The sequence below is a fragment of the Streptomyces sp. NPDC021212 genome, from assembly GCF_044332925.1.
Taxonomy (GTDB): Bacteria; Actinomycetota; Actinomycetes; order Streptomycetales; family Streptomycetaceae; genus Streptomyces.
The window spans coordinates 335254-392272 of the sequence record NZ_JBIRPZ010000003.1 but is presented as its reverse complement, the minus strand read 5'-3'; the positions used below and the strand labels follow the sequence as shown (position 1 = coordinate 392272).

Annotated in this window: 47 protein-coding genes, 2 tRNA genes and 1 riboswitch (2 of these 50 running past the window's edge); of the genes, 18 read left to right on the top strand and 31 right to left on the bottom strand. The window is 72.8% G+C overall.

What is annotated here, in order from left to right:
• A protein-coding gene (locus ACH4SI_RS10005) for a histidine phosphatase family protein (RefSeq protein WP_398294653.1) crosses the window boundary here: on the bottom strand, positions 1–254 show its 5' portion. It extends 379 nt beyond the left edge of the window; 254 of the gene's 633 nt are visible here — the first part of the coding sequence; the start codon lies at positions 252–254; the stop codon falls past the left edge of the window.
• A 126-nt stretch (positions 255–380) separates the two neighbouring features.
• Between ACH4SI_RS10005 and ACH4SI_RS10000 the strand changes: the two genes are divergently transcribed.
• The 3 genes from ACH4SI_RS10000 (at position 381) to ACH4SI_RS09990 (ending at position 5671) form a co-directional block, all read left to right on the top strand.
• Entirely contained in the window at positions 381–1850 is a 1470-nt protein-coding gene (locus ACH4SI_RS10000) for an FGGY family carbohydrate kinase (protein WP_398294651.1), read from the top strand.
• Between the two features lie 108 nt (positions 1851–1958).
• Positions 1959–2099, top strand: a riboswitch (cobalamin riboswitch).
• Between the two features lie 126 nt (positions 2100–2225).
• Complete coding sequence (locus tag ACH4SI_RS09995) at positions 2226–4622, top strand: ribonucleoside-diphosphate reductase subunit alpha (protein ID WP_398294649.1); 2397 nt, start codon at positions 2226–2228, stop codon at positions 4620–4622.
• A gap of 17 nt (positions 4623–4639) precedes the next feature.
• Positions 4640–5671, top strand: coding sequence for a ribonucleotide-diphosphate reductase subunit beta (locus ACH4SI_RS09990; RefSeq protein ID WP_398294647.1), 1032 nt, complete (start codon positions 4640–4642; stop codon positions 5669–5671).
• Positions 5672–5732: 61 nt separating this feature from the next.
• Here the strand turns inward: ACH4SI_RS09990 and def are convergent, their stop codons facing one another.
• From def to ACH4SI_RS09950, 8 genes are all read right to left on the bottom strand, one after another.
• Entirely contained in the window at positions 5733–6365 is a 633-nt protein-coding gene (gene def, locus ACH4SI_RS09985; RefSeq protein WP_398294645.1) for a peptide deformylase, read from the bottom strand.
• Between the two features lie 105 nt (positions 6366–6470).
• Positions 6471–7457 (bottom strand): hypothetical protein, encoded by a 987-nt coding sequence (locus ACH4SI_RS09980; RefSeq protein WP_355851457.1) that lies wholly within the window; start codon positions 7455–7457, stop codon positions 6471–6473.
• A gap of 287 nt (positions 7458–7744) precedes the next feature.
• On the bottom strand, positions 7745–9007 hold the full coding sequence (locus ACH4SI_RS09975) for an HD-GYP domain-containing protein (protein WP_398294642.1): 1263 nt from the start codon (positions 9005–9007) through the stop codon (positions 7745–7747).
• Between the two features lie 803 nt (positions 9008–9810).
• On the bottom strand, positions 9811–11253 hold the full coding sequence (locus tag ACH4SI_RS09970; protein ID WP_398294640.1) for an HD-GYP domain-containing protein: 1443 nt from the start codon (positions 11251–11253) through the stop codon (positions 9811–9813).
• A gap of 184 nt (positions 11254–11437) precedes the next feature.
• Entirely contained in the window at positions 11438–11773 is a 336-nt protein-coding gene (rsrA, locus tag ACH4SI_RS09965) for a mycothiol system anti-sigma-R factor (RefSeq protein WP_398294638.1), read from the bottom strand.
• Positions 11770–12462: a sigma-70 family RNA polymerase sigma factor gene (locus ACH4SI_RS09960; RefSeq protein ID WP_398294636.1), complete on the bottom strand. Its 693-nt coding sequence runs from the start codon at positions 12460–12462 to the stop codon at positions 11770–11772. The genes rsrA and ACH4SI_RS09960 overlap by 4 nt, the downstream gene beginning before the upstream one ends.
• Positions 12463–12769: 307 nt before the next feature.
• Positions 12770–13426: an alpha/beta family hydrolase gene (locus ACH4SI_RS09955; RefSeq protein WP_398294634.1), complete on the bottom strand. Its 657-nt coding sequence runs from the start codon at positions 13424–13426 to the stop codon at positions 12770–12772.
• Positions 13426–14271, bottom strand: coding sequence for an SOS response-associated peptidase (locus tag ACH4SI_RS09950; protein ID WP_398294632.1), 846 nt, complete (start codon positions 14269–14271; stop codon positions 13426–13428). The genes ACH4SI_RS09955 and ACH4SI_RS09950 overlap by 1 nt, the downstream gene beginning before the upstream one ends.
• Before the next feature lie 49 nt (positions 14272–14320).
• Here ACH4SI_RS09950 and ACH4SI_RS09945 point away from each other — a divergent pair, with 49 nt between their 5' ends.
• The 6 genes from ACH4SI_RS09945 (at position 14321) to ACH4SI_RS09920 (ending at position 19365) form a co-directional block, all read left to right on the top strand.
• Positions 14321–15034 (top strand): M50 family metallopeptidase, encoded by a 714-nt coding sequence (locus ACH4SI_RS09945; RefSeq protein WP_398294630.1) that lies wholly within the window; start codon positions 14321–14323, stop codon positions 15032–15034.
• Positions 15035–15125: 91 nt separating this feature from the next.
• Positions 15126–16502 carry a 3-phosphoshikimate 1-carboxyvinyltransferase gene (aroA, locus tag ACH4SI_RS09940; RefSeq protein ID WP_398294628.1) on the top strand — a complete coding sequence of 459 codons (1377 nt, stop codon included), beginning with the start codon at positions 15126–15128 and terminating at the stop codon, positions 16500–16502.
• 12 nt (positions 16503–16514) lie between these two features.
• Complete coding sequence (gene rsgA, locus ACH4SI_RS09935) at positions 16515–17522, top strand: ribosome small subunit-dependent GTPase A (RefSeq protein WP_398294626.1); 1008 nt, start codon at positions 16515–16517, stop codon at positions 17520–17522.
• A gap of 68 nt (positions 17523–17590) precedes the next feature.
• On the top strand, positions 17591–17914 hold the full coding sequence (locus ACH4SI_RS09930) for a DMT family transporter (protein ID WP_398294624.1): 324 nt from the start codon (positions 17591–17593) through the stop codon (positions 17912–17914).
• A gap of 73 nt (positions 17915–17987) precedes the next feature.
• Positions 17988–18782 (top strand): histidinol-phosphatase, encoded by a 795-nt coding sequence (gene hisN / locus ACH4SI_RS09925; RefSeq protein WP_398294622.1) that lies wholly within the window; start codon positions 17988–17990, stop codon positions 18780–18782.
• 190 nt (positions 18783–18972) lie between these two features.
• Entirely contained in the window at positions 18973–19365 is a 393-nt protein-coding gene (locus tag ACH4SI_RS09920; protein WP_398295223.1) for a cyclic nucleotide-binding/CBS domain-containing protein, read from the top strand.
• A 57-nt stretch (positions 19366–19422) separates the two neighbouring features.
• Here the strand turns inward: ACH4SI_RS09920 and ACH4SI_RS09915 are convergent, their stop codons facing one another.
• On the bottom strand, positions 19423–20889 hold the full coding sequence (locus tag ACH4SI_RS09915; protein WP_398294620.1) for a catalase: 1467 nt from the start codon (positions 20887–20889) through the stop codon (positions 19423–19425).
• A gap of 181 nt (positions 20890–21070) precedes the next feature.
• Between ACH4SI_RS09915 and ACH4SI_RS09910 the strand changes: the two genes are divergently transcribed.
• The gene (locus tag ACH4SI_RS09910) at positions 21071–21484 is read left to right on the top strand and encodes a Fur family transcriptional regulator (protein ID WP_398294619.1); all 414 of its coding nucleotides are present in this window, start codon (positions 21071–21073) and stop codon (positions 21482–21484) included.
• Positions 21485–21579: 95 nt separating this feature from the next.
• Here the strand turns inward: ACH4SI_RS09910 and ACH4SI_RS09905 are convergent.
• The 4 genes from ACH4SI_RS09905 to ACH4SI_RS09890 all read right to left on the bottom strand — a co-directional run bounded on the left by ACH4SI_RS09905 (position 21580) and on the right by ACH4SI_RS09890 (position 26790).
• Positions 21580–21653 (bottom strand) — tRNA-Met (locus tag ACH4SI_RS09905).
• An 85-nt stretch (positions 21654–21738) separates the two neighbouring features.
• The gene (locus ACH4SI_RS09900; protein WP_398294617.1) at positions 21739–23550 is read right to left on the bottom strand and encodes a tetratricopeptide repeat protein; all 1812 of its coding nucleotides are present in this window, start codon (positions 23548–23550) and stop codon (positions 21739–21741) included.
• 170 nt (positions 23551–23720) lie between these two features.
• Positions 23721–23794, bottom strand: a tRNA-Met gene (locus tag ACH4SI_RS09895).
• A 68-nt stretch (positions 23795–23862) separates the two neighbouring features.
• On the bottom strand, positions 23863–26790 hold the full coding sequence (locus ACH4SI_RS09890; RefSeq protein WP_398295221.1) for a UPF0182 family protein: 2928 nt from the start codon (positions 26788–26790) through the stop codon (positions 23863–23865).
• A 153-nt stretch (positions 26791–26943) separates the two neighbouring features.
• On the opposite strand from ACH4SI_RS09890, the gene ACH4SI_RS09885 reads away from it, so the two are divergent.
• The gene (locus tag ACH4SI_RS09885) at positions 26944–27510 is read left to right on the top strand and encodes a PPA1309 family protein (RefSeq protein WP_398294615.1); all 567 of its coding nucleotides are present in this window, start codon (positions 26944–26946) and stop codon (positions 27508–27510) included.
• Positions 27511–27596: 86 nt separating this feature from the next.
• Here the strand turns inward: ACH4SI_RS09885 and ACH4SI_RS09880 are convergent, their stop codons facing one another.
• From ACH4SI_RS09880 to ACH4SI_RS09865, 4 genes are all read right to left on the bottom strand, one after another.
• Positions 27597–28685 carry a PDZ domain-containing protein gene (locus tag ACH4SI_RS09880; RefSeq protein WP_398294613.1) on the bottom strand — a complete coding sequence of 363 codons (1089 nt, stop codon included), beginning with the start codon at positions 28683–28685 and terminating at the stop codon, positions 27597–27599.
• A gap of 65 nt (positions 28686–28750) precedes the next feature.
• Positions 28751–28930 carry a hypothetical protein gene (locus ACH4SI_RS09875; RefSeq protein WP_398294611.1) on the bottom strand — a complete coding sequence of 60 codons (180 nt, stop codon included), beginning with the start codon at positions 28928–28930 and terminating at the stop codon, positions 28751–28753.
• Positions 28931–29106: 176 nt separating this feature from the next.
• On the bottom strand, positions 29107–29565 hold the full coding sequence (locus tag ACH4SI_RS09870; RefSeq protein WP_398294609.1) for a molybdenum cofactor biosynthesis protein MoaE: 459 nt from the start codon (positions 29563–29565) through the stop codon (positions 29107–29109).
• Between the two features lie 70 nt (positions 29566–29635).
• A complete protein-coding gene (locus tag ACH4SI_RS09865) occupies positions 29636–30742 on the bottom strand; it encodes an SDR family oxidoreductase (protein WP_398294607.1) in 1107 nt (368 codons plus the stop codon).
• A 191-nt stretch (positions 30743–30933) separates the two neighbouring features.
• Here ACH4SI_RS09865 and ACH4SI_RS09860 point away from each other — a divergent pair, with 191 nt between their 5' ends.
• A complete protein-coding gene (locus ACH4SI_RS09860) occupies positions 30934–32418 on the top strand; it encodes a zinc-dependent metalloprotease (protein ID WP_398294605.1) in 1485 nt (494 codons plus the stop codon).
• Positions 32415–32942: an NUDIX hydrolase gene (locus ACH4SI_RS09855; RefSeq protein WP_398294603.1), complete on the top strand. Its 528-nt coding sequence runs from the start codon at positions 32415–32417 to the stop codon at positions 32940–32942. Before ACH4SI_RS09860 ends, ACH4SI_RS09855 begins: the two co-directional genes overlap by 4 nt.
• A 39-nt stretch (positions 32943–32981) precedes the next feature.
• On the opposite strand, the gene ACH4SI_RS09850 is transcribed toward ACH4SI_RS09855, so the two are convergent.
• The 4 genes from ACH4SI_RS09850 to ACH4SI_RS09835 form a co-directional block, all read right to left on the bottom strand.
• Positions 32982–33740 carry an AIM24 family protein gene (locus ACH4SI_RS09850; RefSeq protein WP_398294601.1) on the bottom strand — a complete coding sequence of 253 codons (759 nt, stop codon included), beginning with the start codon at positions 33738–33740 and terminating at the stop codon, positions 32982–32984.
• A 15-nt stretch (positions 33741–33755) separates the two neighbouring features.
• Positions 33756–34439: an AIM24 family protein gene (locus ACH4SI_RS09845; RefSeq protein ID WP_358626116.1), complete on the bottom strand. Its 684-nt coding sequence runs from the start codon at positions 34437–34439 to the stop codon at positions 33756–33758.
• Positions 34440–34450: 11 nt separating this feature from the next.
• Positions 34451–36148 carry a TerD family protein gene (locus ACH4SI_RS09840; RefSeq protein WP_398294598.1) on the bottom strand — a complete coding sequence of 566 codons (1698 nt, stop codon included), beginning with the start codon at positions 36146–36148 and terminating at the stop codon, positions 34451–34453.
• A 102-nt stretch (positions 36149–36250) separates the two neighbouring features.
• Positions 36251–36880, bottom strand: coding sequence for a M48 family metallopeptidase (locus tag ACH4SI_RS09835; protein ID WP_398294596.1), 630 nt, complete (start codon positions 36878–36880; stop codon positions 36251–36253).
• A gap of 209 nt (positions 36881–37089) precedes the next feature.
• Here ACH4SI_RS09835 and ACH4SI_RS09830 point away from each other — a divergent pair, with 209 nt between their 5' ends.
• Positions 37090–38229, top strand: coding sequence for a ThiF family adenylyltransferase (locus ACH4SI_RS09830; protein ID WP_398294594.1), 1140 nt, complete (start codon positions 37090–37092; stop codon positions 38227–38229).
• A gap of 74 nt (positions 38230–38303) precedes the next feature.
• Positions 38304–39740 carry an ABC1 kinase family protein gene (locus ACH4SI_RS09825; protein WP_398294592.1) on the top strand — a complete coding sequence of 479 codons (1437 nt, stop codon included), beginning with the start codon at positions 38304–38306 and terminating at the stop codon, positions 39738–39740.
• A 73-nt stretch (positions 39741–39813) separates the two neighbouring features.
• Here the strand turns inward: ACH4SI_RS09825 and ACH4SI_RS09820 are convergent, their stop codons facing one another.
• The 4 genes from ACH4SI_RS09820 to ACH4SI_RS09805 all read right to left on the bottom strand — a co-directional run bounded on the left by ACH4SI_RS09820 (position 39814) and on the right by ACH4SI_RS09805 (position 43245).
• Entirely contained in the window at positions 39814–40065 is a 252-nt protein-coding gene (locus tag ACH4SI_RS09820) for a hypothetical protein (protein ID WP_398294591.1), read from the bottom strand.
• A complete protein-coding gene (locus ACH4SI_RS09815) occupies positions 40062–40424 on the bottom strand; it encodes a WhiB family transcriptional regulator (RefSeq protein WP_009715209.1) in 363 nt (120 codons plus the stop codon). Before ACH4SI_RS09815 ends, ACH4SI_RS09820 begins: the two co-directional genes overlap by 4 nt.
• Before the next feature lie 116 nt (positions 40425–40540).
• A complete protein-coding gene (locus tag ACH4SI_RS09810; RefSeq protein WP_398294589.1) occupies positions 40541–40816 on the bottom strand; it encodes a hypothetical protein in 276 nt (91 codons plus the stop codon).
• 143 nt (positions 40817–40959) lie between these two features.
• Entirely contained in the window at positions 40960–43245 is a 2286-nt protein-coding gene (locus ACH4SI_RS09805) for an ATP-dependent DNA helicase UvrD2 (RefSeq protein WP_398294587.1), read from the bottom strand.
• A gap of 158 nt (positions 43246–43403) precedes the next feature.
• Between ACH4SI_RS09805 and ACH4SI_RS09800 the strand changes: the two genes are divergently transcribed.
• Positions 43404–43646, top strand: coding sequence for a mycoredoxin (locus ACH4SI_RS09800; protein ID WP_398294585.1), 243 nt, complete (start codon positions 43404–43406; stop codon positions 43644–43646).
• 19 nt (positions 43647–43665) lie between these two features.
• On the opposite strand, the gene nudC is transcribed toward ACH4SI_RS09800, so the two are convergent.
• The 5 genes from nudC to ACH4SI_RS09775 all read right to left on the bottom strand — a co-directional run bounded on the left by nudC (position 43666) and on the right by ACH4SI_RS09775 (position 53871).
• Complete coding sequence (gene nudC, locus ACH4SI_RS09795; RefSeq protein WP_398294583.1) at positions 43666–44601, bottom strand: NAD(+) diphosphatase; 936 nt, start codon at positions 44599–44601, stop codon at positions 43666–43668.
• Positions 44602–44652: 51 nt separating this feature from the next.
• Positions 44653–46056, bottom strand: coding sequence for a dipeptidase (locus tag ACH4SI_RS09790; RefSeq protein WP_398294581.1), 1404 nt, complete (start codon positions 46054–46056; stop codon positions 44653–44655).
• Between the two features lie 74 nt (positions 46057–46130).
• Positions 46131–49925: a UvrD-helicase domain-containing protein gene (locus ACH4SI_RS09785; RefSeq protein ID WP_398294579.1), complete on the bottom strand. Its 3795-nt coding sequence runs from the start codon at positions 49923–49925 to the stop codon at positions 46131–46133.
• A gap of 118 nt (positions 49926–50043) precedes the next feature.
• Positions 50044–53406, bottom strand: a complete 3363-nt coding sequence (locus ACH4SI_RS09780; RefSeq protein ID WP_398294577.1) for an ATP-dependent helicase — start codon at positions 53404–53406, stop codon at positions 50044–50046.
• Positions 53407–53493: 87 nt separating this feature from the next.
• Complete coding sequence (locus ACH4SI_RS09775) at positions 53494–53871, bottom strand: MGMT family protein (RefSeq protein ID WP_398294575.1); 378 nt, start codon at positions 53869–53871, stop codon at positions 53494–53496.
• Positions 53872–54278: 407 nt separating this feature from the next.
• Here ACH4SI_RS09775 and ACH4SI_RS09770 point away from each other — a divergent pair, with 407 nt between their 5' ends.
• Together ACH4SI_RS09770 and ACH4SI_RS09765 are read left to right on the top strand one after the other, a co-directional pair.
• Positions 54279–56822 carry a YbhN family protein gene (locus ACH4SI_RS09770; RefSeq protein WP_398295219.1) on the top strand — a complete coding sequence of 848 codons (2544 nt, stop codon included), beginning with the start codon at positions 54279–54281 and terminating at the stop codon, positions 56820–56822.
• A 114-nt stretch (positions 56823–56936) separates the two neighbouring features.
• On the top strand, positions 56937–57019 hold the start of the coding sequence (locus ACH4SI_RS09765) for an alpha/beta hydrolase (RefSeq protein ID WP_398294573.1). It continues 1459 nt past the right edge of the window; only the first 83 of its 1542 coding nucleotides appear in the window; it begins with the start codon at positions 56937–56939; its stop codon lies off the right edge, out of view.

Sequence of the window (57019 nt, the reverse complement as noted above, 5' to 3'; positions counted from 1 at the left end):
TCCATCTCGCGCAGGTCCTCGACGACTTCGGGGACCAGGGACAGCGCGATGGCGGCCGGTTCGGCGGTGTGCCGCGCGCGGCTCAGCGGGGAGCAGGCCATCGCGTCGATCCGGCGCCCCCGCACCCAGTGGGCGAGGGCCCGCGCCTGCCGGTGACCGCGCTCGGTCAGCGCGATGTCCGAGATCCCGGCGTACCGGTTCTCCGCGTGCCACACGGTCTCTCCGTGGCGTACGAGCAGCAGTCGGGCGGTCATCCGGGTTCTCCCCTGCGTCAACCATCGCCTGGACGCTGACGTCCGGGCCATTGCCTGATCACGTCGTGAATGTTAAATCTAGCATCCCTCGTGTGATGGGGCACCGGTTCCGAAGGGCGGCAGGGCATGCGCGTGATCATCGGAGTGGACGTCGGCACCTCCGTCACCAAGGCCGTGGCCTTCGGCCGCGACGGGGTCGCGCTCGCCTCCGCGGCCCGCCCCAGCACGTTGGACCGCCTCCCCGGCGGCCGGGTCGAACAGGACCTGGAGGAGGTACTGCGCACGGTCGCCGAGGTGGTGCGCGAGGTGGCCGCGGCGCTCCCCGGCCCGCCCGTCGCGCTCGCGCTCACCGGCCAGGGCGACGGGCTGTGGCTGCGGGACGAGGCGGGCCGGGCGGTGCGCCCGCCGATCTCCTGGCTGGACGGCCGGGCAGGCGACACCATCGCCCGCTGGCGCGCCGACGGCACGCTCGCCGCCCTCTACGCCCTCACCGGCTCCGGGCTGTTCCCGGGCTGCCATGCCCCGCTGCTGCGATGGCTGGCCGAGCACGAGCCGGAGACCCTGGAGCGGGCGGCGGTCGCGGGCTACTGCGTGGACGCGGTGGCCCAGCGGCTGACCGGTGTCATCGCCGTGGACGCCTCCGACGCCTCCCTGCCGTTCCTGGACGTCACCACCCGCACCTATGTGACCGGCGCCCTGGAGCCGTGCGGACTGGCCGGCCACGCCCGGCTGCTGCCCCCGCCCGCGCCGCCCGGCACCGTCCTCGCGCTGGACGACGAGGGGGCCCGGCTGACCGGGCTGCCGCCCGGACTGCCCGTCGTCTCCGGCCCGTACGACCTTCCGGCGTGCGCCATCGGCAGCGGGGTGCGGGACGTGGGCGACGGGCTGCTCATCGTCGGCACCACGCTGGCCTGCCAGGTGCTCACCGACCGCGCGACGGTGGACCCCTCGGCCGATCCGGCCGGGATGTGGCTGTGCACCCCCGACCCGGACCGCTGGCTGCGCGCGATGCCCGCGATGGTCGGCACCGCCGCCCTGGAGTGGGTGCTCGATCTCACAGGGGCGACCACCGCCGCCCTGGACACCCTGCTCGACGGGAGCCCGCCGGGCGCGAACGGCGTGACGGCGCTGCCCTTCCTGTCCGGCGCCGGGGAACGCGCGCCGTTCGTGGAGCCCGCCGCTCAGGGGCGGTTGGACGGTCTCACGCTCGCCACCACCCGCGCCGACACCGTACGGGCCGTGTGCGAGGCCATCGCCTACGCGGCCCGCCACTGCCTGGAGGCGGCCGGGCTCTCGGGGCGGCTCGCGCTGTGCGGCGGAGGCGTGCGTTCCGCCGCGTGGACGGAGATTTTCGCGAACGTCATGGGCCGCCCGGTGGCCGTTCCGGACGAGCCGGAGGTCGGCGCGCGGGGCGCGGTGGCGGTCGCCTGGCGGTCGCTCGGCGACCCCGTGGACGCGTCCCACTGGCGCGCCGCGTCCCGTACCGTCGAGCCGCGGAGCGAGCTTCGCGGCGCGTACGAGGACGGCTACGCCGGCTACCGCGACCGCCTCGCCCGTGCCCTGGACGAATGGCGGACGAGCGGTCCGGGAAGCTAGTTTTCCGGGGTCGGCCGCATGGATTCCGGCGCTGCCGAGACCCGGCGCAACTAGCACATACATACGAATCCCCCCAGCTGACGACACAACATCTGGGGGCGCGTACGCAGCGCGACACAAGATGTATGCTCGTGCTCGCTGTCGCCGCAGGGGAATCCGGTGCGAATCCGGAACTGTCCCGCAACGGTGTACGTGTGCGCTTTCGCGTATCCGTGAGTCCGATGACCTGCCGACGGCCGTCTGCATACGTCCGGGCCTCGCGGGGTGGGTCGATGGACGCTGCGTGGTGTGCCGTGAAGCGCAATCGGCATGCCCGTAAGCGGCCATCGCGCACCGCCCTCGCAGGCCCCCAGCCGAGCGAGGGAGAACACTTCAGTGACCATCGCGCCCGCCGACCCGGTCTCAGAGGCAGCCGACACTCCGGCAGCGGCCGACGCCCCCGGGACCGCCCTGCTGCGGACCCTGACCGCGCTCACCGCCGATCTGCCCGCCACCGACCCCGGCAAGGTCGCGGCCGCCGCCCTGCGCGGCCGCCATCCCGGTTCGGACGAAACGGAGTTGCGCTCCCTGGCGACCGAGGCGGCGGCCGGACTCATCGGCGAGGAGCCGGAGTACTCCAGGCTCGCCGCGCGGCTGCTGACCCGCGCGATCGCCGAAGAGGCGGCCGGGCAGGGCGCGGACTCCTTCACCGCCTCCGTCGCCGTGGGCCACGGCGAGGGCCTGATCGCCGACTCCACCGCCGAGTTCGTGACGACCCACGCCGCCCGGCTGGACGCGCTGGTCGACCAGGCGCTGGCCGACGGGGCCGACGACCGCTTCGGTTACTTCGGGCTGCGCACCCTGCACAGCCGCTATCTGCTGCGCCACCCGATCACCCGTCAGGTGATCGAGACCCCGCAGCACTTCCTGCTGCGCGTGGCCTGCGGGCTCGCCGAGGACCTGTCGGAGCGGGCGCTGGGCGACGTCGCCGAGCTGTACCGGATGACGAGCACGCTGTCGTACCTGCCCAGCTCCCCCACGCTGTTCAACTCCGGCACCCGCCACCCGCAGATGTCGTCCTGCTATCTGCTGGACTCGCCGCTGGACGAGCTGGACTCGATCTACAACCGCTACCACCAGGTGGCGCGGCTGTCGAAGCACGCGGGCGGCATCGGTCTGTCGTACTCCCGCATCCGCGCCCGCGGTTCGCTCATCCGCGGCACCAACGGGCACTCCAACGGCATCGTGCCGTTCCTGCGCACGCTCGACGCCTCGGTGGCGGCCGTCAACCAGGGCGGCCGGCGCAAGGGCGCGGCCTGCGTCTACCTGGAGACGTGGCACGCGGACATCGAGGAGTTCCTGGAGCTGCGGGACAACACGGGCGAAGAGGCCCGCCGCACCCACAACCTCAACATCGCGCACTGGATCCCGGACGAGTTCATGCGCCGCGTCGAGGCGGACGCCGACTGGTCGCTGTTCTCGCCGGTGGACGCGCCCGAGCTGGTGGACCTGTGGGGCGAGGAGTTCGACGCCGCGTACCGCCGCTTCGAGGCCGAGGGGCGGGCGCTCAAGCAGGTCCCGGCGCGCCAGCTGTACGCCCGGATGATGCGCACCCTCGCGCAGACCGGCAACGGCTGGATGACGTTCAAGGACGCCGCCAACCGCACCGCCAACCAGACCGCCGAGCCGGGCCGGGTCGTCCACTCCTCCAACCTGTGCACCGAGATCCTGGAGGTCACCGACGACGGCGAGACCGCCGTCTGCAACCTCGGCTCGGTCAACCTCGCCGCCCACCTCGGGGAGAACGGTGAGATGGACTGGGAGCGGCTGGACCGCACCGTCCGCACCGCCGTGACCTTCCTCGACCGCGTGGTGGACATCAACTTCTACCCCACCGACGAGGCCGGGGCCTCCAACTCCCGCTGGCGGCCGGTCGGTCTGGGCCTGATGGGCCTCCAGGACGTCTTCTTCCGGCTGCGGCTCCCGTTCGACTCGCCCGAGGCACAGGCGCTCTCCACCCGGATCTCCGAGCGCATCATGCTCGCCGCGTACGAGGCGTCCTGCGACCTCGCCGAGCGCCACGGCCCGCACCCGGCCTGGGCCGAGACCCGCACCGCGCGCGGTGTGCTCCACCCGGACCACTACGCCGACGCGCGGGCCACCTGGCCCGAGCGCTGGGAGGCGCTGCGCCGGCGGATGGCCACGACCGGCATGCGGAACTCGCTGCTGCTGGCGATCGCGCCGACCGCCACCATCGCCTCCATCGCGGGCGTGTACGAGTGCATCGAGCCGCAGGTCTCCAACCTCTTCAAGCGCGAAACGCTCAGCGGTGAGTTCCTCCAGGTCAACTCCTACCTGGTGAACGACCTGAAGAAGCTCGGCGTATGGGACGCCCAGACCCGTGACGCGCTGCGCGAGGCCAACGGCTCGGTCCAGGACCTCTCCTGGGTGCCGAGCGACGTACGGGACCTGTACCGCACCGCGTGGGAGGTCCCGCAGCGCGCCCTGATCGACATGGCGGCGGCCCGTACCCCGTACCTCGACCAGAGCCAGTCGCTGAACCTCTTCATGGCGGCGCCGACCATCGGCAAGCTCAGCTCGATGTACGCGTACGCCTGGAAGCGCGGCATCAAGACCACCTACTACCTGCGCTCCCGCCCGGCGACCCGGATCGCCCAGAGCGCCCGCGGGGGCGCCGCCACGGCCACCGTCCCCGCGCCGGCGACGCCCGCCGAGGACGACGCGGTCGCCTGCTCCCTGGAAAACCCCGAGTCCTGCGAGGCCTGCCAGTAATGCCCACCGCATCCGAGATGACCACCGTGAACACCGCGCCGGGCCACACCAAGAACCTGCTCGACCCCGGGTTCGAGCTGACCCTGCGGCCGATGCGGTACCCGCAGTTCTACGACCGCTACCGGGACGCGATCAAGAACACCTGGACCGTGGAGGAGGTCGACCTCCACTCGGACGTCGCCGACCTCGCCAAGCTCTCCCCCGGTGAGCAGCACCTCATCGGCCGCTTGGTCGCGTTCTTCGCCACCGGCGACTCGATCGTCTCCAACAACCTGGTGCTGACGCTCTACAAGCACATCAACTCCCCCGAGGCGCGGCTGTACCTCTCGCGGCAGCTCTTCGAGGAGGCCGTGCACGTCCAGTTCTATCTGACCCTGCTGGACACCTACCTCCCCGACCCGGACGACCGGGCGGCGGCCTTCGCGGCGGTCGAGAACATCCCCTCCATCCGGGAGAAGGCGGAGTTCTGCTTCCGCTGGATGGACTCGGTGGAGAAGATCGACCGCCTGGAGTCCAAGGCCGATCGCCGCCGCTTCCTGCTCAACCTGATCTGCTTCGCGGCGTGCATCGAGGGCCTCTTCTTCTACGGCGCCTTCGCCTACGTCTACTGGTTCCGCTCCCGCGGCCTGCTGCACGGCCTGGCGACCGGCACCAACTGGGTGTTCCGCGACGAGTCCATGCACATGGAGTTCGCCTTCTCGGTCGTGGACACCGTCCGCGAGGAGGAGCCCGACCTCTTCGACGACGAGCTGGAGCAGCAGGTCACCGACATGCTGAAGGAGGCCGTCGAGGCGGAGCTGCAGTTCGCCCACGACCTGTGCGGCGACGGCCTGCCGGGCATGAACACCGAGTCCATGCGCGCCTACCTGGAATGCGTGGCCGACCAGCGCCTGGCGCGCCTCGGCTTCCCCGCGGTCTTCGGCTCGGAGAACCCGTTCTCCTTCATGGAGCTTCAGGACGTCCAGGAGCTGACCAACTTCTTCGAACGCCGCGCCTCGGCCTACCAGGTCGCGGTCGAGGGCTCGGTCTCCTTCGACGACGACTTCTGAGCCTCACCTGTGCCAGAGGGCCGGACCCCTCGGGGTCCGGCCCTCTGGCATGACGGCACACTCAGTCGTTCGGCACCGTCTCGTAGCGCGCGGTGCCCTCGGCCATCTGCCGGAGGACGTCCTTGCGGTCGCGCTTGGAGAGGCGGTCGATGTAGAGGTAGCCGTAGAGGTGGTCCGTCTCGTGCTGGAGGCAGCGGGCGAAGTAGCCGGTGCCGCGCACGGCGATCGGGTTGCCCTCTGCGTCCTGACCGCGCACCACCGCGTAGTCCGGGCGGGCCAGCTCGCAGTAGGCGGTGGGGACCGACAGGCAGCCCTCGTTGGAGTCGTCCAGCACGCGGCGGTCGGCGGGCAGCTCCTCCAGCACCGGGTTGCAGACCACGCCGACGTGGCGTACGCCCTCGTCGTCCATGCAGTCGTAGACGAAGACCTTGCGGTCGACACCGATCTGGTTGGCGGCCAGGCCCACGCCCTCCGCCGCCCGCTGGCTGGCGAACATGTCGTCGATCAGCGCCGCCAGCTCGTCGTCGAACTCGGTGACGTCCCGGCACTCCTTGTGGAGCACCGGGTTGCCGACGACGGTGATCGGGCGGGCGGTGCCGCGCTCGCGGTACGCCCGCTCGCGCTCCTCGCAGTCCTCCGTGTCCACGACGAACTCGTCGTCCACCTGCTGCTTCGTGGTCCCTTGCTGCGACATCGTCCGCCGTACGCCTTCCTTCAAACCCTGATGCGTCGCCCTACAGGGTACGGCCCGCCCGGACGGCAGGGGGATCTGTGGCCCTTTCCGGGTATTCAGCAGACCTCAGCAGACCTCTTCAAGGTCTCGCCACTCCCGGGTGTCCGGGCTGTCGGCGACCCAGCCGTCCAGCAGCCCCCGCACCAGCCCGCTGGGGGCGGCGATCCCGCATTCGCGCTCGGCGACCCACAGCGAGCCCGAGCCCGCCGTGCGGTGCCCCAGCGGTCCGGGGTGGCCCGGCTCGCTGTGGTCGTGCGGGTCCAGGTGCTCGCCCTCGCCCTCGTCGCTCGGCATCCGGCTCTCCGAACAGGAGCGGCACAGCAGCCGCACCGACGACGACCAGTCCTCGGCGGCGAAGCCCGCGTCGGCCGCCAGCCGCTCCAGGGCGTCCCGGTCGGCCTCGGTGGCCGCCTCCAGCAGCACCACCCAGGTCGGCACCGGGGACGGCGCCCACAGCTCGATCTCGTCGAAGACGGGGTAGGACGGGCCCGCGGAGGTCACCCGCTCACCGTGGGGCACGCCGTCGTGCAGCACCACCTCGCCCCAGCGCCGCCCGGAGGACGGCAGCGGGATCGACAGCACCTCGATCCGGGCCGGGTCCAGCCGGCGGCCCCAGACCACCTCGGCCTCGCCCTCCGGCGACAGCCGCACCGCGGCGCTGCCCAGCTCCATGCCGAGCGGCTCACCGGAAGCGGACGCCTCCCCCGGCACCTTCAGCCCGTACGCCTGCCAGGCGCGGCGGGCCAGCGGCCAGTCCTGGAGGGCGGTCGCGGCGATGCCCACGTTCCACCAGTCGGGAGCGCCCGTCTCGCGGTCCAGCAGGGCGACGGCGCGCAGCCCGGCGGCCCGGGCCTGCTCCCAGTCGTGCCGGAACTTGTGCAGCAGCGCGAGGTTGAACCAGGACTCCGACAGCCACGGCTCCAGGTCGGCGGCGCGGGTCAGCAGCGCGCCCGCGTCCTCGTACCGGCCGTCGCCGATGAGCGTGAACGCACGGTCCGTGGCCTGCCGCCATGAGGCGGACGGCCGGTGCCGTACCTTGCCGAAGATCTTCACGATTCCCGCCTGCCGGTATCGAAGTAGTCCCGTACCAGAGCCTTACGCGGACGGCGTCGCCCTCCCTGGGAGACAACCTGCCACACATCCGCGGACATCTCAGCCCAGCCCCTCACCCTTCGGCCGGGAGACGATGCCCACCACACCTCCTTGCCACCGGCCATCGGCCCGACACCCCTCTCTCGCATCCAACCATGCCTCTTGGGAGACCCGCTCATTACCCGCGAGTTCCACCTTCGTCACCGCCTTCGTCACCGCCTTCGTCACCGGCTTCCTGACCGGGTTCCTCACCGGGGGCGGTCGTACGCCGGGCGGGACAGCACCGTCGCCAGCGCCTCGACCACCGCCGGATCGAAATCCCGCGCGGTGCCCAGCCGCAGCCGCTCCAGGGCGCGCAGCGGGGCCGCTCCCCCCTGGTCCGCGGCCGCCGGACCGCCCGCCGCCTCGGTGTACGCGTTCACCGCGCGCACGATACGCGCGGACAGGGGCTGTTCGCGGTACGGGTCCGCCTGCCGTTCGACGATCACCGCGACCTCCGCCGGCACCCCCGTCTGCCGTACCACGGCACCGCCCAGCCGCGCGATCCGGCGCTGCTCGGCGCGGGACAGCGGCTCGGTCGCCCCGGCCGGCACCGGGTCCACCAGGGACAGCTGACCGATGTCGTGCATCAGCGCCGCGTATTCCAGCACAGTCAGGGCGGGCTCGGAAAGCCCCAGCTCACGGCCGACCGCCCGGCTGAGCCCGGCGACCTTACGGGCGTGGCCGGCGGGGGTGTACCCGGCGATCTCGGTCGAGCGGGCCAGGGAGGCGATGGTCTGCCGGCAGGTGGCCCGGATCGCGGCGTAGCGGCGGAACGAGTACTGGATCAGCAGCGGCGGCAGCGCCAGCACCGGCAGCGCCCACAGCCCGGCGACGGCCACCGTGAGCGCCATCACCACCCCGGTCGCGCAGATCGCCGACCCTATTCCGGTCAGCGCCCGCAGCTCGTCGCGGAGCAGCGGCCCGTACGGCCAGCCGGTGCGGGCGCGGGCCAGGGCGGCCGCGAGCACCGCGTCGCACAGCGCGGTCAGGGCCAGCACGCCCAGCAAGTAGCCGACGAGCGCGGGGCCGTGCCCCGGCCAGGCGGCCAACCGGCCGGTGTGGTGCAACGGTTGGAAGCAGGTGGCCGCGAACCCCACGCTCAGCACGCGGCGGGCGGTGTGGCCCGGGTCGGCCGGGCGCCCGAGCGCCATGCGCGGCACCAGACCGGTCAGGGAGGCAGCCACGACGACGGTGACGACCTGGAGCACCCCATGGCCGGTGGGCTCCCCGCCCAGCTGCCCCAGCAGGGCGTATCCGAGGGCGCCCGCGGCGGCGAGGGGCGTCGGCTCGCCGCGCTGCTCGTGCGCCCCGCTCGCGCGCGGGAGCGCGGCCGACGCGTCGCAGCACCGGATGGCTTCCCCGAGGGCGATGAGCAGCCCGAAGGCGAGCGCCGCCCCCGGCTCGCGTATCCCGTGCCACTCCGTCCAGGCGAGCGCCACCACGGCGAGCGCCCCGGCGGCGCCGTACACCGCCCCGAGGGTGCCCCTTCCGCCCTGCCGCCGCGCCGGGCTCGCGCCCCCGCCCCGGCTCCGGCGCGCCCGCCGAACCGCCCGCGCGTGCGCCCCGGCGAGCCGCCGGAGCCCGCCGTGCGACCTGTCGGACGGTCCCCCGGACAGGCTGTCGACGCGGCCGGACGCACCCCCGTCCCCGCCCGGGTGGGCACGGCGGGGCCCATCCGGGCCCGCGCCCGCCCTCGCCGCGGCCCACGCCGCCGCGTTCCCGTCCCGGTCCGAGCCGGGTTCGGACGGGGTCGCGTACGGGCCCGGTCCCAACCGTGCAGCCGCCCGCGTCGCCGCGCTCGGGCCCCGGCCGGAGGGCGGGAGCCCGCCGGGCTCGTGCCCGGCAGAGCGGCCGACGCCGCCAGGCGGACACGGGCCGCTCCCGCGTTCCGGGCCGGGAGGCCCGGGAGGCCGGAGCGTGCCACCGGCTTCTCGCTCTGCCTGGCTCCCCGACCGGCCGGGGCCAGGCAGGGCGCCGGGCCGCGCATCCGCTCCACGGAGGGCCGCGGCCGCGCTCCGGTCCCGGTCCGGGCCGGGCGGGCGCGCCGAGGTGCCCTGGCCCGGCCCCTCAGCCGCCCGCGCCGCCGGGCCACCGGCCTCACGCCCCCGTGCGGCGTCGGGGCCGCCGGCCGCCGTCGGCTCTCCCCCGGCCCGCGTCCGCCCGGTCCCGGGCACGGCCGGGTCGTCACCGCCGTGAGCGCGCGCGGGCCGGAGGTCCCGGTCCCGGCCTTCCGGGCCATCCGGGCCGGGCGCTTCGGGACGGGTGGCGGGGGTCATGAGGCGCCGCCGGGGGGTGGGGAGTCCGGATGCGGCGCGGCGGTGTCGGGCGGGCCCGGGGCCGTCGCGGCGCGTACGAGCGGGGCGGACGGGAGCGACGGGACGTTTCCGCGGTCGCCGGCTGCTCCCCCGGCGCCCGTCACCGCCTCCGCGCGGGCCTCGGTACGGGCGTCCGCGGTGACCGCGGCGTGCCAGCCGTGCCGGTCCAGCGCGCGAGCCAGGGCCCGCACCATGCGCGGGTCGAACTGCGTGCCCGCGCACCGCTGCAGCTCCGCGACCGCCGTCTCCACCGGGCGGGCCCTGCTGTACGTACGCGTCGAGGTCATCGCGTCGAAGGCGTCCGCGACCGCGACCACCCGCGCGAACTCCGGGATCTGCGCCCCGGCCAGCCCGTACGGATAGCCGCTGCCGTCCAGCCGCTCGTGGTGATGCAGGATGGCCGTCCGCGCCTCGCCCAGGAAGCGGATGCCGCGCACCATCTCGTGGCCGTATTCGGGGTGCAGCTCGATGACGCGGCGCTCCTCGGGGGTCAGCGGGCCGTTCTTGCGCAGCAGCCGGGTGGGGACGCCGAGCTTGCCCACGTCGTGCAGGATGCCCGCGATGCGCAGGGCCTCCAGCCGGTCGCCGCCCATGCCCAGCTCGCGGGCGATCATCACGGAGGCGCGGCCGACCCGCTCGCTGTGGCCCCGGGTGTAGCGGTCCTTGATGTCGACCGCCTGGACGAGGGCGCGGATGGTGGCCTGGTGGGCGGCGCGCTCGCGGTGACAGAGCGCGAAGACGCAGGCGCAGACGTACATCGGCAGCAGCACCAGCAGAGCCGCCGCCGGTCCGTACGGGCTGCGCCACAGCACCGCCATGGCGAGCCCGGCGGGGCCGTGGACCAGCTGCGGAGCCAGCGCGCTCAGGGGCCGTCCGCGCCAGGCGGCACGCGCCGAGCGGCGCTCGGCGAGGACCAGCACCCCGCCCTCCAGGGCGGCGGTGACCAGCCCCAGCACGAGCGCGGCCATCGGCGCGGCGGCCAGGGCCGTCGGAAAACCGGGCACACCGGGGTTCTCGGCGGCGCGCAGGGCGTACGAGCCACCGAGGGCCCGGAAGGCGTACGCGGCGGCCCAGACGGCCAGTGAGAGCTGCGCGGCGCGCCAGGCGCGCCGTACCGGCGCGGGCTGCCGCTCGACCCGCCCCAGCAGCGCCCCGGGCACCGCGACGAGCGCCGCGGCGGCGGGCGGCAGCAGAAAAGCCCCGGCCAGAAGGACGGGGCTGCACCATTCGGGGGACGGGGCCCGCACGGTGCGGGACCCCACCGCGTACACCGCGGCGAGCAGGATCACCGTGGCCCACGGGACGGCCGCCTGGGGCCGCAGTACCGGGGCGGCGCACAGCACCGCGATGAGCACGGCGCTCAGCACATAGGCGCGCGCCCCGAGAGGAAGTGCCCGCAACGAACGCCCTCCTCCCCATCCGCATCCGGGTCGCCGCCCCGATCAGGGGCGGGTCAGATTGGGGAGAATAGGGCCGCATGCGGCGGACGGGACCAGCTGGACCGCCCGATTGCACCCCTTCGGGTGATGATCGGGTGATGTACCGACCGGTTGGGTCACGCCGCCCGCGGTCCGCGGGCCGGGGTCACTCCTGGGCGGTGGTGGGCCTGGACGCCTCGGCGGTGTCCGTCGCCTCCGCGGTGAGTTCACGCTCGGGCACCGCCTGCCCGGACCGGATCAGCTCGATGCGGCCCATGACCTTCGAGCGGAGGTCGGTGGGCACGTCGTCATGCCCGCAGCACCGCTTGACCAGCTTCTTCACGGCCTGCTCCAGGCCGTACTTCTCCAGGCAGGGGGAGCACTCGTCGAAGTGCACCTCGAACTTGGCACAGTCCCCGTCGGGCATCTCGCGATCGAGGAACTCGTAGAGGTGGTCGAGGACCTCGGAGCAATCCGTCTCGTGCGGCTCTCCGCAGCTCATGAGTCCGCGCCTTTCCGATCGTGCGACTCGTCCGCCGCAGCACGGGACGCGCCCGCCGGGACGAGCCCGCGCCCACGGGCGTAGTCCTCCAGCATGTCGCGCAGCTGACGGCGCCCACGGTGCAGACGGGACATCACCGTACCGATGGGTGTCCCCATGATGTCGGCGATCTCCTTGTACGCAAACCCCTCGACATCCGCGAGGTAGACCGCGATCCGGAATTCCTCGGGAATGGCCTGGAGGGCCTCCTTGACGTCCGAATCCGGGAGGTGATCCAGGGCCTGGGACTCGGCGGACCGCAGACCGGTCGACATGTGCGACTCGGCGCGCGCGAGCTGCCAGTCCTCGATCTCCTCGGCCGCGCTGCGCTGGGGTTCGCGCTGCTTCTTGCGGTACGAGTTGATGAACGTATTGGTGAGGATGCGGTACAGCCACGCCTTGAGGTTGGTGCCCTCGCGGAATTGGTGGAAGGACCCGTACGCCTTCGCGTACGTCTCCTGCACGAGGTCCTCTGCGTCGGCCGGATTACGGGTCATGCGCAGCGCGGCAGAGTACATCTGGTCGAGGAACGTCAGGGCGTCCCGCTCGAAGCGCGCGTTGCGCTCCGCGGACGTCTCCTGCCGCTGCTCGGCCGACTCTTCCTCGATGACGCCGTCGGTCTCTGCGTCGGTCCCAGTGACCTGACCCACCTCCTCCGTTTTCGTGGCGGTGCCCGATGCGGACCCACCCGAATCGGAGAATAGACGACGATCCGGTCCGCCCGCCGCCTCCATTTTCGCGGTCTGCTCCGCCTCCAGCTGACGCCAGTCCAGGTCAGCGGCGTGCGGGCGGGCCGGGCAAGCAAGCGAACCCATGCGGGGAACTCCCTCTCCTCGTGCTGGTGCCTCTTACGCGGTCGGTACCTACGACGCGTACAACACCGGCCCCCCGCCCCGCATTCCCGTGACGCCCCCCACACGCCCTACCCGCCCCACACGCCCCACACGCCCCACACGCTCAGCCCACGGCGCGGGGCAGCCAGCCGGCGACGGCCTCGGTGATCACGGCGAGGGCTTCCGGCTCGGTGATGTCCGCCGACTTCGGCACGGCGAAGCCGTGGTCACCGTGCGGTACCTCGACCAGTTCGGTGCCCGACGGCAGCGCCGGGAACTCCCCGGGGCGGCCGAAGGCGTCCCGGCCGCCCTGGACGACCAGCGTCGGCAGGCCCGTGGACAGCAGCTCCCCGGCGCGGGACTTCTCCGGCTTGCCCGGCGGGTGCAGCGGGAAGGACAGCGCCAGCACGGCGCGGGCGCCCAGCTCCGCCCCCGTACGGCAGGCCACCCGAGCCCCCGCGCTGCGGCCGCCCGCGACGACCGGCAGGCCGGGCCGCTCCAGCGCGGGCCACAGCGCGCGCCAGCCGGTGTCGAGGGTCTTGGGGGCGGGCGCGACCTTCTTGCCCGCCACCCGCCACGGCTGTTCGACGAGCGCGACGCTCACCCCCCGCGGCGGCAGCGCGGCGGCCAGCGCCCGCAGGTCGCGCGCCTCGATGCCGCCGCCCGCGCCGTGGGAGACGGCCAGCACGGCGTACGCGCCGGAGGCTTGGTGCCAGGTGATACGGGCGTCGCCGACCGGGGTCGGCACGGTCTCTGCGCTGGGCGCGGTGGTCCGGGTCATCAGAACAGGGTGCCCTCTTCCGGGGCCTCCAGCTCGTGAAGCAGCTCCGGGCCGTTGTTACGGACATCGCTCACCCCGGTCGCGACGGGGTACGCGCGCAGCAGCCCCGCGGGCGGCGGCGCCAGCAGCGGGCGCAGATCGTCGGGGTCGGTACGGGCCGGATCCAGCCAGGCGTCCCAGCGGTCCTCGGTGAGGACGAGCGGCATCCGCGGATGGATGTCGGCCAGCGAATGCGGCCCCTCGCCCTCGGCTCCGGCGCCGACGTCTGCCTCGGCGAATGGCTCCCGCTCCGCCTCGGTGGTGATCACGGTGCAGGTCACCCACCAGGCGCGTGGATGCTCGTCCGGCAGCGTGCGGTCCCGCCAGAACTCGTACAGCCCGGCCATCGCCATGACCGAGCCGTCCACCGGGGTCACGAAGTACGGCTGCTTGCGCGGCCGTTTGCGCTTCCCCTTCTCTTCCAGCTGCCGCTCCCCCGACCCGGTGACCCACTCGTAGTAGCCGTCGGCGGGCAGGATGCAGCGGCGCGCGGCGAAGGGGCGCCGGTACGAGGGCTTCTCGTGCACGGTCTCGGCCCGGGCGTTGATCATCTTCGCGCCGCCCTCGGGAGACTTCGCCCAGGACGGGACGAGGCCCCACTTCAGCGCCCGCAGCTGGCGCACCGGCCGTGGTCCGACGGCCTCGGCCTCCGGGCCCTTGAGCGGGCGTTCCAGCACCGCGTACACGTCCTTGGTGGGCGCGACGTTCCAGTCGGGCGCCAGGGCCTCCTCCGGCTCCCACTTCTCCACCCCGAAGGTCCCGACGAGATCCTCGGGTCTCCGGCTCGCTGCGTATCGACCGCACATAGGTGCCACACTGCCACGACGCAACCCGACGCGAGGAGCCGCCCGCACCATGGACGCAACGAACGCCACCGATCTGTGGGACCGCGTCGTCGGCGCCCAGCCCGACCCCACGCTGTGGCTGGTCGCCTCCACCGGGCTGATAGCCCTCGCCGTCGTCGTCTTCCGCACCTCCTGGCGGATATCCCGCAACGCGATCACGATCGCCCACGAGGGCGGCCACGGGCTGATCGCGCTGCTGAGCGGGCGGCGCCTGGACGGCATCCGGCTGCACTCGGACACCTCGGGGCTGACCGTCTCACGCGGCAAGCCCACCGGCATCGGCATGGTCCTCACGGCGGCCGCCGGCTACACCGCGCCCTCCCTGATCGGGCTGCTCGGCGCCTGGCTGCTGGCCGCGAACCACATCACCGCGCTGCTGTGGGGCACGACGGCGCTGCTCGCCGCGATGCTGGTGATGATCCGCAACGCGTACGGCGTGCTCACGGTCGTCACCGCCGGAGCCGCCTTCTTCCTCGTCTCCTGGCTGACCGAGCCGGACGTACAGGCCGCGTTCGCGTACGGCGTGGTGTGGTTCCTGCTGATCGGCGGCGTCCGTCCGCCGTTCGAGCTCCAGGGCAAGCGACGGCGCGGCGGCGCGTACGACTCCGACCCCGATCAGCTGGCCCGGCTCACCAACGTCCCGGCCGTGGTGTGGCTGCTGCTCTTCCACGTCGTCACGCTGTGCTCGCTGATCGGCGGCGGCCGATGGCTGCTGCGGCTGTGACCCGTACCCCTGTACCAGCACCGTGTTTCGACTGGGTTTCGCCACTTTTGATCGAGATTCGCACTCTCGGTGAGCCACTAAAGTGAGAGCCATGACCGGCATTGAGACTTCCCCGGGCGATGACACCGCCCTCTGGCCCGCCCCGACCGCCGACGGGGCGGTCGACGCGACCGTCACCGTGCCCGGATCGAAGTCCGTCACCAACCGCGGTCTGATCCTGGCCGCGCTCGCCGCCGAGCCCGGCTGGCTGCGCCGGCCGCTGCGCTCCCGCGACACCCTGCTGATGGCCGACGCGCTGCGCGCGATGGGCGTCGGCATCGAGGAGACGGTCTCCGACAGCGCCTTCGGCGCGGGCGGCTCCTCCGGCGGCGGCGAGGCCTGGCGGGTCATCCCCGCGGGACTGCACGGCCCGGCCACCATCGACGTCGGCAACGCGGGCACCGTGATGCGCTTCCTGCCGCCGGTCGCCTCCCTCGCCGACGGCCCGGTCCGCTTCGACGGCGACCCGCGCTCCCACGAGCGCCCGCTGCACGGCGTGATCGACGCGCTGCGCGCGCTCGGCGCCCGCATCGACGACGACGGCCGCGGCGCGCTGCCGATGACCGTGCACGGCGGCGGGGCGCTGGACGGCGGCCCGGTCCGGATCGACGCCTCGGCGTCCTCCCAGTTCGTCAGCGCGCTGCTGCTCTCCGCGCCGCGCTTCAACCAGGGGGTCGAGGTGCGCCACATCGGCGCCGCGCTGCCCTCCCTGCCGCACATCCGGATGACCGTCGACATGCTGCGCGCGGCGGGCGCGCGCGTCGACACCCCGGAGGCCGGCGGCGAGCAGGGTGTGTGGCGGGTCGCGCCGAGCGCGCTGCTCGGCCGGGACCTGATCGTCGAGCCCGATCTGTCCAACGCTGCGCCGTTCCTGGCCGCCGCCCTGGTCACCGGCGGCCGGGTGACCATCCCGGACTGGCCGGAGCACACCACCCAGCCCGGTGACGCGCTGCGCCGCATCTTCACCGACATGGGCGGTTCCTGCGAGCTGACCGACGCGGGGCTGACCTTCACCGGCACCGGCCGGATCACCGGCATCGACGCCGATCTGCACGAGGTCGGCGAGCTGACCCCGGTGATCGCGGCGGTCGCGGCGCTGGCCGACTCCGAGTCCGTCCTGCGCGGCATCGCCCATCTGCGCCTCCACGAGACCGACCGGCTGGCCGCTCTCGCCAAGGAGATCAACGAACTCGGCGGCGAGGTCGCGGAGACCGAGGACGGGCTGCGGATCCATCCGCGCCCGCTGCACGGCGGGATCTTCCACACCTACGAGGACCACCGGCTGGCCACAGCCGCCGCCGTCCTGGGCCTGACCGTCGAGGGCGTCCAGATCGAGAACGTGGCGACCACGGCCAAGACCCTGCCCGACTTCCCCGGTCTGTGGACCGGGATGCTCGACGCGACGACAAGCGCGGCGCGGGGAGTCTGAGGGCGTTCCGCCATGCGCCGCTACGGCAAGCACACCGACGAGGACGACGTACGGGTCCGCCCGAACCGCAAGGGCAATCGTCCGCGCACCCATATCCGCCCCAAACACGAGGACGCCTCCGAGGGCATGGTCCTGACGGTCGACCGCGGTCGGCTCCATGTCCTCATCGAGAGCCGCACCATCATCGCCATGAAGGCCCGCGAACTCGGCCGCAAGGGCGTCGTGGTCGGCGACCGGGTCGCGGTCGTCGGCGACCTGTCCGGCGCCAAGGACACCCTCGCGCGCGTGGTGCGCGTCGAGGAGCGGTCCTCCGTACTGCGCCGGACCGCCGATGACGACGACCCGTTCGAGCGGGTGGTCGTCGCCAACGCCGAGCAGCTGGCCATCGTCACCGCCCTCGCCGACCCCGAGCCGCGTCCGCGGCTGATCGACCGCTGTCTGGTGGCCGCCTTCGACGCCGGACTCGAACCGCTGCTCGTCCTCACCAAGTCCGACCTGGCGCCCGCCGACGACCTCCTGGAGATCTACCGGACGCTCGGCGTGCCCTATGTCGTCACCAACCGCGACGAACTGGCCGGCGGACAGGCCGCGGACCGGGTGCGGGAGCGGCTCGCGGACCGGATCACGGTCTTCGTCGGCCACTCAGGCGTCGGCAAGACCACCCTGGTCAACGCCCTGGTGCCGGAGCGCAAGCGGGCCACCGGACGGGTGAACGCGGTCACCGGCCGCGGCCGCCACACCACCACCTCGGCGCTCGCGCTGCCCCTTCCGGACGACAAGGGATGGGTGATCGACACCCCGGGCGTGCGGTCCTTCGGACTGCACCATGTGGACCCCACCCGGGTCATCCACGCCTTCCCCGACCTGGAGCCGGGCACCGACGAATGCCCGCGCGCCTGCAGCCACGACGAGCCGGACTGCGCCCTGGACCAGTGGGTGGCCGACGGCCACGCCGACCCGGCCCGGCTGTACTCCCTGCGGCGGCTGCTCGCCACCCGCGAGCGGCGGGAGGGCGACTGATCCGGGTTTGCCGCCCAGTTTGCGAGGTAAAGGGATAATCGCATCCGGCGACCCGTGAAGGAGATGCGATGGCGTGGCTGCTGGTCGTGGTCGCCGGGCTGCTGGAAACGGGCTTCGCCGTCTGCCTCAAGCTCTCGCACGGTTTCACCAGGCTCTGGCCGACGGTCGCGTTCTGCGCGTTCGCGCTCGGCAGCTTCGGGCTGCTGACGCTGTCCCTGAAGAAGCTCGACGTGGGGCCCGCGTACGCGGTGTGGACGGGCATCGGCGCGGCCGGGACGGCGATCTACGGCATGGTCTTCCTCGACGACCTGGTCTCCGTCCTGAAGATCGTCTCCATCACGCTGGTGATCATCGGCGTGGTGGGCCTCCAGCTCTCCGGCTCGGGGCACTGAGAATTGACGGCCCGCCAGATGCTGTCAAGAGCCTCCTGTGGATCGCCCGGTTCCGGATCGATACTGTTCGGCCATGGCCGACTACCACGATGACCTGCGTTTCGCCCACGTTCTGGCCGACGCCGCCGATGCCGCGACCATGGAGCGCTTCAAGGCGCTCGACCTCAAGGTCGAGACAAAACCCGACATGACGCCGGTGAGCGAAGCCGACAAGGCGGCGGAGGAGCTGATCCGCTCCCAGCTCCAGCGCGCCCGCCCGCGGGACGCGGTGCTCGGCGAGGAATTCGGCAACGAGGGCACCGGCCCGCGCCGCTGGGTGATCGATCCGATCGACGGCACCAAGAACTATGTGCGCGGGGTTCCGGTCTGGGCCACCCTGATCGCGCTCATGGAGCGCGGCGCGGGCGGCGACCGGCCGGTGGTCGGCGTGGTCTCCGCACCGGCGCTGGGCCGTCGCTGGTGGGCCGCCGAGGGGCTCGGGGCGTACACCGGCCGGAGCCTGTCGTCGGCGAGCCGGCTGCGCGTCTCGAAGGTGGCCGAGCTGGGCGACGCGTCGTTCGCGTACTCCTCGATCAGCGGCTGGGAGGAGCGCGGCAGACTGAACGGCTTCCTCGATCTGACCCGCGCCTGCTGGCGCACCCGTGGCTACGGCGACTTCTGGCCGTACATGATGGTCGCCGAGGGATCGGTGGACCTGTGCGCCGAACCGGAACTCTCCCTGTGGGACATGGCGGCGAACGCGGTGATCGTCCAGGAGGCGGGCGGCCGCTTCACCGGACTCGACGGCGTACCGGGCCCGAACAGCGGTGACGCGGCGGCGTCCAATGGGCTGCTGCACGAGGAACTGCTGGATTACCTGCGGCCGTAGGGCCGGCCGCAGGGCTGTCAAGCGGAGCGTACGGGCGCGCTGAGCGGTAGATCGGCTTCCGCGCGCCCTTGTTGTGTCCACCGGAGCATGTGAACATGAGAATCCAAAGCCTTGTGAACTTGTGAATCCGTTCTCGAATGCGCGCCGGCGCACGGCGGATTCCCTCAAGGAGGTGGCTCCATCCATGCCCGTGTACGTCCGTGACGCCATGAGCTCGGTGGTCCTCACCATCGGACCAGCACATACGCTCCGTCAGGCCGCGAGGCTGATGTCGGCCCGTCGGGTCGGGTCGGCCGTCGTGCTCGACCCCGACACCAGCGGCCTCGGCATCCTCACCGAGCGGGACATCCTCAACTCCCTCGGCGCGGACCAGGACCCGGACCACGAGACCGCGCACGCCCACACCACCGCCGACGCCGTCTTCGCCACCCCCGGGTGGACGCTGGAGGAGGCGGCCCGCACGATGAGCCAGGGCGGCTTCCGCCACCTCATCGTGCTGGAGGCGGGCGAACCGGTCGGGGTGGTGTCGGTGCGCGACATCATCCGCTGCTGGACCCCGGCCCGGCAGCCCGCGCTGGCCTGACACGGAGAGGCCGGAGCCCCATGGCGTCCGGCCTCTCCGGTGTGTACGGCAAGCGCCCTAGCCGCGCAGGGCCTGGACCGCGGCCTCCAGCCGCTTGCCGTAGTCCGCGTCCGCCTTGCGGAAGTTCTCGATCGCCCGCTGCGCGATGTCGTCGCGGGAGACCTGCGCGATGAAGCCCGCGAGGTTCGCGATCAGGCGCCCCTTCTCCTCGTCCGACATCAGCCGGTAGAGGGTGCCCGCCTGGCCGAAGTCGTCGTCCTCGGCGTGCGAGGGCGCCTCGTGGTCACCGGTCACGCCGCTGACCGCGGACGGCTGCCACAGCGGCCGGCCGGTCTGCGCCGGTCCGCCGAAGCTGTTCGGCTCGTAGTTCTTCGCGCCCGCGTGACGGCCGTCGTACAGCGCGCCGTCGCGGCCGTGGGTGCGCGCCTCGGTGGCGTGCGGGCGGTTCACCGGCAGCTGGTCGGCGTTGATGCCGACGCGGTAGCGATGGGCGTCGCCGTACGCGAAGAGACGGCCCTGCAGCATCTTGTCCGGGGACGGGCCGATGCCGGGCACCAGATGGGCGGGCGAGAAGATCGACTGCTCGACCTCGGCGAAGATGTTCCGCGGGTTGCGGTTCAGCTCCAGCGTGCCGATCTCGATCGGCGGGTAGTCCTCGTGCGGCCAGACCTTGGTCAGGTCGAACGGGTTGAAGCGGTAGTGCGCCGCGTCCTCCGCCGGCATGATCTGCACCTGGACGGTCCAGGTCGGGAAGTCGCCGCGCTCGATGGACTCGCGCAGGTCGCGCTGGTGGCTGTCCGCGTCCCGGCCCGCGAGCTCCGCGGCCTCTTCCGAGGTCAGGTTCTTGATGCCCTGGTCGGTCTTGAAGTGGTACTTGACCCAGAAGACCTCGCCCGCGGCGTTGTTCCACTGGTAGGTGTGCGAACCGTACCCGTTCATGTGGCGGTACGAGGCGGGAATGCCGCGGTCGCCGAACAGCCAGGTCACCTGGTGGGTGGACTCGGGCGACAGGCCCCAGAAGTCCCAGACGCCGTCCGCCTCCTGCGAGCCCGTGTACGGGTCGCGTTTCTGGGTGTGGATGAAGTCGGGGAACTTGATGGCGTCCTTGATGAAGAACACCGGGGTGTTGTTCCCCACCAGGTCGTAGTTGCCGTCCTCGGTGTAGAACTTCAGCGCGAAGCCGCGCGGGTCGCGCACCGCGTCCGCCGAGCCGAGGTTGCCCGCGACGGTCGAGAAGCGGAGGAACGTCTCGGTCTGCTTGCCGACCTCGGAGAGGAACGCCGCGCGGGTCCACCGGGAGACGTCGCGGGTCAGCGTGAAGGTGCCGTACGCACCGGCGCCGCGCGCGTGGACGACCCGCTCCGGGATCCGCTCGCGGTTGAAGTGGGCGAGCTTCTCGATCAGGTGCTGGTCCTGGATCAGGACCGGACCGGCCGCGCCCGCCGTCTGGCTGTTCTGGTTGTCCGCCACCGGAGCCCCGGACTCCGTGGTCAGCGGACCCGTGATGTTGTCCTGCACCGTCACCGTGCGCCTCCTGCGTGCTCGCGTCCCGTCCCCGGGCCGGGTCGAACTCGACCTCATTCGATCTGACTCGATCCTACATTGGACATTGTCTAAGTCAAGAAGACCTTGAGACCGATACCCGATCCGGTCATGGATCCGGCCACTGCTACCCTTGTCCTTATCTGACTGATAGGTGAATGGCATGAGTGACCTGCTGAAACGACTCCGGGGGCGCGGCTGGCGGCTGACCGCGCAGCGGCGCGTCGTCGCCGAGGTCCTCGACGGGGACCACGTGCACTACACCGCCGACGAGGTACACGCGCTGGCGGCCGACCGCCTGCCCGAGATCTCCCGTGCGACGGTCTACAACACCCTCGGCGAGCTGGTCTCGCTCGGCGAGGTGATCGAGGTCAGCACGGACGGCCGGGCGAAGCGTTACGACCCGAACGCGCACCACGCGCACCAGCACCTGGTGTGCGCGCGCTGCGGCACGATCCGCGACGTCCACCCCGTCGGCGACCCGCTGGCCGACCTGCCCGCACAGGAACGCTTCGGCTTCGCGGTCTCCGCGGCCGAGGTGACCTACCGCGGGATCTGCCCCGACTGCGCGGCCTGACCGCACCCCGCGGTCCGGCGGCCGGCCGGCCGCCGAAGGGGTATCGCACACATGACGAAGGGCCCGGATCCTGGGATCCGGGCCCTTCGTTCTCGTAGCGGGGACAGGATTTGAACCTGCGACCTCTGGGTTATGAGCCCAGCGAGCTACCGAGCTGCTCCACCCCGCGTCGGTGTGAAGCAACTTTAACCCGAGGCCAACGCCAGGAGCAAACCGGTTACCCGGGCGTCACCGCGAAGGCTCCGCCGCGGGCTCTACGCGGTCAGCTCCTGCTGCAGCGCGTCCCGCAGCCGGGCCGCCCGCTCGGCGACCTCCGCCGGGCCCAGCTCGACCGCCCGGGCGCACCACCGCTGCCCCTCGGTCAGCGCGCCGCGACGGGCCGCGAGCAGCGCCAGGCGCAGCGCGGCGCGGCCGTGCCCGGCCCCGGCCGCGCGCGTCCACCACAGGGCGGCCTCCGGCTCGCTGCCCTCGCGGGCCAGCAGCAGCCCCAGGTTGAACGCGCCGTTGCTGCTGCCCGCCTCGGCGGCCATCCGGTACCAGCGGGCGGCCTCGACCACCTCGCCCCGGGCGGCCGCGAGCATGCCGACGCGCACCTGGGCGCGCCGGTGGCCCTGGTGGGCGGCCCGCTCGTACCACTCCTCGTACTCGGGCACGGTGCCGTCGTCCGGCGCGACCGGGAACTGCGTCCCCGAGCTGAAGCCGGCGCCGGTCGCCGCGGGGTCGCCGCCCACCGACGAGCGGTCCAGCAGCGCCGCCAGCCGGAAGGCGGCCTCGGCGCTGCCGCCGCCCGCGGCGCAGCGCAGATGGCGCTCGGCCGCCTGGTGGTCGCCCTCCCGCAGCAGGGCGATGCCGACCTGGAGGGCGGCCTCGGTGTGCCCGGCGGCCGCGGCCCGCTCGTACCACTGCCGGGCGGCCCGCTCCTCGTCCCGGCCCGCGTACAGGATGCCGAGGTTGAACGCGGCGTCCACGCTGCCCGCCTCGGCGGCCTTGGAGAACCACGGCTCGGCGCCCGCCGCGTCGCCGCGCTGGAGCAGCAGCACGGCGACCGCGTTGGCGGCCTCGCGGTGCCCGGCGTAGGCGGCGCGGCGGTACCACTGCTCGGCCTGGGCGGTCCGGCCCTGCTCGGCGCAGAGCAGGCCGAGGTTGTACGCGCCGTTGATGTCCCCGGCGTCCAGGGCGGCCCGGTACCAGCGCTCGGCGGTCTGGGTCTCGCCGCGGTCGGCGTGCAGCGCGCCCAGGGCATTGGCCGCGTTGCCGTCGCCGTCCTGGGCGGCGCGGTGCCACCAGACGGCGGCGCTGTCGGTGTCGCCCGCGTCGCGCAGCAGGAAGGCGAGGGCGCAGGCGGCGCGCGGCTCGCCGTCCTTGGCGGACGTCAGGTACCAGCGGCCCGCCTCCTGGGTCTCGCCGCGCTTCTCCAGCAGCGTGCCGAGGCAGAGCGCGGCGCGCCGGTGGCCACGCGCGGCGGCCTGCCGGTACCACTGCTCGGCCTCCTCCGGCTCCGCGTCGGCGGCGGGCCGGCCGCGCTCCTCCTCGCTGTGGTCCAGCAGCCGGGCGAGGCGGTACGCGGCCTCGCGGTGGCCGCGCTCGGCCGCCGTGCGGAACCACCGCTCGGCGCCGATGTCGCTGCGGTGGTCGAGCAGGTCGGCGAGGGCGTACGCGCCCAGGGTGTGGCCGGATTCGGCGGACTGGCGCAGCCAGTACTCGGCGGCGGGTTCGTCGCCGCGCTCGCGGTGGTGGCGGCCGAGGGCGTGCGCGGCAGCGGCGGACCCGGCGACGGCTGCGATGCGCCACCAGCCGGCCGCCTCGTCGGCGTACCCGCGCTGGTGGAGGAGGACGCCGAGGTTGTTGGCGGCGGCGCGGTCGCCCGCGGCCGTGGCGCCGCGCAGATACGGCTCGGCGCCGTCGAGGTCGCCGCGGCGCAGCAGCAGCGCGCCGAGGGCGCTCATGGACGCCGTATCGCCGGACTCGGCCGCACGGCGGTGCCGTGTCTCTTCCTCGGCATCGTCATGCGTGTGCGCAAAACGCCCTGTCTCCAACAGACTGACCCTGTCCCCCATAAATTCCATCGTGTCATCACCCGCGTCCGGCGTACACCTGGTATACCGCAGCCAGCGAGGTCACTTCAGCGTTTTGTCGACTTGCCCACAGAGAGACAACCCAAACGCTTGTATCTCGAATCGTTGAGTAGACACACAAAGAGGCCCGGATCCTTGCGGATCCGGGCCTCGTCTGTCAGTAGCGGGGACAGGATTTGAACCTGCGACCTCTGGGTTATGAGCCCAGCGAGCTACCGAGCTGCTCCACCCCGCGTCGTCGTGTCACTACCGTACCACGGCACGGGGCACCTCCTTCTCGGTCGTTTCCCCTGGTCGCGGGGGTCAGCCGCCCTTGTTGTCGCCGCTCTGGCTCTGCGGCTGGTTCTGCTTCGCCCCCTGCTTCTCGGCGGCCTTCTGCTCCGCCTTGGCCGCCTTGTCCAGCGCCTCCTTGAGGTTCTCCTGGGCCTTGCCGTACGCGTCCCAGTCCTGCGGGCTCTTCTCGAGCGCCTTCTGGCTGTCCTCCCAGGCCGTCTGGGCGTCCTCCAGCGCGGCCCGCACCGTGGGGTCGGCGCTCGGCTTCCCGGTGCCGTCGTCCGGCGGCTGCTGCCCGTCGGGCGACTCCTCGCCGAAGACCGCGTCCAGCGCCTCGGGCAGGGTGTTCTTGAAGGCGGGCTCGTTGCCGTTGTAGGAGACGCCGACCTTCTTCAGCAGCGGGTAGTTGGAGTTGCCGCCACGCGCGTACACCGGCTCGATATAGAGGAAGCCCCCGTTGAACGGCACCGTCAGCAGGTTGCCGTACTCGATGTCCGAGTCGGTGCCCCGGAGGTTCCGTACGAACTCGGCCACTTCGGGGGTGCCGTTCAGCTTGCTCTGCACCTGCTGTGGACCGGGCACGTCATTGGTGACCTTCAGCATTCTTATCGTGCCGTAGTCCTTGGACTGGGCATCGGCGTCGACGGACATGAACGCCCCGAGCGTGGGCCGCCCGTTGGGGGTGAAGGTCGTCGTCAGCGAGAACGCCTGCCTCCGCTGATCCGGCATCTTCATGCTCAGGTAGTACGGCGGGACCGCGCTGCCGTCCTTGCGGGTCGGGTCGTCCGGCACCTGCCAGGCGTCACTGCCGCTGTAGAACTGCTGCGGGTCGGTGACGTGGTAGCGGGTCAGCAGCTCGCGCTGGACCTTGAACAGGTCCTGCGGATACCGCAGATGCTCCTTGAGCTGGCCGCTGATCGCGCTCTTCGGCTTGACCGTCCCCGGGAACGCCTTCTCCCAGGTCTTCAGCACCGGGTCCTTGGTGTCCCACTCGTAGAGATCGACGGAGCCGTCGTAGGCGTCGACGGTCGCCTTCACCGAGTTCCGGATGTAGTTGACCTTGTTCTGCTGGGCGACCACCGAGCGGTCCTGACCGCTCAGCGAGTCGGCCGTGCTGTCGCCCAGGGTGGTCCGCGACGCGTACGGGTAGCCGTTGGTGGTGGTGTACGCGTCAACGACCCACTTGATACGCCCGTCGACCACCGCCGGGTAGGCGTCCCCGTCGATGGTCAGCCACGGGGCGACCTTCTCGACGCGCTCCTTGGGCGTGCGGTTGTAGAGGATCCGCGAACCCTCGCCAATGGCACCGGAGTAGAGGATCTGCGGCTCGCCGAACGCCACCGCGTAGGCGGCGCGGTTGACCGGGTTGGAGAGGCTGACCCCGCTCTTGCCCTTGTAGCTGGTGGTCTTCTCGCCGTTGTCCTCGTAGTCCAGCTCCTTCTGCGGGCCGCCCACTATCGAGTACTGATTGGTCTTCTCGCCGTAGTAGACCTGCTGGCGGTAGGTGCGCAGCCCGGGCTTCCCGCTGGTGGGCAGACCCGCCTCGGTGAAGTCCGGGGCGCCCTGCTGGTCCGCCTCGGGGTCCGGGCTGGTGCCCTTGGCCGCGATCATGCCGTAGCCGTGGGTGTAGGTGAAGTGGTCGTTGATCCAGTTCCGCTTCGGCACACCGGCGAGGTTCAGCTCGCGCACACCGACGACGGTGTCCTGATCCTTGCCGTTGGCGTCCTTGTAGCGGTCGACGTCCAGCGTCGACGGGAACTGGTAGTACTTCCGCTTCTGCTGGAGCTGCTGGAAGGTCGGCGAGACGACACTCGGGTCGATCAGCCGGTAGCTGGCCGTCGAGTCGGCGGTCTGGCGCAGCTGGGTGCTGGCCTTGTCGTCGGTCTTGCCGCTGTAGTCCGCCACCTTGGACTCATCGATGCCGTACGCCTTGCGCGTGGCCTCGATGTTCTTCTTGATGTACGGCGACTCCTTGGCCTGCTCGTTCGGCTCGACCTGGAACTTCTGCACGATGGCCGGGTAGAGCCCGCCGATCAGGATCGCCGACAGCACCATCAGCCCGAAGCCGATCACCGGAAGCTGCCAGGTGCGCCGCCACAGCGTCGCGAAGAACAGCAGCGCGCAGATGACCGCGATGCAGAAGAGGATCGTCTTGGCGGGCAGATAGGCGTTGGCGTCGACGTAGCGCAGACCCGTCCAGTTGCCCGTCGCCTTGAAGTCGCTGGACTTCACCGCCAGGCCGTACCGGTCCAGCCAGTACGCCACCGCCTTGAGCGCCACGAAGACGCCCACCAGCACCGACAGATGGCCGGTGGCCGCGCCGGTCGCCCTGGCCCCCGGGCTGGTGACGCGCAGGCCCCCGTAGAGGTAGTGCACCAGGGCCGCGGCGATCAGGGAGAGCACCGTGGCCGCGAAGCCGAAGCTCAGCAGGAAGCGGTACCAGGGCAGGTCGAAGGCGAAGAAGGACACGTCCTTGTGGAACTCCGCGTCCTTCTGGCCGAAGGGCACGCTGTTGACCCACAGCAGCCACAGCCGCCACTGGCCGGCCGCGGAGGCCCCGGCGATCAGCCCGACCAGCGCGGTGACCGCGAGCAGCACCCACTTCTTGAACGGGGCGATGCCCATCCGGTACCGGTCGAGGTTCTGCTGCTCCATCGACATCGCACTCAGCGGCGGCCGCAGCCGGTGCGCGAGCCAGACGTTGACCCCGACGGCCGTCGACATCAACAGGCCGAAGACGAAGAACAGCCCGATCTTTGTCCGGAGGGTGGTGCTGAAGACCGAGGAGTAATGAAGCGAGCGATACCAGAGCCAATCCGTCCAAAACCCCGCGAACATGACGAAGAGCATGGCCAGCACGGCCAGCACACCCAGGGTCATGAACAGGGTCCGGACTCGCCGGGACGGTCGGCCCACTCTGATCCGCGGTCCCGTCGGGCCTCCGCCGCGGTCCGGCATCTGGAAAGCCAAGGTGCGCACCTCGAAGTTCGCTGTTGTCTGTGTTGTCTGTACGGGCTCTGACGGGCCCGGACAGTAGGGCCCACCTGATGCAACTTACTCAGGCTTTACTCAGTTCCCGATTCCGGGTCCGATCAGGGCACGATATGAACCATGTCCAACGCAACCCCCGGTACCGGCCCCCTTGCCGCGAATCCCCTCACCCGCGCCGTCCTGGAAATCGACGAGTACGCCTCCGGGCTCGGCTGGGACCAGCCCGCCCGGCTCTTCGCCCTCGTCGACACCGCCCAGCTGCGCTCCCAGGAGCCCGAGCTGGCCGGTCAGCTCGGGCTCGACGAGGAGGGTGACGAGCCCGCGGCGGCCCTCACCCCCATCGAACAGGACGAGCTGCCCTCGCAGGCCCCGCTCGACGAATTCCTTGCCACCATCGCCTGGCCCGACGCCGTGATCGGCTGCGCCATGACCGTGGAGCGGCTGATGCTGCCGCCGTCCGCCGAGTCCTCCGTCCCGAAGGACCTGGACGACGCCCAGCTGGCGTCCTGGGTCGCGGAGCACCCGGAACGCCAGGAGGTCCGGATGACGGTCGCCGTGCTGCGGGACGGGGAGCGCGAGTCGGCGGTGCGGCTGCGCGAGAAGGACTCCCCGGCCGAGGTACTGACCGGCTCCGGCCTGGTGCCGGGGCTCGCCGACGCGCTGGCAGCCACCTTCGCCACCGACTGACGTCCCCGCAGGGCTGGAGCGGTACGACGCGAGGCGGCCGCCGGACCAGGAGTCCGGCGGCCGCCTCGTGTGGTCGTACGGACCGCTCAGCCCGCGGCGCACCGGGGCAGGCCGGCGGTGTCTCCCGAGCGGATCTTCTTGAGGGCCTTCAGCGCGTCGTCGATGGTGTGCACCTTCACCAGCCGCAGGCCGTCCGGCACGTCCTTGGCCGCCGCCGCGCAGTTCTCCTTCGGGGTGAGGAAGAAGCGGGCGCCGGCCTCGCGGGCGCCGATCGTCTTCATCTCGATCCCGCCGATCGGGCCCACGACGCCCTTGTCGTCGATGGTGCCGGTGCCCGCGATGAACTTCCCGCCGGTCAGGTCGCCCTCCTTCGACACCCGGTCCACGATGCCGAGGGCGAACATCAGACCGGCGCTCGGCCCGCCCACGTCGGCCAGCTTGATGTCGATCTTGAACGGGAAGGCGTAGTCGATCCCGGCCTGGATGCCGACGATGGCCCGGCCGCCGGCCTTCTTGGTGGTGATCGCGATCTGCTTCTCGCCGGTCGGCCGCTTGCCGCTCTTCTCGGCCGCCGCGGCCACCTTGGCCGGGATGATCGAGAAGGTCACCTTCTCGCCCGGCTTGTGCTTGGTGACCAGCTTGGCGACGTTGCCGGGCTCGCGCACCGCGGTGCCGTCGACCGACTTGATCACGTCGCCCGCGTGCAGCTTGCCCTGGGACGGGCTGCCCTTGACGACGGCGCCCACGATCACCTGGGAGGTGACCTTCCGGTGCAGCGCCCTGAGCGCCGCGACCTTGGCGCTCTCCTGGGACTGGCTGAATTCCTCCGCGTTCTGCTGGTTCACCTGGTCCGGGGTTTTGTCGTCCGGATAGAGGGTGGCGTGCGGCACCACCACATTGTCGTGGGAGAGCCAGCCGTAGACGGCCTCCACGAGATTCATCCGGTACTCGGATCCGGTGACCCGGACCGTCGTCATGTTGAGGTGCCCCCCGGTGGTCTCACAGCCCTTGTGGCCGGAGATCTGCAGCACGCATTCGCCGTTGTGTTCGCCCAGCGTGTTGTACGTCGGCCCCGGTGACATCTCCGCGTACGGCACCGGGATCAGCACACCGGCGCACAGCAGCGCGATCAGCATCAGTAGGGAGGCGAGCATCGTCGCGGTGCGGCGTGGCATGGAACGACAGTACGGGACGCGTACGGCAGTCCACTCCCGGGGCCGTCCGTACGAGGGGCCGGGACTCAGGCCGCCGCGTCCGTATCCGCACGCGCGCGCTCCATTGCCTCTCGGAACCGTGTATATCCGGCCAGTTCCTCGACGTCCCCCACGCTCTTGCGGTTGTTGCGCGCGGCCCAACCGGCATAGAGCGTGGCGGCTATCGCCGCGAGAACGGGAATGAGCAACCAGAGAAGCGCTCCCATAGCGGCCTCCCGACCCCTTTTAAGCACCGCGACTGACAGATGAGCAGATTAATCCTCCGCGAGGTCAACGCTCACGGCAGGGTGGGGGTTACGCAAGTGGAGTACACCATTCCGAGTGGACTCCATGGCGTAACTGTTATCCCGCCCCACCAGGCGCTGTCAGTTTCGCGTGCCCGCTACGCGCCGACCCATTCTTCGGTCCCGTCCGCGAACGTCTGGTGCTTCCAGATCGGGACCTCGCTCTTGAGGTCGTCGATCAGGCGGCGGCAGGCGGCGAACGCCTCCGCGCGGTGCGGACACGAAACCGCCACGACAACGGCCAGATCGCCGATCTCCAGATCGCCGACCCGGTGGACGGCGGCCAGCGCCCGCACCGGGAAGTCGGCCGCGACCTTCTCGGCCACCCGCCGCAGCTCGGCCTCGGCGCTCGGATGCGCGGAGTAACCGAGGGCGCCCACATCCGCGCCCCCGTCGTGATTGCGCACGGTGCCCACGAAGAGCGCCGTACCGCCCGCCGCGGGGTCGCCGACCGCCCCGAACACCTCGTCCACCGACAGCGGGGTCTCGCGCACCGCGAGCAGGCGGATGGGGTCGGCTGCCGCGCCCTCGCCGGGATGATCGTACGTCTGTGCCATGTCGTCCATCGTGCCGTATGCCGTCCCGTCGTGGCGGACCTGTCGAGATGGGCTGCCGGATCGCGTGGACCTAGCGGCGGCGCGCCTTGCGGGCGCGGCGCACGATCGCGGCGGTGCCCACCAGGGCGACCGTCGCACCCGCGGCGCCCAGCGTGGTGGCGTCCTTGCGGCCCAGCCGCCGCCCGGCGACCGTATGCCGCCCGGAGACCTCCTCCAGCAGCTCGGCCAGCACCTCCTCATTGGTCCACCGGGGCCGCCAGCCCGCCGCGTGCAGCCTGCTGCCACTGACCGCCCAGGGGTGCATCGTGTACGCGAGGTCCCCGGCCGGGGACGGGGTCAGGCCCAGCCGGTGCAGCCGGGAGGCGGCGCCGAGGGCGACCGCCGACGGCAGCTCCATGCGCCGGATCCCGGACAGCTCCTCGACCTCGTCCTGCTCCAGCCAGCCGTCGCAGCCGACCGCCAGCTCCCCCTCGACCTTCTCCAGCGCGGCGTACTCCAGCGCGCTGACCAGGTCTTCCATATGGCAGAACTGCCAGGTGGGACGGGATCCCGCGACCACCAGCAGCCGGGGCGACTCGAAGTAGCGGGTGAGCGCGGTGTCCGTGCCGCCGACCAGGATGGCGGGGCGTACGACGGTCACGTTCAGCCCCGGGTGCGCCCGGGGCGCGCGCTCCCCCAGCCGCTCGATCTCGAGCAGGTCACCGACTCCGGTGGCCTCGGCGGTGGCCCGCAGCTCCGCGTCCTCGGCGAGCGGAACATCGTTGTCGGCGAGCGCGCCGTAGACCATCGCGGAGGTGCACAGCACCACCCGGTGGACCCCGGCGGCCGCGGCCGCGGTCAGCACGGTCTGGGTGCCGCGCACGTTGTAGGCGGTGCGCGCGGCGGGGTCGGTGCCCAAGTCCAGGTCGACGGCGAGATGCACGACGACGTCGGCCCCGCGCAGCTTCTCGGCGATGGCCGGATCGCGCACGTCCAGCACATGCCACTGCGCCTCGGTCACCTCGCCGCGCCGCTCGTCGAGGGCCAGCACCTGCTTGATCTCTTCGGACTCCGCGAGCCGCTGCGTGAGCAGGGCGCCGGGGCCCGAGGCGGCACCGGTGACCGCCACGACAGGTCGTCGTGCGGTACGGGCCTTGGCGTTTCGCGCAGCGCGAACTTCTCGGTCTGGGGAACTCACCGGGCGTCTCCAGCGGTTGTCTTCAGTACGCAGCGCGTGCACACGTACGTACCAGGTAACGCCCATCCTGCCGCAGCGCGGCGATCAGCGAAGCACTGAGCCCGTAAACCGGCGAGGTGTCTAGGCTGGGTGGTGATGTCGGGCATCCGCCGCCGGTTAGTGGCCGGTGGCCCAACGAGCCGAGGAACCCCGTGAGTGACACCCCATTCGGATTCGGCCTTCCGCCGGAGGAGCCGGAGGACGGCGACGACGGCAAGAAGAAGGGCGGCCAGGGCGACGAGCAGGGCCCCGCGAATCCCTTCGGGTTCGGTGGCGGGTCGGGCGCCCCGGCCGGAGCAGGCGGCGCGGAGAATCCGTTCGCCGCGATGTTCGGTTCCCTCAACCCGAACGACCTGGGCGCCGCCTTCCAGCAGCTCGGGCAGATGCTCTCGTACGAGGGCGGCCCGGTGAACTGGGACATGGCCAAGGACATCGCGCGGCAGACCGTCGCGCGCGGCACCGCCGACGGCACCAAGGACGAGAGCGTCGGCCCCGCCGACCGCGCCGCGGTCCAGGAGGCCGTGCGGCTGGCGGACCTGTGGCTGGACGGGGTCACGTCGCTGCCCTCGGGCTCGGGGACCGCCGTCGCGTGGAGCCGCGCCGAGTGGGTCGAGGCGACGCTGCCGGTGTGGAAGGACCTGGTCGACCCGGTCGCCGAGCGCGTCGGCTCCGCCATGGGCGACGTGCTGCCCGAGGAGATGCAGGCCATGGCCGGCCCGCTGCTCGGGATGATGCGTTCGATGGGTGGCGCGATGTTCGGCACCCAGATCGGGCAGGCGCTGGGCGTGCTGGCCGGTGAGGTGGTCGGTTCGACCGACATCGGGCTCCCGCTGGCCCCGACGGGCAAGGCGGCGCTGCTGCCGGTCAACATCGCGGCGCTCGGCTCCGGCCTCGGCGTCCCCCAAGACGAGGTGCGGCTGTATCTGGCGCTGCGGGAGGCGGCCCACCAGCGGCTGTTCTCGCACGTGCCGTGGCTGCGCTCGCATCTGTTCGGTGCCGTCGAGGGGTACGCCCGCGGCATCAAGGTGGACACGGCGAAGCTGGAGGACGCGGTCGGCCAGCTCGACCCGACCCACCCCGAGCAGCTGCAGGAAGCGCTCCAGCAGGGCATGTTCCAGCCGGAGGACACCCCGGAGCAGAAGGCCGCGCTGGCCCGGCTGGAGACCGCCCTCGCGCTGGTCGAGGGCTGGGTGGACGCGGTGGTGCACGCCGCCGCCAAGCCCCATCTGCCGTCCGCGGACGCCCTGCGCGAGACGCTGCGGCGCCGCCGGGCGAGCGGCGGGCCCGCCGAGCAGACCTTCGCCACGCTGATCGGCCTGGAGCTGCGGCCGCGCCGGCTGCGGGACGCCTCGCGGCTGTGGGCGTCGCTCACCGACGCGCGCGGCGTGGACGGCCGGGACGGGCTGTGGGAGCACCCGGACATGCTGCCGACGGCCGAGGACCTCGACGACCCGGACGGCTTCGTCCACCGCGAGCAGCTGGACTTCTCCGAGCTGGACCAGATGCTCGGCGAGGCGGCGGGCGGCGAGGACCGCGCGGAGGGCTCCGCCGAGGGTTCTGCGGAGGGCTCCGATGACCGTACGGAGGGCCATAAGCCGGAGGACCGTAAGGACGAGCGGGGCGACGGCGAGAAGTGAGCCTCCACAAGGACGCGGCGCGGGTCCTCGAGCAGTGGCCCGCGCCCGACGCCGACCAGGAGCGGCTGCGGCAGGCGTACGGCGATCATCTGGCCGCGTATCCCGACGGCATGTGGAAGGCGTGCGGCGACGGGCATCTCACGGCGAGCGCGCTGGTGGTCGACCCGCCGCGGGAGCGCGTCCTGCTCACGCTCCACCGCAAGCTGCGGATGTGGCTCCAGATGGGCGGCCACTGCGAGCCCGGGGACGCCACGCTGGCGGACGCGGCGCTGCGGGAGGCCACCGAGGAGTCGGGTATCGCGGGGTTGACCCTGCTGCCGGGCGGGCCGGTGCGGCTCGACCGGCACCACACGCCCTGCGCCTGGCATCTGGACGTGCAGTACGCGGCGGTGGCCCCGCCGGACGCGGTGGCGGCGATCAGCGACGAATCGCTGGACCTGCGCTGGTTCGGTTACGACGAGGTGGCGGACGTGGCCGACGCGTCGGTGCGCCACCTGGTGGCCCGTACCCGCGCGCTGGTCTGAGCAGCGCGCGGGCACGGACCGGGCACCGCCCGGCGGCGGTCAGTTGCTGAAGATGTTGCCCTGGTTCTGCCCGCGGGCCCCCTGCTGGCCCATGCCGAACTGGGCCGCCGCGCCGCCGCCGATCACCGCGTTCTGCGGCGGCAGCAACTCGCTGGGCTGGACGAGGGCGTAACCCTGGCCGAGGAAGCTCAGCTCCCAGCCCTCGCCGGTGCTGCCGCGCCGGCGCCACACCCCCGAGGAATGCGTCTGCGCCTGCATCTGGACGCGCAGCGAGCTGGACCACGCGACGATCGCGTCCGCATCGGCGTTGACGTACTTGTCCGGGGTCACCTGGAGCATCAGCGGCTTGCCCGAGGTCATGAGCGCGACCTTGCCCCGGCCGGAGATGTTGAGGTTGTACTTGCCGGAGCCGGAGATGCCGAACTGGCTGTCCACCGCGATCGACTCCCAGTGCAGCGTGGAGTCGATCGCCAGCACGTACGCGCTGTCGACCGTGAGGCCGTCGTGGTCCACGTCCACCACATGGACGTGCTGGGCGAGGTTGGCGAGGTAGACCGTGCCCTGCCCCGAGCAGCGCATCAGATCCAGGCCCTCGCCGGTGCGGGCGCGGGCGCGCCGCTGCCCGGAGGTCTGGTACTCACCGTCGAACTCGATCAGCCCCTGATAGGCGACCATGCTGCCCTTGCGGGCGAGCACGTCCTCGTGGCCGGTGAGCGCGACCCGCAGCATCTTGCGGTTCTGCAGCGAGTAACGGTCCTCGGTCTGAACCTCGGTGTGGCCGAAAAGCGGGCTCTGCATGTGTCCTTCTCCCCCTCAGCCCCGGGCCCGGAGCCGGTCGGTGCTGTCCTCGCTGGGCTGTACGACGACGAAGCCCTGCCCGGAGAAGCCGAGCTGGTACGCCTCGCCGCTGCCCCGGCCGATCAGGGACGACGCCTTGAAGCTGCGCTTGCCCTTCACCTTGAGACCGCTGGACCAGGCGACGAGCGCGTCCGGGTCCACATAGGTCTCGTCCTCCCCACGGCCACAGTCGACGACGATCGGGGTGCCGCGGGAGGTCAGCGCGACCCATCCGGTGCCGGAGACGCCCACGTTGAACAGGCCCTGCCCGGCGAACTTGGCGATGCCCTTGACCCGTTCGACACCCCACTGGAGGTGGGCGTCGAAGGCGAGCAGATTGGTGCCGTTGACGGAGAGCGCGTCGCCGTTGAGGTTGATGCAGACGACGTTCGCCCCGTAGTCGGCGAGATAGAGCAGCCCGTCGCCGCTGCACCGCATGAGCGGCGCGCCCTCGCCGGTCAGCCACTGGGAGGCCATCTGGCGCACCGCGGGCGGGTTCGGCTCGTACTGCACGAAGCCCTCGTACGCCACCATCGAACCGGTGCGGGCGAAGAGGTCCTGGCCGCTCTGCATGGCGACCTTGAGCATGCTGCTGCCGTGGTTCTCCATGCGGGCCGCGACCGGGGTGGCTGCGAAGCCCGAGATCATTTGCTGGTCCATGACGGGCTCCCTCAGACCTCGTAGGGCTGGACGACGATGAAGTTGCCGGGCGCACCGCGGAACTGGAGGTTCACGGTCTCCCCGCTGTGGCCGGGATAGGCGCTGCGGCGCAGCCGCACCTGGCTGGAGATGATCACCTGCGCACCGGCGGACCAGGCCACGATGGCGTTGCTGTCGGCGAAGGTCGTCGGGGTGACGGGGAGCACCACCGGGGTGCCCTGGGTCTTCACGATGACGGTGCCGGTGCCCTGGAACTGCATGGTGAACAGCGCGCCGCCGGGGATGCCGTGACCCTCGATCCGGCGCACCTCGTGCTGGAGCGACTCGTCGAAGGCGAGCACATTCTCGGCGGAGACGCAGATCGCGTCGCCCTGCAGTTCGATCGGGTGCAGCTCGGCGGCGTTCTCCGCGAGGAAGACCTGGCCCTGGCCGCTGCAGCGCATCAGCTGCATCTCCTGGCCGGTCGCGTTGCCGACGATCCGGCCGCGCATCCCCGCGCCCTTGTAGCTGAAGTCGACCTTCCCCTGGTACAGCACCATGCTGCCCTGGCGGGCGAGGACCGGCTGTCCGTCGACGCCGAGATCGACCCGCATCATGCGCGGGTTCTGCGGCGTCCAGCGCTGGCCGGTCGCCGCCTCGCGGTACTCGGCGAGCGCGGCCTGCACACCGGGGGCCCCGCCCTGGGGCACGGCCGCACCCGGGGTCTGGCCGTACGGGGCGGGCTGGCCGGGGTACGGCTGACCGGGCGGCTGCTGGCCGTACGGGGCGGGCGGCGCCTGACCCGGCGTCTGGCCGAACTGCGGCTGCCGACCGGGGTACTGCCCGGGCGGGCCGGGAGGAGGCGGCGCCTGGCCGGGGGGCGGCACGGGACCGGGCGGGCCGGGCGGCGGTACCTGGCCCGGCGGCACGATCGGCGCGGCGAGCGTCGGCGCCGCGTGCACCTGCGGTGACCCCGGCGCGGGCTGTGGGGCCGGGGGCTGCTGAGGGGTGCCCTGGGGCGGAGTGCCCTGGGGCGCGCCGAAGCTGGGGGCGGGGGCGGGTTGCTGCGGCTGCGGTGCGGGCGGGGCTGCGGGGGCCTGGTCCGCGGGGGCCGCGAAGCCCGGGGCGGGGGCCGCCTGGCCGGGCGGACCGAAACCGGGCGCACCGCCCTGCGCGGGCGCCGGTGCGGGCGCGGGCTCCTCCTCGGCGACCTCGCCACCGAAGTTCCTGAGCAGCGCCTCGAGTCCGCCGTCGAAGCCCTGTCCGACGGCGGCGAAGCGCCAGACGTCCTTGAGGTAGAAGTCGCCCAGCATCACCGCGCGCTCGGTGCTGAACTCCGAACCGCTGAAGGCGTACCGGGCCACCTCCTCGCCGCCCGCGACGATCCGGAGGTAGCCGGGGCCGATCTGGGACATCTGGCCGGCGCCGTCGAGGGTCGCGGTGAAGGAGAGCTTCTGGATGGTCGGCGGAATGCTGTCGAGCGTGACCCGGAACGACTCGGTGTCACCAGCCTGCGCACCGAGCTGCTGTATCGCTTCTTCAGGTGATTTGGGCTGATTGAAGAAGATGAAGTAGCGGTCGTCCGAGAGCCGTTCGTCCGCGTCGAGACCGAAGCAGCTGATGTCGAAGGTGAGCCCCGGTCCGGCGATCTGCACGCCGACGTACAGATCCCTCCCGGCGGTCAGATCGCTGATCCTGGCCTTGTGGCCGCGCTGGAATTCCCTGGCCATACGTAACGACCGTCCCCCATCCCGAAACCGGTGAGTGCATTGCGCGCCAGGCTAGCCGCTGCCGCCGACTGTGAACGACGCCGGGGAGCGCGGTGCGGTTCCTCAGCCCGGTTCCGCTTCGGCACCCGGTTCCGTTTCGCCGCCCGGCAGATGCGGCAGCCGCCCGGCGGCCACCACACCCTCCAGATAGCCCCGGGCCCGCTCGGTGCGGGGATAGGACTCCAGAAGCTCCCAGAAGCGGCGGCCGTGACCGGGCACCAGCAGATGGGCCAGCTCATGGACGAGGACGTAGTCCACCACGTACTCCGGCATGCCCTTGAGCCGGTGCGAGAGCCGGATGCTGCCCTCGGCCGGGGTGCACGAGCCCCAGCGGGTGTTCTGATTGGTGACCCAGCGGACCGAGGCGGGCCGGGCCCGGCCGCCCAGATACTGCCCGGACAGCCACTCCGCGCGCGCCGCCAGCTCCGTGTCGCCCAGCATGCGCTTGCTCTCCTGCGCCGCGAGCTTGTCCAGCATCACCCCGACCCAGCGCTGCTCCTCCGCTTCGGACATCCGGGCGGGGATGAGGACGATGGTGCGGTCGCCCTCGCGGTAGGCGGAGACGGTCCTGCGCCGACGTGAACTCCGGCGGACCTCGACCGCGCTCGTGCCCGAGCCCCGGTTCTGCGGGCTTGGCGGACTCGACGGGCTCGGCGGACTCGGGGCGGTGCGCGGGGAAGGATCGGCGGGCACGCCCCGACGTTACCCGCTGGCAGCCGGGGAAGTCCCGCCCTCACCCGCGGTCGCGGAGCGAACCACCCCTCGGCGCGCACCGCTTGTACGACTATCAACACAGCCTGTGGATAACTTTCGGCGGCGGGTGGGCGGCGGGGCGCATGCTGAGAACCGTTCGGCGAAAAGATCGGCGAAGTTCGGCGATGTTCGGCGAAGGGGGGACGGCGATGCATCCGATGCTCAAGCCCGCGCTGCGGCGCGGCTGGCGGAGCCGGGACACGGTGCAGTTCGGGGTGGCCCGGGCGCATGCGGTGGTGGTGGGCCCGCTGGATACGGCGACGGGCAGCTTTCTGGAGTTGCTCGACGGCACCCGTGGGCTGCCCCTGCTGCGGCAGGAGGCCCGGGCCCTCGGGCTGCCGGAGGAGCGGGCCGATGGGCTGCTGGACCGGCTGACGGCGGCCGGGCTGCTGGACGACACGAGGCCCGGCGGCCCGCTCGCGCCCGCGGCGAGCGGCCCCGGCCCGGCTCTGGACCGGCTGCGGCCGGACGCGGCGGCGCTGTCGGTGCTGCATCCGGAGCCGGGAGCGGCGGCGCGGCTGCTCGCCGCGCGGCGGGCGATGCGGGTGCAGGTGCGCGGTGCGGGGCGGGTCGGGGCGGCGGTCGCCGCAGTGCTGTCCTCCTCGGGGGTCGGGCAGGTCGATGTGGTGGACGGGGGCTGTGTCGAGCCCTGGGACGTGGCGCCCGGCGGGCTGTCGGCGGAGCAGATCGGAGAGCGGCGGGAGGTGGCAGCGCGCCGGCTGGTGCGCCGGGCGGCGCCGGGCCCGCGGCCACGCCCACGGGCCGGGGAGCCGCCCGGCGGGGAGCCCGGGCTGGCCCTGGTGGTGATCGCCCCGCGCGACGGCCTCGCGGCCTACGCACCGGATCCGGCGGCGGCCGAGCCACTGCTCGCCTCCGGCACACCCCATCTCTATGCGGGGGTGATCGAGGGCACCGGGGTGGTGGGTCCCCTCGTCCTGCCGGGTGTCACCCCCTGTGCGGGCTGCGCCGCCGCGGCCCGGGCGGAGCGGGAGCCGACGTGGCCGCGAATGCTGGCCCAGTGGCGGTCCGGCCGCCGCGGATCCGCACCCGCCTGTGACACGGCGCTGGCCACGGTGGTGGCCGGGCTCACCGCCTCCCGGGCGCTGGCCTTCCTCGACGGAGGGCTCCCCGCAGGCGCAGCGGCCCGCTGGGAGCTGGCGCTGCCCGGCCTCTCCTGGCAGGCCGAGAGCGTCGAGGCGCATCCCGGATGCGAGTGCGGATCGGCCGGGCGGGATGATGCGGTATACGCCTCGGCCGCGGAGAGACCGCACGCCACAATGTGCGGGTGACCGACGTCCGCGGAGTGGGCGACGGGGGTCCGGGAGGTGCCTCCCGGGATGGCTCAGCTGTAGTTGGAGGGCGCATGTCCGATCTGCCGCGCAAGGCGATCACCCGCACCGCCAAACTGGCGGCGCTGCCCTTGGGATTCGCGGGGCGCGCCACCTGGGGGCTGGGGAAGCGGATAGGAGGGCGGCCGGCGGAGATCGTCGCGCGCGAGATGCAGCAGCGCACCGCCGAGCAGATGTTCAAGGTCCTCGGCGAGCTCAAGGGCGGGGCGATGAAGCTCGGGCAGGCGATGTCGGTCTTCGAATCGGCGCTGCCCGAGGAGATCGCGAAGCCCTACCGGGCGGCCCTCACCAAGCTCCAGGAGGCCGCCCCGCCCATGCCCACCGGTACGGTCCACGCGGCGCTGGAGGAGCGGCTCGGCCCGGAGTGGGAGGAGCTGTTCCTGGAGTTCGAGGACAAGCCGGCGGCGGCCGCCTCGATCGGGCAGGTGCACCGGGCCGTCTGGCACGACGGGCGCCAGGTCGCGGTCAAGGTGCAGTACCCGGGGGCGGGCGAGGCGCTGCTGTCCGACCTCGGCCAACTGAGCCGGTTCGCCCGGGTGCTCGGGCCGCTGGTGCCCGGCATGGACATCAAGCCGCTGATCGCGGAGCTGCGCGACCGGGTGGCCGAGGAGCTGGACTATGAGCTGGAGGCCGAGTCCCAGCGCGCCCATGCGGTGGAGTACGCCGAGGACACCGAGATCGTGGTGCCCGAGGTGGTGCACCAGAGCGATCAGGTGCTGATCACGGAATGGCTGGAGGGCATACCGCTCTCCGAGGTGATCGCCGAGGGCGGGCCCGAGGAGCGTGACCGGGCCGGTCAGCTGCTGGCCCGCTTTCTGTTCTCGGGGGCGCCCCGCACCGGCCTGCTGCACGCCGATCCGCACCCCGGGAACTTCCGGCTGATCAAGGGAGATGCCCCGGACGGGCCGCCGGAGCAGTGGAAGCTGGGCGTCCTGGACTTCGGCTCGGTGGACCGGCTCCCCGGAGGGCTTCCCGAGCCCGTCGGCATCGCGCTGCGGATGGCGCTGGAAGGGGACGCCGCGGGGGTCTACGACCTGATGCGGGGTGAGGGGTTCGTCAAGCCGACGATCGAGCTGGATCCTGACGCGCTGCTGGAGTTCCTGCTGCCGATGCTCGAACCGGCCCAGGTCGAGGCGTTCCACTTCGAGAGGCAGTGGATACGCGGCCAGGCGGCGCGGATGGCCGACCGCGGTTCGCCCGTCTACGAGCTGGGCAATCAGCTCAATCTGCCGCCCGCTTATCTGCTGATCCACCGGGTGACCCTGAGCACGATCGGGGTGCTGTGCCAGCTGGGCGCGACGGTGCGGCTGCGCGATGAGCTGGAGGCCTGGGTCCCCGGCTTCGCCGACGAGGCGGAGGAGGTGGACGAGGCTGCCGAGGCCGGTGCGGACGGCGCGGACGGCGCGGCCGACGACGTCCAGGAGGCCGAGGACGCGGAGACCTCGGCCTGATCGCGGGAACGGCCGAGGGCCGGTCCGCATCGGACCGGCCCTCGGTATCCCTCGGTGTCTGCGCGTGGCCGCGTCAGGACATGACCGCCGTGGCCAGCGCCCGGCGGGCGCGCAGGGACGCCCGCCCCGCGCCGCGCTGCAGGCGCATATGCGCACGCGCCAGGGCTTCTGGGATGAGTTGCATTTCTCGGGTCCTGTTCTGGCGCGACTCGGGCGCGCCGGAGTGATGGCGTGTGGGGGTGTCGGAGACCGGTGGGGTCATCGTCGGGACCTGCTTCATGGGTTCGTGCGTCGCCGGGCGATCGATGGTGCCGGGGGTGCTCATGCCGCGACCGGGTTCTTGCGCGGGCGGCCACGCGGCCGCTTGCGGGCCACGACGACCCCCTGGACGAACAGCTCGCCGCCCCAGACGCCCCAGGGCTCGCGGCGGTCTTTGGCCCCGGCGAGACAGGCCTCGCGCAGCGGACAGGTCTGGCACAGCGACTTGGCGTACTCGACGTCGGCCGGAGACTCGGCGAAGAAGACCTCCGGGTCGTAGGAGCGGCACGGGACGGCTACGCCCAGGTTCTCGATGGCGTCATCGAGCTCGGTGAGGGCGGTGAGGGGGGTCAAGGAGTCCTCCGAGGAGTCAGGCGGTCGATTCAGGTCGGTCTCTGCGGACGGGGCGTGTGCGTTGAGTTGCACGGTGGCGTGTTCCTCGTCTGTTCGGTCCGGCTCGTGGCCGGGCGCTGGCAAATCAAAAGGACCGCGGATCCCGGTGTGGGTTCCGCGGCCCTGGAAGGTGCCGACCTGATCCTGAATCAGGCTGGATAACTCCAGGGTTCGAGCCTGCGGAAGGCCCACTTCTCGTGGTGCTGCTGCGTCGTCCGGGATCCGGCACCATTGGCCGCCAGCGCATAGGCAAATGCCCGTGCCGCTGCCGCTACCGCAGGTGCCTGGATCGGTCGCTCGCTGCGCTCGCTGAGACGCGCTTCATTGGCGCCGGGCATACCGGTGCCGGGAAGCGGGGAGCCGAGCGGGCAGGTGACGGCGACCGATCGATCGGTCAATTTGATGGTCTCGATGAAGCTGATCATTGGTCTCCGCCTCCTCTCGGCGTCTCAGGGGACCAGTGCGAACCGGTCCGGACTTACGTAGTACAACACGGATTCCTCGGTTCCCGGAAGGGCCGTTGTCTCCGTGCTCGGAAGGCTATGGGTATGCCGTCCGCGCGCGCAAACTATTTTTCCGTCGAGTTTTCCGCAGGGTCACCCGGTTGGGTTCCGCCGCCCTCGTCGCCCCCGTCACTCTCGTGAGCCGAGGGCAGTTCCCGGCCCGCGCAGAGCGCGAGAACGTCGGCGCCGAACCTGCCGAGTTTCCGTCTTCCGACACCAGAGATGCCCGACAGCTCCGATTCGGTTCCCGGCACGGCCTCGGCAATGGCCAGCAGGGTCTTGTCGGTGAAGACGCAAAAGGCCGGCTGGCCCAGCAGCCCGGCCTGCTCGGCCCGCCAGTCATGCAGCCGCTCGTACAGCGCCTCGTCCAGCTCGGAGGGGCAGTCCTCGCAGCGCATCAGCTTCATCTCGCCCGCGTCGGTCAGCGTCCTGCCGCACACCCGGCAGTGCACCGGGGTACGCCGCTTGCGCACCGGGGCGCCCGGGCCGGCGCCGCGCTCGATGCCGCCGCCCCCGCCGGGCATCCGGGCGGCGGGCGCCGAGGAGCCGGGCCGCAGCCCGTTCAGAAAGCGGGTGGGCCTGCGGGAGGGGCGGCCGCCGGGCGCCCGCGAGAGCGCCCACGACAGGCTCAGATGGCGGCGGGCCCGGGTGACCCCCACATAGAGCAGCCGGCGCTCCTCCTCGATCTGCTCATCGGTCTTGGCGTAGGTGATCGGCATCATGCCCTCGGTCAGCCCCACCAGGAAGACCGCGTCCCACTCCAGGCCCTTGGCGGCGTGGAGTGAGGCGAGCGTCACACCCTCCACGGTCGGGGCGTGCTGGGCGGCCGCCCGCTCGTCCAGCTCCGCCACCAGATCGGAGAGGGTGGCCCCGGGCCTGCCCCGGGCGAAGTCCTCGGCGAGCCGCACCAGCGCGGCCAGCGACTCCCAGCGGTCGCGGACCGCTCCGGATCCCGCGGGGGGCTCGGGTGTCCAGCCGCGGGTGCCGAGCACGGCCCGCACCTGGGACGGCAGGTCCTCGTCCGACAGCACCGGGTCGGCGCTTCCGGCGCGGGCCGCGCCCCGCAGCAGCATCCCCGCCTCGCGGACCTCGGGCCGCTCGAAGAACCGCTCGGCGCCGCGCAGCTGATAGGGCACCTGGGCGTCGGCCAGCGCCTGCTCGTACAGCTCGGACTGGGCGTTGACCCGGTAGAGGACCGCGACCTGGCTCGGCGTGACGCCGGCGCCGCCCTGCCCGACCGGGGTGATCAGCTCGCGGATGCGACGGGCGGTGGCCTCGGCCTCGGCGGGCTCGTCGGCGTAGGCCGTGTAGACCGGCTCGGGGCCCGGGTCGCGCTGCGAGACCAGCTCCAGCCGGTGCTCCGCTGCCCGGCCGCGGGCCTGGGACAGCAGCCCGTTGGCCAGGTGCACGACCTGGGGGGTGGAGCGGTAGTCACGGATGAGCTTGACCACCGTGGCGCCGGGGTGCCGGGTGCGGAAGTCCAGCAGATGGTCGGGGGTGGCACCGGTGAAGGAGTAGATGGTCTGGCTGGCGTCGCCGACCACGCACAGGCTCTGCCGCTCGCCGAGCCACAGCTCCAGCAGCCGCTGCTGGAGCGGGCTGACGTCCTGGTACTCGTCGACCACGAAGTGCTGGTACTGGCGGCGCACCTGATCCGCGATGTCCGGCCGCTCCTCCAGCACACCGACCGTCAGCAGCAGCACATCCTCGAAGTCGATCACGCCGCGCTCGCGCTTCAACTGCTCGTACCCGGCGTAGATCCGGCCGATCTCGGCCGGGTCGCGGGGGGCCTCGCGGCCGGACTTGGCGGCCGCCGCCGGATAGTCCTCGGGCACGGTCTGGGTGACCTTCGACCATTCGATCTCGCCGGTCACATCCCGCAGCTCATTGCGGTCCAGCCGGACGCGGCAGCGCGCGGCGGCCTCGGCGACCAGCTGCACCTTGCGCTCGGCCAGCCGCGGCACCTCCCCGCCGACCGCCTTGGGCCAGAAGTACTGGAGCTGCCGCAGGGCGGCCGAGTGGAACGTGCGCGCCTGCACCCCGCCCGCGCCGAGCTGCCGCAGCCGGCCGCGCATCTCGCCCGCCGCGCGGTTGGTGAAGGTGACGGCCAGCACGCTGGCGGGCTGGAGGATGCCCGCGCGCACCCCGTAGGCGATCCGGTGGGTGATCGCCCGGGTCTTGCCGGTGCCCGCCCCGGCCAGCACACACACCGCCCCGTGCAGGGCCGTCGCCACCTCGCGCTGCTCGGGGTCGAGCCCCTCCAGCACCGCGTCGGCGTCACGCGGCGTGGCCCCGTAGCCGCCCGGCGTGGAGACCTGCGGGAAGAGAGTGGAGTGCGTTGCTGGTGTCACCCCGCCATGCTGCCAGGTCCCCCGGGACCACCGCGCAGGTTGTCCACAGCCGTGACCATGCGGTCATATGAACGCCAGGAATGCGACGGGAATGAGCGACGGAAGATGAACGTTCACCCTTTGCCGACCACCCACGACCCCGAGGAGCGCGAAGACCGATGTCCGGCACCGTGACGATGTACAGCACCACCTGGTGCGGCTACTGCCGCCGGCTCAAGGGCCAGATGGACCGCGAGGGGATCGCGTACACCGAGATCAACATCGAGCTGGACCCGGAGTCCGCGGCCTTCGTCGAGAAGGCGAACGGCGGCAACCAGACCGTGCCCACCGTGCTCTTCCCCGATGGTTCCACCCTGACCAACCCCTCCCTCGCCCAGGTGAAGGCCAAGGTCGGGGTCTGAGTCAGGTCTGGTACGGCGGTCAGCCGCGCGGCAGCGGCTCGCCGTACCACAGCTCGATCAGCCGCGCCGCGATCGAGATCCCGGACGGGGGCAGCACCTCGCCGGACTCGATCGCGGTGCGCAGATCGTCCCGGGAGAACCAGCGCGCCTCGTGGATCTCCTCCCCGTCCACCTGGATCCGCGAGGACGTGGCCTGGGCCATGAAGCCCAGCATCAGGCTGGACGGGAAGGGCCACGGCTGGCTGGCGACGTACTCGACCTCGCCGACCGGGACGCCCGCCTCCTCCGCCACCTCGCGGACCACCGCCTGCTCGATCGACTCCCCCGGCTCCACGAAGCCCGCGAGCGTCGAGAAGCGCCCCTCCGGCCAGTGCACCTGCCGGCCCAGCAGCGCCCGGTCCAGATCGTCCGTCACCAGCATGATCACGGCCGGGTCGGTGCGCGGGTAGTGCTCGGCGCCGCAGGCCGGGCAGCGGCGGATGTGGCCCGCCGCCGCGATCACCGTGCGCTCGCCGCACCGGGAGCAGAAGCGGTGCAGCCGCTGCCAGTTCTCCAGCGCCACCGCGTGCACCAGCAGCCCCGCGTCGCGCTCGGACAGCAGCGAGCCGGCCTCGCGCAGCCCCGCGGGGCGCGCCGACTGGTCCATGCGGCCGGGCAGGGTGTCCTTCTGCAGCGCGAAGTAGCGCACCCCGTCCTCGTCGGTGCCCAGGAAGTAGCGGTGCGTCTCGGTGGGCGGGGCCTCGAAGGCCGGGGTCATGACCAGCTCGGTACGGCCGTCCGGGGTGTCGTCGACCAGGGCCTGGCCTCCTGAGACCACGAAGACCCGCGTCGTCGGGTGGCTCCACGCCGCGGCCAGCCACGCCTCGTCCAGTCGGTGGTGCGCCGCGCGGTCGATGCCGCTCGGGGCGCTGAGCGTGATCGGCCGGGTGGCGGCGCGCTCGGTCCAGGTGGTCACGGCTGCTTCCAACTCCCCCTGAGAGGCGGGTGATTTACGTACATACGCGAGCTATACGGGTCCATTCTCCGCGAGATCGGCCCAGAGGTGGGCGGCCGTCTCTGCGCCCTTCACGAGGAGGTCCAGTTCGACCTTCTCGTTGGGTGCGTGCCATCCGTCGGACGGTACCGAGATGCCCAGGAAGAGCACCGGAGCGCCCAGGACGTCCCGCAGGTCGGCCGCCGGTCCCGATCCGCCCTCGCGGGTGAAGCGGATCTTCTGGTCGAACGCCCGCCCCATGGCCCGTACCAGGGACTGGAGGGCGGGGTGGTCCAAGGGGGTCAGACAGGGGCGGGTCGCGCCCCAGAAGGTGATCTCGTGCCGGATCCCGGCCGGGAGGGACGCCGCGACCCACTCCCGCACGGACTGCTGGACCCGCTCCGTGTCCTGACCGGCCACCAGCCGGAAGGACAGCTTGAGCTGGGCGGCGGAGGGCACGATCGTCTTCCCGCCCGGCCCCTGGTAGCCCCCGGCGATGCCGTTGACCTCCGCGGTCGGGCGGGCCCAGATCCGCTCCAGGGTGGTGTACCCGGCCTCGCCGAGCAGGCCGTGCGAATGCGCGGTGCGCAGCCAGCCCGTCTCGTCGAAGGGCAGCTCGGCGAACAGCTCGCGCTCGCGGTCGGTCAGCTCCAGCACACCGTCGTAGAAGCCCGGGACGGCCACCGTGCGGTCGTCGTGGTGCAGTGCGGCGGCCAGCCGGGCGGCCTCGGTGGCCGGGTTGGGCACGGCGCCGCCGAAGGAGCCGGAGTGGATGTCCTGGTCCGGCCCGTACAGGTCGATCTGGCAGTCGGTGAGACCCCGCATGCCGGTGCACACGGTCGGGGTGTCCTCGGACCACATTCCGGTGTCGGAGACGATCACGGTGTCGCATGCGAGCCGGTCGGCGTGCGCCCGGATCAGCTCGGGGAAGTGCGGGGAGCCCGACTCCTCCTCGCCCTCGATCAGCAGCTTGAGGTTGACGGCGGGCGCGGTACGGCCGGTCGCGGCCAGATGGGCGCGCACGCCCAGGGTGTGGAAGAGGACCTGCCCCTTGTCGTCGGCGGCGCCGCGCGCGTACAGCCTGCCGTCCTGGACGACCGGGTCGAACGGATCGGTGTGCCAGCCGTCCTCGCGGGCGGCGGGCTGGACGTCGTGGTGCCCGTAGACGAGCACGGTGGGGGCGTCCGGGTCGCCGGACGGCCAGGTGGCGAACACCGCCGGGGCGCCGGGCGTCTCCCAGATCTCGACCTCCGGGAAGCCGGTCGCGGTGAGGTGCGAGGCGAGCCACTGGGCGCTGCGGCGGACGTCACCGGCGCGCGCGGGGTCGGCGGATACGGAGGGTATGCGCAGCCACGCGCCGAGGTCGTCCAGGAAGGCGGCGCGGTGGTCGTCGACGAAGGCGCGGACAGCGTTGTCCGTGTCCGGGGTGGTGCTCATGGATGTGAGCCTATCCGGCGCGCGCCGACGCGGGACCCGGGGTCTCCGGGCCGCCCATTCGCGGTCGCGCTCGGTCATGGTTCGACGTCGGTGAAAGCCTTACGGACAGCCTTACGGACATCGTCGGCCTCGCCGACTGGCTCGTCCGTCTCGTTCGTCTCGCCCGTCTCGTCCACCTCGTCCGCCTCCGGTTCGCCGGTCAGGATGCGCTCCAGCTCCGCCCGGCCGGGCAGGTCCACGGGGCGCACGATCTCCCCGCTGCGTACGTAGAGGAACGCCGCCGAGACCGCCGACAGCGGCAGGCCGTGCTGTTCGGCCCAGGCCAGGCGGTAGATGGCCAGCTGGAGCGGGTCGGCGTCCTGGGAGCGGCCGGTCTTCCAGTCGATGATCTCGAAGCCGTGGCCGTCCCCGGCGCCCGCCGCGGGCTCCCGGTACACGGCGTCGATCCTGCCCCGCACCGTCCGGCCCGCCAGGGTCAGCTGGAACGGCACCTCGACGCGGTGCGGGGTGCGCCGGGCGTACGGCGTGCGCGCGAACGCCTCCTTGAGCGCCGCCAGCTCGCGCTCGTCCGCGATCTCCGGCTCGTCGTCCGCGCCGCCCGGCAGCTCGTCCGGGCCGAGGAACGGCAGCGGCAGCGCCTCGAAGCGCGACTCGACCCAGGCGTGGAAACGGGTGCCGCGGCGCGCGGCGGGCCGCGGCGGGCGCGGCATGGGGCGGGCCAGCTCCCGCGCGAAGCCGTCAGGGTCCGCGGCGAGCCGCATCAGCTGGGAGGCGGTCAGGGTGTGCGGCACGGGCACCTCGTGCACGGTCGAGCGGGCGCGCCGCAGCTCCCCGGCGAGCGCGTCGAGATCGCGGTCCCAGGAGTCGGCCAGCCGCGCCTCCTCGGGCGCCAGGTCGCCGTCCGGCGAGGGCTGCGGGTCATCGGGGTACGCGGGCTCGTCGCCGTACGGGTCGCCCGTCACGTACGGGTCCGTGGCGTCAGCCTCGTACGGGTGCGGGTCGTCGTAGTACGAGCCGTCGTACGGGTCCGGGGCGTCGGGCGGCACGTCGTACGGGTACGCCTCCTCGTCCTCGTACGAGTACGCGTCCTCCGGCGGCTCGGGGAACAGGTCCGGCCCGGCCGAGCGGGGTTCACCGTCGTGCGCGAACGGCGGTTCGGGCGATGGCGCGTCGTCGTACGGGGCGGACAGGGGGTCCGCCGGGTCCGGGGCGAGGCCCGGGGCCGCCGACCGTGCGGGGTACGCGGCACCCGGGCCGGGGGCAGGCCCGCCCGCCGCTCCGCGCGGGCCCGGCGCCTGGTCCGCGTCGGGGCCGTGCCCCGCTCCCGGCGCATGCGCGTCGTCCCGCGCCTCCAGGCGGGCCAGATGGGCCAGGACCGCGTCCGCGGCGCGGCGGCGGCGGGACAGGGCGGCCGGGTCGAGCGGGAGCGGCCAGGCGCGGTCGGCGGCGGTCTCGCGCAGGGCCGGGTTCTCCGCGTCCTCCTCCGGCTCGTCCGCCCACGCCTCGACCTCGCCGTAACCGGTCTCGCAGTGCGCGCGCAGCGCCTCCAGGAAGGAGGACGGGCCGCGGCGGCGTTTCTGGGACGGGCCCCACCAGTGCCCGGAGCCGAGCAGCAGCGAGCGGGGCCGGGTGAAGGTGACGTAGCCGAGGCGGAGTTCCTCCGTCCGCTGGTGCTCCTTCATGGCGTCCTTGAAGGCGGTGAGCCCCTTGGCGTCCCAGGCGGTGACCTCCGGGAGGGTGGCGGCGTCGCCGCGCAGGGCGTGCGGCAGGACCCTGGCGTTCGCCGTCCACGACTCGCGGCTCTGCTCGCTCGGGAACCGCCCCGCGACCAGTCCGGGCACCGCCACCACGTCCCACTCCAGCCCCTTGGACTTGTGCGCGGTGAGCACCTTGACCGTGTTCTCCCCGCCGGGGAGGGCGTTGTCGAGCCCCTTCTCGTACTGTGCGGCGGTCCGCAGGAAGCCCAGGAACGACTGGAGGGTGGCCTCGCCGTCCACGGCGGACCCGGCCTGGGCGGCGAAGGACGCTGCGACGTCCAGGAAGTTGCCCAGCGTCTCGCGGCGGCGGGCGGCCAGGGCGTGGGGCGAGGCGGACAGCTCGACCTCCAGGCCGGTGGTGGCCAGCACCCGGTGCAGGACGTCCATGAGCGGGTCGGCCAGCGAGCGCCGCAGCTCGCGCAGTTCGGCGGCGAGGCGGGCGAAACGCACCCGGGCGTCGGCCGAGAACGGCAGCCCGTCGTCCGGGCCGCCGCCGGAGTCGAGGAAGGTGTCGAGGGCGTCGGCGAGCGAAATGATCTCGGACGGGTCGACGCCCTCGACGGCCTCGGCGAGCCGCCGGTCCGGATCGTCCTCCGGGTCGCCGGGACGGCCGTGGGAGACGAGCGCGCGGGCACGGCGACCGAGGAGCGCCAGGTCGCGGGGGCCGATGCGCCAGCGCGGGCCGGTGAGCAGCCGGACCAGCGCGGCGTTGGCCCCCGGGTCCTGGAGCACCTCGCAGACCGCCACCAGGTCGGCGATCTCGGGCAGGTGCAGCAGCCCCGACAGGCCCACGACCTCCACCGGAACGTCACGCTCCACCAGCGCGCCCTGGATCTCGGCGAAGTCACCGGCCGTACGGCACAGGACCGCGATCTCGCCGGGCGGGGTCCCGGTGCGCACCAGATGGGCGATCGAGTCGGCAAGCCAGGCCAGCTCCTCGGCGTGGGTGGGCAGCAGCGCGCAGCGCACCAGGCCGTCCCGCTCGGCGCCGGGCGCGGGGCGCAGCGCCTCGACGCCCTGGTGCATCGCGCGCAGCGGGGCGGCGAGCCCGTTGGCGAGGTCCAGCAGACGGCCGCCGCTGCGCCGGTTCTCGCTGAGCGCGTGGCGGCGGGCGGGGCTGCCGTCCTGGTGCGGGAAGTGCGCGGGGAAGTCGTCGAGGTTGGCGACCGAGGCGCCGCGCCAGCCGTAGATGGCCTGGCACGGGTCGCCGACGGCGGTGACGGGGTGTCCGGTGCCGCCGCCGAACAGACCGGACAGCAGCAGCCGCTGGGCGACGGAGGTGTCCTGGTATTCGTCCAGCAGGACGACCGCGAACTGCTCGCGCAGGATCCGGCCGACCTCCGGGCCGGAGCGGGCCAGGGTGGCGGAGAGCGCGATCTGGTCGCCGAAGTCGAGCAGGTCGCGGCGGCTCTTCTCGGCGCGGTACTCCTCGACCAGGCCGAGGAGTTCGCGGCGGGCGCGGGCGGCCTCGGGCACCTTGCGCAGCGCCTCGTTGGTGAGCTTCACCCCGTCGAGGGTGTCCAGCAGCTCGGTGTCGTACGCGAGGAGCTGCTTCGCCGGGACCAGGTGCTCGGCCAGCTCGGCGTCGAGCGCGAGCAGATCCGTCACCAGGTCGGCGAAGGGGCGGGTGAGCGCCGGGTAGGGGCCGGGGGCGGTGCGCAGCACGCGCGCGGCGAGCTGGAAGCGGGTGGCATCGGCGAGCAGCCGGGCGCTGGGCTCCAGGCCGATGCGCAGACCGTGGTCCTTGAGGAGCTGTCCGGCGAAGGCGTGGTACGTGGAGATGCTGGGCTCGCCCGCGGCTTCCTCGGCGGCGGCCGGATCCGGGTCGGGGTCCACAACGCCCGCCTTGACGAGCGCCTTCCGTACCCGCTCGGCCAGTTCGCCCGCCGCCTTGTTGGTGAACGTGAGGCCCAGCACCTGGTCAGGTGCGACCTGGCCGGTGCCCACCAGCCACACGACGCGCGCGGCCATCACCGTGGTCTTGCCGGAGCCCGCTCCGGCGACGATCACCTGCGGGGCGGGCGGCGCGGTGATGCACGCCGTCTGCTCCGGGGTGAACGGAATCCCGAGCAGCTCCTTGAGCTCCTCGGGATCGGCGATGCGGGCTGACACTCCACTGAGGCTATCGTCCGCCACCGACAACCGGCCGACAAGCCCCCGCCAAGGGGATAAGTCGGCACATCTCCCGCCGACCGGAAGGGACATGACGCCACAAATCCCCCACCCTGCGTCACTCCACCACGTGGCGGCCCTCCGCGCGGGCGCTGCACGAGGCGCGGAACGCGCAGCGCTCGCAGTGCGCGCCGGTGCTCGGCGCGAAGCGCTCGTCGAGGACGCGTCCGGCCGCGGTGGCGAGCAGTTCGCCGACCCACTCCCCGTCGGGCCCCACGGGCGGGGCCTGCGCCTGGACCTTGGGCGCGGCATCGCCCCCCTCCTTCTTGGGGGCGCCCTGCCGCAGCTGGACCAGCTCGGCGCCGCCGGGCTCGGGGCGGTCGTCGCCGAAGAGGCCGTCGACGGCGCCCTCGCGCACCGCGAGCTGATAGACCGCCAGCTGGGGGTGGCGTTCGACCTCGCCGCGGGTCACCGGCTGCTTGCCGGTCTTGAAGTCCACGACGTACGCACGCCCCTCGGCGTCCGCCTCGACGCGGTCCATGCTGCCGCGGATGCGCACCTGGTAGGCGTCGGCTTCGAGGGTGACGTCGAAGCCGTGCTCGGAGGCGACCACCGTGCGGCCGCCGCGCTCCATCACGTGCCAGCGCAGGAAGCGCTCCAGGGCCGCCCGGGCCTGCTCCTTCTCCTGCCGCGACTTCCAGGGGGCGTCGAAGGCGAGCGCGTCCCATACGGAGTCCAGCCGCTCCATGAGGACGGCGAGATCGGCCGGGGTGCGGCCGGAGGCCACCTCGTCGGCGAGGACGTGGACGACGTTGCCGAAGCCCTGGGCGGCGGTCGACGGGGCGTCCGCCTTGACCTCGCGCCCCAGGAACCACTGGAGCGAGCAGGTGTTGACGAGCTGGTCGAGCGCGCTGCCGGACAGCGCCACCGGCCGGTCGCGGTCGCGCAGCGGCACCTCGCTGTGCGTGGGCTCGTACAGGCCCCACCAGCCGGAGGGGTGGGCGGCGGGGACGAGCGGCCGGCCATCCTCGTCGCGCAGCGCCGCGAGCCGGGCGAGCCGCTGTGCGGCGGCCTCCCGCAGGGCATCCGAGGCGTCCGGGTCGACGGTGGTGGCGCGCAGCTCGGCGACGAGCGCGGCGACCGACAGCGGGCGGCGCGGCCGCTGGGCGACGTCAACAGGCGCGACGCCCAGCTCGGTCAGGAACCGCGAGGGCTGGTCGCCGTCGTCGGAGGCGGCCTTGACGGCGGTGACGACCAGCCGGTCCCTGGCGCGGGTCGTCGCCACGTAGAACAGCCGCCGCTCCTCGGCCAGCAGTGCGCCCGGCGTCAGCGGCTCGGCGAGCCCGTCCCGGCCGATCCGGTCGGCCTCCAGGAGCGAGCCGCGGCGCCGCAGATCCGGCCACAGCCCCTCCTGTACACCCGCGACCACCACCAGGCGCCATTCCAGCCCCTTGGAGCGGTGAGCGGTCATCAGCCGCACGGCGTCGGGGCGGGCGATGCGGCGGGAGAGGGTGTCGGCGGCGATGTCCTGGGCGTCGAGCTGGTCGAGGAAGTTGAGCGCGCCGCGGCCGCCGGTGCGCTCCTCCGCGCGCGCGGCGGTCTCGAACAGCGCGCACGCCGCGTCCAGGTCGCGGTCGGCGTTGCGCCCGGCGGCCCCGCCGCGCTGGGCGGCGCCCTCCAGCCGCCCGGGCCAGGGGGTGCCGTCCCACAGCTCCCACAGCGCCTGTTCGGCGGTGCCGCCGCCGGCCAGCGCCTCCAGCGCCTTGCGCAGCAGCAGGCCGAGCCGCTGGGCGCCGCGCGCGTACGCCGGGTCGTGGACTGCCAGCCGCTCGGGCGCGGCCAGCGCCTCGGCGAGCAGGACGTCGGAGGGGCGCGGCACGGCGTGGCCCGCGGCCCGCTCCTCCTCGCGCAGGGCACGGCCGAGCTTGCGCAGATCGGCGGCGTCCATGCCGCCCAGCGGCGAGGTGAGCAGGGTGAGGGCGGTCTCGACGTCGAGGGCGGCGGACAGCCCGCCGGAGTCGGGCAGCGCGGCGGTGGCGGCGGCCCGCAGCGCCGTCAGCAGGGGGGCCACGGCGGGTTCGTGGCGCAGCGGGATGTCGTCGCCGTCCACCTCGATGGGCACCCCGGCGGAGGTGAGCGCCCGGCGCAGGCCCGGGAGCGAGCGCCCCCCGGCGCGCACCAGGACGGCCATCTCGCTCCACGGCACCCCGTCCTCCAGATGGGCGCGGCGCAGGATGTCGGCGACGTTGTCGAGTTCGGCTCCCGCGGTCGGGTACGTGAACACCTCGACGCGGCCGCCGTCGCGCGCCGCCGTCAGCTCCCGGTGGGCGCGCACGGCGTGCGCCGGGAGGCGGGTGAGCGGCATGCGGCCGGCGACGAGCCGGGTCGCGGCGAGCAGCCGGGCGCCCGAGCGGCGCGAGGTGGTGAGGACCTCCACGGGCGCCGGGCGGCCGTCCGCGCGCGGAAAGTCGTCCCGGAAGCCGAGGATGCCGTTCACGTCGGCACCCCGGAAGGCGTAGATGGACTGATCGGGGTCGCCGAAGGCCACCAGGGAACGCCCGCCCGTCGCCCGACCACCACCCCGGCCGGACGCGCTCCGCGCGGCCCCTCCGGATCCCGCAAGTGCCCGCAGCAGCCGGGTCTGGGCCACGTCCGTGTCCTGGTATTCGTCCACGAACACCGCGTCATAGCGGGCGGCCAGCTCCGCCGATACCTCCGGCCGCTCGGCGAGCAGCACCGCGCGGTGCACCAGCTCCGCGTAGTCCAGCACCCCCTGGGCGTCCAGGACGTCCAGATACTCGGCGAGGAAGGCCGCCGCCGCGCCCCAGTCCGGGCGCCCGGTGCGCGCCGCGAACTCCCCCAGGGACCGCGGGCCGAGGCCCAGCTCCCGGCTGCGCGCGAGCACCGCGCGCACCTCGTCGGCGAAACCGCGGGTGGTCAGGCAGGCGCGCAGCTCGTCGGGCCAGCGGGCCGACGCGCGCCCCGCGCGCTCCAGTTCGGCCTGTCCGGCCAGCAGCTCCCGTACGACGACGTCCTGTTCGGGGCCGGACAGCAGCCGCAGCGGATCGGCGAACAGGTCGACGTCCTGATGGGCGCGGACCAGCGCGTAACAGAAGGAGTGGAAGGTGGTGGCCCGCGGCCCGGTCGCGCCGCCCAGCCGCGCCGTCATCCGGTCGCGCAGCTCGACAGCCGCCTTGCGGCTGAAGGTGAGCACCAGGAGCCGCTCGGGGTCCGCGCCGTCGCGCACCCGCCGGGCGACGGCCTCCACCAGCGTCGTGGTCTTCCCCGTGCCCGGTCCGGCGAGCACCAGCAGCGGACCGCCCTCGTGCTCAACCACGGAGCGCTGACGTGCGTCCAGGACAGGAGAGGCCACCGGATCCGGCCGACGGCGGACCAGGCGGTACGTGCCCGCGGACGGCAGCCGTAGATACGGCTGCCGTCCCTGCCGCTGTCGCGGCAGGGACGAGGAGGAGGTGCTCACATGGATCGCCGGTCCTGGTGGGTGGGCTGGGGGCGGGACAGCATCTCATGTGCCGCGGTGCGTCACCCGAATGGCTGTGGACAACCCCTATCCCGCGGCGCCCTCAGTCCTCTCCGTGCCGTCCCAGCGGGCCCGGCGCATGTCGATCCTCGGCACGTGTCCCTCGGCGGAGCGCGGCGCCTCGCGCAGCGGAGTGCCCTCCTCGCGGTAGTGGTCCAGCGCCCGCAGCTCACTGCCGGGCAGCAACGCGCCGTCCGCGCGCACCACGCGCCACCACGGCACGGCGCCCCCGTAGAGGGCCATCACCCGCCCCACCTGGCGCGGGCCGCCCTCCTCCAGCCACTCGGCGATGTCCCCATAGGTCATCACCCGGCCCGGCGGGATCAGGTCGGCCACGTCCAGCACCCGCTCCGCGTACGCGGGCAGCTCGTCGTCGGCCCGCGGCTCCTCGCTCTCCCCTCTCATCCCGCCCATCCTGCCGCACCCCACCGACACCGACACCGACACAGCCGCGCGCGGTACCGTCGAAGGTTCTGCGGACGGCAGCGGGGTTCGATCACGCATTGTGCGGGAATTCACCACAGGGCGTACGATCCGAGGCTCACATCCCCGAAATGCACCCTGATGCCCTCCTCCGCAGCCCGGGCATGCCACCATCTTCCGGGCGGTGACTGGTGATACGAGATCAAGAAGAGACGGCGAAGCAGCAGGGTGCGCAGCCTCCTGAAGAGGAGGCACGCACCCCTGAGGCGCTGCCGCGTTCTCACGGTTCGGACGGCACCGACGGCACCGACGGCCCGCAGGGGCACAACGACCGGGTCTCGGGCGACGAACCGCTGCTGCCCGCCCGGGTGCACCGTCCCTCCGACCTGATGCGGCTGCTGCTCGGCGCGCTGGGCATCGCCATCGTCCTGGCCGTCGCGGCCTTCGCGCACGGCACCACCGCGGGGCTGGAGAAGGACATCGGCCACGGCGCCAACCAGGCGCCCCCGCTGATGATCGACTTCGCGGGGCTGACGGCCAGCATCGCCGTGCTCGTCCTGCCGGTGGCGTTCGCCATCGAGCGGCTGATCAAACGGGACGGGCTGCGGATCGCGGACGGCGTCCTGGCCGCGGTGCTCGCCCACGGCATCTCCCTGGCCACCGATCTGTGGGTCGCCAGGGCCGCGCCCGACTCGATCCGCGAGGCCCTCACCCAGCCCGCGCCCGGCGGCGCCCTGAGCGATCCGGTGCACGGCTATCTCGCCCCGGTCATCGCCTATATGACGGCCGTCGGGATGGCGCGCCGCCCGCGCTGGCGGGTGGCCATGTGGGGCGTGCTGCTGCTCGACGCGTTCGCGGTGCTGGTGGGCGGCTACACCACACCGTTCGCGATCGCCATCACGGTGCTCATCGGCTGGACCGTCGCCTACGGCACGCTCTACGCCGTCGGCTCCCCCAATGTGCGCCCCACCGGACAGCATCTGCTGGCCGGGCTGCGCCGGGTCGGCTTCAACCCGGTCAGCGCGGCGCGCGCCGAGGAGCCGGTGGACGAGCACGGCAACCACAGCGACCGGGGCCGCCGCTATCTGGTCACCCTGGAGGACGGCCCGCCGCTGGACGTCACCGTGGTCGACCGCGAACAGCAGGCCCAGGGCTTCTTCTACAGCGTCTGGCAGCGGCTGACGCTGCGCACGATCACCCCTCCGCGCAGCCTCCAGTCGCTGCGCCAGGCGCTGGAGCAGGAGGCGCTGCTCGCGTACGCGGCGATCGCGGCCGGCGCCAACGCGCCCAAGCTGATCGCCACCTCCGAGCTGGGCCCGGACGCCGTGATGCTGGTCTACGAGCACATCGGCGGCCGTCCGCTGCACGCCCTGCCGGACGAGGAGATCACCGACGAGCTGCTGGCCGGGGCCTGGCACCAGGTGCAGGCGCTCCAGTCGCGGCGCATCGCCCACCGGCGGCTGGACAGCGACGCCCTGATGGTCGACCGCTCCGGCGCGGTCATCCTGACGGATCTGCGCGGCGGCGAGATCGCGGCGGGCGATGTGGTGCTGCGGATGGACATCGCGCAGTTGCTGGCCACCCTGGGGCTGCGGGTGGGTGCCGAGCGCTCCGTGGCCGCCGCGGTCGACGTCATCGGCCCGGACGCGGTCGCCGACAGCCTCCCCCTGCTGCAGCCCCTCGCCCTGGGCCGGGCCACCCGGGCGACGCTGCGGCAGCAGGCCCGGGAGCGCGCCCAGCGGCAGCGGGAAGCGGTGCTGGAGGCGTCCCGCGCCGCCAAGGAGGCCAGGGCCCGGGAGGCCGAAGAGGCCGCACCGGGCGAGGCCGACGGCGGCCGCAGGGCCGAGCCCGCCGTCAGCGACCGCAAGACGGCCAAGGCCGAGAAGCAGGCCGAGAAGCAGGCGATCGACGAGGCCCTGGAGGAGGCCCGCGAGCTGGATCTGCTCGCCCAGATCCGCCGCCAGGTGCTGCTGGTGCGGCCGCAGGCGCCGGTCGAGCCGGTGCGGCTGGAGCGCATCAAGCCGCGCACCCTGGTCACCTTCTGCGCGGGCGCCTTCGCCGCGTACTTCCTGCTGTCCCAGTTCACCCACCTCAAGCTGGGCGCCCTGGTCGGCGAGGCCAACTGGATCTGGGTGTTCTTCGCGCTCGCCTTCTCCGCGCTCACCTATGTCGCCGCCGCCCTGAGCCTGCTCGGCTTCGTCCCCGAGAAGGTGCCCTTCGGGCGTACGGTGCTGGCGCAGGTCGCCTCCTCGTTCGTGAAGCTGGTGGCGCCCCCGGCGGTCGGCGGCGTCGCCCTCAACGCCCGCTTCCTCCAGCGCGCCGGGGTGCGGCCCGGGCTCGCGGTGGCGAGCGTCGGCGCCTCGCAGCTGTTCGGCCTGGCCAGCCACGTCTTGCTGCTGGCCACCTTCGGCTACATCACCGGCACCGAGCGCACCCCGACCCTCTCGCCGTCCCGGACCGTGATCGCCGGGCTGCTGACGGGCGCCGTACTGACCCTCGTGGTCACCGCGGTGCCCGCGCTGCGCAAGTTCGTCTCCACCCGGGTGCGGTCGCTGTTCGCCGGAGTCGTGCCGCGCATGCTGGACGTGCTGCAGCGGCCCAAGAAGCTGCTCGCCGGAATCGGCGGCATGCTGCTGCTGACCGCGGCCAACGTGATGTGCCTCGACGCGTCGATCCGCGCGTTCGGCGGCGACCTGAGCTACGCGAGCATCGCGGTCGTCTTCCTCGCGGGCAACGCCCTGGGATCGGCCGCGCCCACCCCGGGCGGCGTCGGCGCCGTCGAGGCAGCCCTGATCGCCGGACTCACCTTCGCCGGGCTGCCGTACGAGACGGCCGCGCCCGCCGTGCTGCTCTTCCGGCTGATGGTCTTCTGGCTGCCGGTGCTGCCCGGCTGGCTGGCGTTCACCCACCTCACCCGCCGAGAGTCCCTGTAGGGCTCGTCGTCGTACGGCACCCACAACGCCTCCGGGCGGGCGGTCCGCCCTCACCCGCCCGCCCTCACCCGTACGCCCGCGCTGTGCGCGCGCGACCCCGCCGCGGCCCGCAGGATGGCGGTACGCCGCCACCCCGGGAGAGCCGCCGTGTCCCGACCCCTGCGCACCGGTGCGCTGTCCGCCGCCGCCCTGCTGCT

Bases quoted from the DNA above. Each gene is read 5' to 3' on its own strand.
- ACH4SI_RS10000 (WP_398294651.1), top strand. From the start codon at position 381: ATGCGCGTGATCATCGGAGTGGACGTCGGCACCTCCGTCACCAAGGCC.
- ACH4SI_RS09990 (WP_398294647.1), top strand. From the start codon at position 4,640: ATGACCACCGTGAACACCGCGCCGGGCCACACCAAGAACCTGCTCGAC.
- def (WP_398294645.1), bottom strand. From the start codon at position 6,365: ATGTCGCAGCAAGGGACCACGAAGCAGCAGGTGGACGACGAGTTCGTC.
- rsrA (WP_398294638.1), bottom strand. From the start codon at position 11,773: ATGAGCTGCGGAGAGCCGCACGAGACGGATTGCTCCGAGGTCCTCGAC.
- ACH4SI_RS09955 (WP_398294634.1), bottom strand. From the start codon at position 13,426: ATGACCCGGACCACCGCGCCCAGCGCAGAGACCGTGCCGACCCCGGTC.
- ACH4SI_RS09950 (WP_398294632.1), bottom strand. From the start codon at position 14,271: ATGTGCGGTCGATACGCAGCGAGCCGGAGACCCGAGGATCTCGTCGGG.
- ACH4SI_RS09945 (WP_398294630.1), top strand. From the start codon at position 14,321: ATGGACGCAACGAACGCCACCGATCTGTGGGACCGCGTCGTCGGCGCC.
- aroA (WP_398294628.1), top strand. From the start codon at position 15,126: ATGACCGGCATTGAGACTTCCCCGGGCGATGACACCGCCCTCTGGCCC.
- rsgA (WP_398294626.1), top strand. From the start codon at position 16,515: ATGCGCCGCTACGGCAAGCACACCGACGAGGACGACGTACGGGTCCGC.
- ACH4SI_RS09930 (WP_398294624.1), top strand. From the start codon at position 17,591: ATGGCGTGGCTGCTGGTCGTGGTCGCCGGGCTGCTGGAAACGGGCTTC.
- hisN (WP_398294622.1), top strand. From the start codon at position 17,988: ATGGCCGACTACCACGATGACCTGCGTTTCGCCCACGTTCTGGCCGAC.
- ACH4SI_RS09910 (WP_398294619.1), top strand. From the start codon at position 21,071: ATGAGTGACCTGCTGAAACGACTCCGGGGGCGCGGCTGGCGGCTGACC.
- ACH4SI_RS09900 (WP_398294617.1), bottom strand. From the start codon at position 23,550: ATGGAATTTATGGGGGACAGGGTCAGTCTGTTGGAGACAGGGCGTTTT.
- ACH4SI_RS09890 (WP_398295221.1), bottom strand. From the start codon at position 26,790: ATGCCGGACCGCGGCGGAGGCCCGACGGGACCGCGGATCAGAGTGGGC.
- ACH4SI_RS09885 (WP_398294615.1), top strand. From the start codon at position 26,944: ATGTCCAACGCAACCCCCGGTACCGGCCCCCTTGCCGCGAATCCCCTC.
- ACH4SI_RS09880 (WP_398294613.1), bottom strand. From the start codon at position 28,685: ATGCCACGCCGCACCGCGACGATGCTCGCCTCCCTACTGATGCTGATC.
- ACH4SI_RS09875 (WP_398294611.1), bottom strand. From the start codon at position 28,930: ATGGGAGCGCTTCTCTGGTTGCTCATTCCCGTTCTCGCGGCGATAGCC.
- ACH4SI_RS09870 (WP_398294609.1), bottom strand. From the start codon at position 29,565: ATGGCACAGACGTACGATCATCCCGGCGAGGGCGCGGCAGCCGACCCC.
- ACH4SI_RS09850 (WP_398294601.1), bottom strand. From the start codon at position 33,740: ATGCAGAGCCCGCTTTTCGGCCACACCGAGGTTCAGACCGAGGACCGT.
- ACH4SI_RS09845 (WP_358626116.1), bottom strand. From the start codon at position 34,439: ATGGACCAGCAAATGATCTCGGGCTTCGCAGCCACCCCGGTCGCGGCC.
- ACH4SI_RS09840 (WP_398294598.1), bottom strand. From the start codon at position 36,148: ATGGCCAGGGAATTCCAGCGCGGCCACAAGGCCAGGATCAGCGATCTG.
- ACH4SI_RS09830 (WP_398294594.1), top strand. From the start codon at position 37,090: ATGCATCCGATGCTCAAGCCCGCGCTGCGGCGCGGCTGGCGGAGCCGG.
- ACH4SI_RS09825 (WP_398294592.1), top strand. From the start codon at position 38,304: ATGTCCGATCTGCCGCGCAAGGCGATCACCCGCACCGCCAAACTGGCG.
- ACH4SI_RS09820 (WP_398294591.1), bottom strand. From the start codon at position 40,065: ATGAGCACCCCCGGCACCATCGATCGCCCGGCGACGCACGAACCCATG.
- ACH4SI_RS09810 (WP_398294589.1), bottom strand. From the start codon at position 40,816: ATGATCAGCTTCATCGAGACCATCAAATTGACCGATCGATCGGTCGCC.
- ACH4SI_RS09800 (WP_398294585.1), top strand. From the start codon at position 43,404: ATGTCCGGCACCGTGACGATGTACAGCACCACCTGGTGCGGCTACTGC.
- ACH4SI_RS09790 (WP_398294581.1), bottom strand. From the start codon at position 46,056: ATGAGCACCACCCCGGACACGGACAACGCTGTCCGCGCCTTCGTCGAC.
- ACH4SI_RS09775 (WP_398294575.1), bottom strand. From the start codon at position 53,871: ATGAGAGGGGAGAGCGAGGAGCCGCGGGCCGACGACGAGCTGCCCGCG.
- ACH4SI_RS09770 (WP_398295219.1), top strand. From the start codon at position 54,279: ATGCGGCTGCTGCTCGGCGCGCTGGGCATCGCCATCGTCCTGGCCGTC.